Here is a 54,386-nt window from a genome sequence, read left to right on the forward strand (position 1 = left end):
TTTCAAAGATCATTACCGCTTGTTGAAGCAGCTTTATTATCTTACCACTCAGCTTCTTTTATGTCAACAACTTTTTTTACGTTGTTTCCGAAGCTTTTTGTTGTTGTCTGCTGTTCATCAGCGACGTTTAATAATATACCACGCATTCGTTGAATTTAGCAAGTGTTTTTTTCGTTTTTTTTAAAACGTATTTCGTTATATTCATCTCCGCCGCGGCATACGATGTAATCAAGCATGGACAAGATAAGGAGGCGTCATCAGTGAATCACTTCTACGTGTGGCACATCAGAAGGATAAAACAGCTGCTTATTATTATCATTGCCGCATTTGCAGCAGCCAGCTTTTTTTATATACAGAGAGCCGTCCCCCTTCCTGTATTTTTAACTGATAGCGGCCCAAAGGCTATTTCAAAAGGGGAGACGAGAGCGGGGGAAGTCGCATTAACATTCGATATCAGCTGGGGCGATGAAAAGGCGGTTCCGATTCTGAACGCGCTAAAAGCAAACGGTATTAAAAACGCTACTTTTTTTCTATCAGCTTCTTGGGCGGAACGGCACCCGGACACAGTTGAACGTATGGTAAAAGACGGACATCAAATCGGCAGCATGGGATATGCGTATAAGAATTATACCAACCTAGAGGACAATGAAATAAAAAAAGATATCCTCCGGGCCCAGACCGCATTTAAAAAGCTGGGTGTGAAGAATGTTCATTTACTCCGCCCGCCGACCGGACAATTTAATAAAAAGGTTCTTACCATTGCACAGCAGTACCACTATTCAGTGGTTCATTACAGTGTTAACTCGCAGGATTGGAAAAATCCCGGTCCTGATAAAATCATTGAAAATGTAAACAGTCATATAAAAGGCGGCGACATTGTTCTGCTGCACGCCTCTGATTCAGCAACACAGACTGAAGAAGCGCTCCCCGCCATCATTCACAATTTAAAGCAAAAAGGACTGAAAAACGTGACCGTCGGCGACCTGATCGCAAATACTGACGTCAAGTCATCAGAAGTGAAATAATTACCTCTGGGCAAACTTCGGCAGCATTAGCAGCTGAAACGCATTGCAGCCCATCAGCGGAATCAGCATCAAATAAAGCCAGTCCTCATTATTCACTCGTAGCGCAGGAACCCATTCAAGCGCTGTAATAACAACCATTAAAAATAATGATGAAACGAACGTATTTTTTGAGGACTGCTTTTGTTTTATATACGCCGTCAACAGGCCGACGGCAAGCAGAGCCAGCGGCAGCCAGACAAACCCCGCAATCGAGTCATCCCGCTCTCCGAAAAACAAAAATCTGACGTACATTAAATCAAAAGCGACAAACAAAATGATAAACAGCTGAAGCAGATTCCAAAGCGAGCTTGATCTGAGAATTTCAAGGGCAAACCGGTGCACCGTCAGAAAAACGAAGAATCCCATCTGGCTGATCACACTGAAAATCATGCCCACCCCGATAAACCAGATCAGAACGGAGAAAATCTGACCGGCCTCAAAATTCAGAAAGAACCCCTTGTACTCCCCCCACTTCAGAGCAAATCCCACGACGCTTGTAATAAGAGCGCCCACAGCTAAAATCGAAAAGAAAAATCGAACAAGCCCGCGGCTTTTCATCTCTTATTCATCCCCCTGACAATCGCGTTCAGCGATATTTTGTTATGTATAAATCCATTCCGATGAATCATATTAAAAATAAGTACAAGTAAGGAAGGAGCTTATGCATGTCAAAAGCCAAAACGCTATTGATAAGCTGTTTTGTTTTATTATCTGTAACAGCTTGTGCTCCAAAAGACCAAGCAGCGGATATGGATTATGACCAGACTAAAAAAATGGTTGTTGATATATTAAAGACCGATGATGGAAAAAAGGCAATTAAGGAAATATTAAATGATGATGCGATGAATGAGGCATTGGTGATTGATCAAAATGCCATTAAAGGCACAATAGAGAAAACCCTCACCTCTAAAAAAGGGGCGGAGTTCTGGAAAACCATTTTTGAAGACTCAAAATTCGCCGAGAGCTTTGCAAAAACTCTTCAGCCCGAGCATGAAAAAATCATAAAAAAACTGATGAAAGACCCTGATTATCAGAAAAGTTTTATGCAGATCATGCAGGACCCCGGCATGGATAAAAAATACTATGAGCTGGTGAAAAGCCAAAAGTTCCGCAGTTACTTAGAAGATGTAATTACAGAGACACTTTCCAGCCCGCTTTTCAAAAAGCAATTCGAGGATGAATTGAAAAAAGCAGCTTCAAGCTCTGAAAAAGAAAGCCAATAAAAGGCCGGGCCGTGTTGATCCCGGCCCCTTTTTTATTCAGCTGTTTTTTCAATGACTTTCTGGGCGATCCCCATATAAATTTCCCCGATCGGATGACTTCTGTCATAGACAGAAGGCGCAAACTGATCCTTGTCCCAATCAGGCTGTTTTAAAGGAATTCTGCCAAGCAGCGGCACTTGCAATTCCTCTGCAAGCTTATCTCCCCCGCCTTGACCGAACACATATTCTCTCTCGCCGGTTTTTGCACTTTCATAGTAAGCCATATTTTCAATGACCCCTACAACTTCATGATCGGTCTTAATCGCCATAGAACCCGCTCTCGCCGCTACAAATGCGGCTGTAGGGTGCGGCGTTGATACGATAATCTCTTTGCAGCTCGGAAGCATCGTGTGTACATCGAGCGCCACATCACCAGTGCCGGGCGGCAGATCAAGAACGATATAGTCAACCTCTCCCCAGTCAACTTCATGGAAGAAGTTATTCAGCATCTTGCCCAGCATCGGCCCTCTCCACACAACCGGAGCGTTTTCTTCGACGAAAAAGCCCATCGACATAACCTTTACTCCAAATCTTTCGACAGGAAGCAGTTTTTCTCCTTCTACTGTCGGGCGAACTGTAATACCCATCATGTCCGGCACGCTGAATCCGTATATATCCGCATCGATCAAGCCGACTTTTTTTCCGAGCCGCGCAAGAGAAATGGCCAGGTTGACGGAAACCGTTGATTTGCCGACACCGCCTTTTCCGCTTGCCACCGCAAGAAAGACCGGCGGATGTTTCCTATTCAGCAGGGTTTCGCTTTCAGCAGCCGGCCGGCTGAATTTCGCCAATGTTTCTTCCGGCAGCTCTTCAAACCGCAGTCCCACAGTTTCCGCACCCGCTTCTTTCAGAACGGATACGATTTCCTGCTGAATACCCATCTGTTCAGCCGTCCCCGTTTTTGCCAATGCAATTTTCACACTGACATGCCGTTTTTCCGGCTTGATCTTTACTTCTTTAATGGCATCCAATTCTCCCAGCGGTCTATGAAGAAAAGGTTCGCGCATGTTTCCGACTATATTTCTTACTTCATCTTCTCTTATCATCGAACCCTCACCCTTTGTGTATTCGTTTACAAATGGTATTATACCATATATTAAACATAGAATCGGCGAAAAACCCTCCTTACTCGGGAGGGTCTCCTTTCTCTGTGAAGTATCTCAATACGCCCTTATACACGGAAGAAGCGATTTTGTCCTGATATTTGGGCTGGCCGAGCCTTTTCGCTTCCGCGGGATTGGACAGAAATCCGATCTCCACCAGCGCGCCCGGTTTGGTTACATTCTGCATTAAGTAAATGCCGTGTATCCGTTTCGCCTTTCTCGTTGTATTCTCCAAATTGATTCTCAATTCGTCCTGTATATATTTTGCCACTTTTTCATTTTCTTCGTATTTTCCATAGTAGAAGCTTTGGGCGCCGCTCCATCTCGGTGACGGTATGGCGTTCAGATGAATGCTGATATAAAGCTCCGCCTCTGAACGGTTGATGATTTCCACGCGCTTTCTCAGATCTTCCGCTTTGCGTCTGCTGTAGCCTTTCGTCCCTTCAGGAGCTAAATCAGTATCCGTCTCCCGCGTCATAATGACCAAAGCTCCCTGCTCCTGCAAATAGTCTCTGACCCTGGAGGCCACTTCGAGAGTAATGTCCTTTTCAAGGTGACTGCCTCCCGTGGCGCCTCCGTCCGGCCCGCCGTGTCCCGGATCGAGATAGATGATTTTCCCGCTCAGCGGCAGACTCCACGGCCGCCAGGAATCATCATTATGGAATTGAAACCGGAATAAACACAATAATATGATAAAGCCAAGTAAAAAACCGAGCCATTTCAGCTTTTTTGTCATACCTTTCCCTCCCGCTTGTCCCCGTTATTAATAAGTATGGGACAAGGGAAGAAATTATGATTACCTCATGCGGAGCTTACATTGTTTTTCTCTTTGCAGAAATCCTTCCGTCCACCAGCTGTTGATAAACCGGCAGGACGCTTCATAGATTTCTTTTTGTTCAACGGAAGAATATTGCTCATGCGTCCAATTGCAAAGATATTCAAAAAAATCGACCGTCAGTTCTTCCTCTTCTTCAGCCGAACGGGCGTTTGCCCTCTGCAAAGACTCACCATAATAGCCAAAGACGCCGAACCGGCCGCCTAATAAATACGCTTCAATTGCAAAATCTATGCATCCTTCACTCAGAATGCCGTTTTCGTCTTGAAGAAAGGGAAACAAAGGGGTAAGACATGCTTTTACGGACTGAATGATCTGCGTCAGTGACAGCTCCTTTAGTAAACTCTTCTCAAGCTCAAAATCCTTCTGCCGTTTCACGTCTGAAAAAGATAATACTTCTGCCATTGCCAGCCACGCTCCTTTTTACTGTTATTTTGAAAGGAAAAGGGAAAAAGCATGCTTTGTTGATAGTGGAAATCCTCCCAAATGAAGGAGTTTTATGTTAACTGGAAGAAGAAAGAGCTGAGGTGACGTGATGAAAAAGCTGTTTCAATACAATTGGACGGTGCGTGACGAGTGGTTTATGATATGTGAAAAGCTGAGCCGGGAGGAACTGACGAAAACCCGGACGGGCGGAATGGAGAGCATCTTGCGGACTTTATTTCATATCATTGATGTCGAGATCAGCTGGGCTCGTGCCATTTTAGGTAAAGATGATGTTTTACCTGCTGAGTCTGACTATACAAGCATTCAGGATCTCAGAAAGCTGTCTGAACAGTATCGGGAGGATGTCATTCATGCGGTCTCCCTCAAAGGACCGGATCTTGTTAAGCCGGAATGGATGGACCAAACCTTTCCTAAAGAAGATATTCTCCGCCACATCCTTGCGCATGAGATTCACCATATGGGACAACTGTCGGTTTGGGCCAGAGACATTGGAATAGAACCGGTTTCGGCTAATGTGATCAGCCGTCCGCAGGAAAAAGCCGCAAAAAAACAGCACCTCTGACGGGATGCCGTTTTTATATTTTAATGCTTCTTGTTACGGAGTATGTATTAATGTATTCATCCAGCACGAGGCCGCCTTTGTCCTCGTAAAAACCGGCAACCATGAAGCCTGCGTCAATCTGACCTTTAATTTGATCCTCCAGCGTATGGCCGAATTCAAGCGCTTCATGATTATCAATAAGTTCCTTTACCTTTTTCTTACTCAGATCTTTTTCATCCGAAAACGGAATGGAATACTTTACTTTTAGTACGCCTTCCTGCTCTAAATCCATATCAAATAAGAACACGACGGGATTTACAAAACCGGAGACTAAAGACCCGCCTTTTTTCAATACGCGATGAGCTTCTTTCCATACCGGAAGAACCGTATCAACAAAGCAATTCGATACCGGGTGCACGATAAAATCAAATGACTCATCATCAAAACAGCTCAGATCATTCATGCTGCCTTTGACAGTCCGAAGCGTAAGATCGTCCCGCCCGGCAACCATTCTGTCTTGCGCAAGCTGTTTTTCCGAATTGTCAAAGATGGTCACATCCGCTCCTGCAGCAGCAAGGACCGGCCCTTGCTGTCCTCCTCCTGAAGCGAGACAAAGAACCTTCAGACCGTCTATGGGCGGAAACCAATCAGCCGGCACATCTTTTCCGGGGGTCATTCTGATGCTCCAATTGCCTTTTTTCGCTTCACCAATCGTATGAGAATCAACCGCAACCGTCCATTCATTGCCTGTTTCGACTTTTTTATCCCATGCCTTGCTGTTATGTATGACTAACTTATTCATTATAACTGCGCTCCTTATTGGTAATGAATAGAGTATAACAAACAATTCTAGAAAAACATCGGATAACCTCTTGAATATGAGAAAAAAATACAAAAAAACCACAACCAAGAAGTTGTGGTTTTTGCCATCCAAAACGATTAACGTTTTGAGAACTGAGGTGCACGACGAGCGCCTTTAAGACCGTATTTTTTACGTTCTTTCATACGAGCGTCACGAGTCAGAAGACCAGCACGTTTAAGTGTTGCACGGTATTCTGGATCTGCTTCAAGCAAAGCACGAGCGATACCATGACGGATTGCTCCAGCTTGACCAGATAAGCCGCCTCCATGTACGTTTACTAAAACATCATAAGTACCAGCTGTTTCAGTTAAAGTTAATGGTTGTTTGATATCTTCGATTAGAGCTGGAGATGGAATGTGCTCGCTGATTTCACGATTATTAACGACGATACGACCTTCACCTGGAACTAAGCGCACACGCGCTACAGAACTTTTACGACGGCCAGTACCGTAATATTGAACCTGTGCCAAATTGGTAACCTCCTTTTTAATTAACCGCGAAGTTCGTAAACTTCAGGTTTTTGTGCTTCATGTGGATGCTCAGAACCACGGTATACGTTCAATTTCTTGAACATTTGACGACCTAGAGAACCTTTTGGAAGCATGCCTTTGATAGCAAGCTCAAGCATTTTCTCAGGGTAGTTTGTACGCATTTCAAGAGCAGTTCTTGATTTTAATCCGCCTGGATGTTGAGTGTGACGGTAGTAGATTTTGTCAGTTAACTTTTTACCAGTTAACTCGATTTTTTCAGCGTTGATGATGATCACATGATCTCCAGTATCAACGTGCGGTGTGTAAGTCGGTTTGTGTTTCCCGCGAAGGATAGATGCAACTTCTGTAGAAAGACGTCCTAAAGTCTTGCCAGCAGCATCAACAACTAACCACTTGCGTTCAATAGTACTTGCGTTAGCCATAGGTGTTGTACGCATTGAATTTCCCTCCTAAATGATCTGTCATTTTCAATAATCTTCGATTACGTTCTATTTCACAACACAATAAGTTCCGGGGCTTATCGTGGGGTTGAAATACATACCATATGATATCTTATAACTTTATGCAGACTCTGTCAAGAAAATGTTACACCTGGTTTAGTTGTCATAGCAAACGCTCCATAAATACAGCCCGTGCCCCGGTGCGGTGCGCCCCGCGGCTTCACGATCCTTCGCTTCGAGCATTGCTTTTACATCATCGGGAGAAAATTTTCCAGCTCCTGTATCCAATAACGTTCCGGCAATGATTCTGACCATATTATAGAGAAAACCGTTTCCGGTGATCCGCATCTGCAGGCCGTCTCCGGTCTCAGTCCAATCCAGCTCGTAAATTGTTCTGACTTTATCCTGAACCGCGGTATCAGCCGCGCAAAAGCTTGTGAAATCATGTGTCCCGACGAGGTGCCTTGAAGCTTCCCTCATTTTCTGCACATTAAGCGGATATGCAAAATGGTAAGCGTAATGTCGTTTAAATACGTCCGGGTGTTTCTCCGTATATACAAAGTAGCGATATTCCTTTTGGACCGCGCTAAATCGTGCATGGAACCCATCATCCGCAATCTCTGCTGTTTTGACGGCAATATCATCAGGCAGCAGGGCATTGAGCGCAAACGGCCATTTCTCAGCCGGGATGGACAGCGGCGTATCAAAATGAATGACCTGCCCGGCAGCATGAACATCGCTGTCCGTGCGGCCGGATGAGATGACAGGCACTCTGCCGTCCGTTTTATGGATGACGGCCAGCGCTTTTTCCAATTCACTTTGAACGGTCCGCTTTCCAGGCTGAACCTGATATCCGTTAAATAAATGCCCGTCATAAGCAATGGTACATTTCACTCTCATTCAGCAGCACCTCTAACTTCTTAAGAAAAACAATAACACGGCTAATACCATGATGAGCAGAATAGCTCCGGTATCCTTTCCGGTCCAGACGAGCTTTCTGTATTTCGTTCTCCCCTCACCGCCCTGGTAGCCTCTCGCCTCCATGGCGACCGCGAGCTCTTCCGCGCGTTTAAAGGCGCTGACAAACAGCGGGACAAGCAGCGGAACAACCGCTTTGATTCTGTCTTTCACCGGGCCGCTTGTAAAGTCCGCACCCCTCGCCATTTGCGCCTTCATGATTTTATCTGTCTCTTCCATCAATGTCGGGATAAATCGCAATGATATCGACATCATCAATGCGAGTTCGTGTACGGGCAGCTTCACCTTTTTAAAAGGATTCAGGAGCTGCTCCATTCCATCCGTTATTTCAATCGGCGTTGTTGTCAGCGTCAGCAGCGTCGTCATAAAGATAAGGTAAACGAAACGGAGGGAGATAAAAATACCCTGTATAAGTCCGCCCTCATACACTTTAAACCAGCCAAGCTGAAAAATGACAGATCCTTCATGCGTCATGAAAATGTGTAATAAAAAGGTAAACGCCACAATCCAAATAATCGGCTTAAGCCCCTTCAGCAAAAAGCTGAACGGCACGCGAGTCAAGGCGATCACTCCGAATGTAAACAAACCGAGCACAGCGTACGTCTGTACGTTGTTTGCCAAAAAGACGATACATACAAAAAGAAAAATGCTGACAAGTTTTGTTCGCGGGTCCAATCGGTGAATAAGCGATGATCCGGGAACATACTTTCCGATAATCATGCTGTCCATCATTGGTCCTTCTCCTCCTGAAAGAAAGCCTTAATTTCACTGGCGGCATCCTGCAGGGTCAGCATGGGTTTTTCATACTTGACTCCGAGAGCCTTCTCAAGCCGTCTCTGAAACTTCACCGATTCAGGAAGATCCAGTCCCATTTCGGCCATCTCTTCACCTTTTACAAACAAGTCACGCGGACTCCCCGTCGCTTTAATGGTTCCTTTGTGCATGACGATCATTTCGTCAGCATAACGGGCGGCGTCCTCCATGCTGTGGGTGACGAGAACGGTAGTCAGGTTTCCCCGCTGATGAAGCGCATAGAACATGTCCATAATGTCCTGGCGCCCTCTCGGATCAAGACCGGCCGTCGGTTCATCCAAAACCAGCACTTCCGGCTCCATCGCGAGAACGCCGGCAATCGCCACTCTGCGCATCTGGCCGCCGCTGAGCTCAAATGGTGAATGATCCAAAATGTCTTCCGGAAGGCCCACAAGCCCCAGCATTTCTTTTGCTTTCCGTTCAGCGTCTTCTTTTTTCACACCAAAATTCATCGGTCCGAATGCGATGTCCTTCAGCACAGTCTCTTCAAACAGCTGATGTTCGGGAAATTGGAAAACGATTCCGACTTTTTTTCGCAAAGTCTTAAGGTCTTTATTCTTTTTACCGGCTGCCAGAATCGTGCTCCCGAGTTCAAGCTGTCCTTTAGTCGGTTTCAGCAAACCGTTTAAATGCTGCAGGAGCGTCGATTTGCCCGACCCTGTATGCCCGATGACGGCAACGTAGCTGCCCTCTTTTATCACGGCATTGATATCATACAGAGCCAACCGTTCAAACGGTGTCTTCATTTGATAGCGGTGTTCTACATCTTTGATTTTAATGTCCACAGCTCATTCACCAGCCCTTCCTGAGTCAGATGGTTTTTCGTTAACGCCAGTCCGCTTTCTTTCAAAAGCAGGCTGAGCTGGAATGAGAAAGGCAAATCAAGACCGATGCGAACCAAGTCTTCGTTTAATTTAAAAATCTCTTCAGGCGTGCCCTCTGCATATTTCCTGCCGCCGTTCATCACAATGATCCTGTCCGCCCTTGCGGCTTCTTCCAGGTCATGTGTTATCGAAATGACGGTGGCCATGCCCTGATCTTTTAAGCGCCTGACAGTATCAAGGACTTCTTCTCTCCCAATCGGGTCAAGCATGGATGTCGCTTCATCCAAAATCATAATATCAGGACGCGCGGCAATAATTCCCGCGATCGCCACTCTTTGTTTTTGACCTCCGGAGAGATGGTGCGGCTCTTGATTAAGAAAATCCTGCATATTGACTTGTGTGACAGCCCAATCTACTCTCTCAATCATTTCTTCGCGCGGAACACCATTGTTTTCTAAACCAAAAGCCACATCATCGCGAACAGTCGTTCCGACAAATTGGTTATCGGGATTCTGAAAGACCATCCCTATTTTTTTTCGCACATCCCACACGGTATCCTCAGTCAGTTTGATGCCGCCGACTTCAATTTCTCCGGCCTCGGGCAAAATCAGCCCGTTCAGCGCTCTGGCCAAAGTCGACTTCCCTGAACCGTTGTGGCCTACGATAGCAAGCCATTCTCCTTCGTATACCTCCAGACTCACACCGTCCAGCGCCGGTCTTTCTGCATCTTTGCGGTAACGGAATAGAGTGTCTTTTACGGATATAAGCTGTTTTTGATCCACGGGCGCCTGACCTCCTCTCAGCTATAGCTCTGCTTTTCTGTCTCATGATAAAAAGTTCTGATATCTAAAAAAAGGGCATAGATCCAGTTAGAAACTGTCCCGCCCTTCTTTAGATACACAAAAATATGTGATTAAACCAATTCGATGATTGCCATTGGTGCACCGTCACCACGGCGAGGACCAAGCTTCATAATACGTGTGTATCCGCCTTGGCGCTCCTCGTAACGAGTTGCAATGTCAGAGAATAATTTTTGAAGTGCATCTTGGTTATTTTCTTCATTAGCAACCTCGTTGCGAATGTATGCAGCTGCTTGACGACGAGCATGCAAGTCACCGCGCTTACCAAGAGTGATCATCTTTTCAACAACAGAGCGAAGTTCTTTCGCACGTGTTTCAGTTGTTTCAATTCTTTCGTTGATGATCAAATCTGTTGTAAGATCACGAAGCATAGCTTTACGCTGTGAACTCGTACGTCCTAGTTTTCTGTATGACATGTGATGTCCCCTCCTTTAATGGAATGCTGTTTCTAAATAAAAAACACACGAAAATCCTAGTTCACATGGAAACTAGATCAATCGTCTTTGCGAAGGCCGAGTCCAAGTTCTTCTAGTTTCGCTTTCACTTCTTCAAGTGATTTGCGTCCCAGGTTGCGAACTTTCATCATATCTTCTTCCGTCTTGTTCGCAAGTTCTTGAACCGTGTTAATGCCCGCACGCTTCAAGCAGTTGTAAGAACGGACAGAAAGGTCAAGTTCCTCAATCGTCATTTCAAGAACTTTTTCTTTTTGATCCTCTTCTTTTTCAACCATGATTTCAGCATGCTGAGCTTCGTCAGTTAAACCGACGAATATATTAAGGTGTTCAGTTAAAATCTTTGAACCGAGAGCAATTGCTTCCTTCGGTCCAGTGCTTCCGTCAGTCCAAACATCAAGTGTAAGTTTGTCATAGTTTGCAACCTGGCCTACACGAGTGTTTTCTACCTGATAAGATAAACGAGAAACTGGCGTAAAGATTGAATCGATCGGAATCACGCCGATTGGCTGATCGTCTCTTTTGTTCGAATCAGCAGGTGTATACCCACGTCCTCTTTGTGCAGTAAGGCGAACTCGGAAACTCGCATTCTCACCAAGAGTCGCAATATGAAGATCCGGATTAAGGATTTCAACATCGCTGTCGTGTGTAATATCAGCTGCTGTGACAGTTCCTTCGCCCTGTACATCAATTTCAAGCGTCTTCTCTTCATCAGAGTAGATTTTCAATGCAAGCTTTTTAATGTGCAAGATTATCGTTGTAACATCTTCCACAACGCCTTCGATTGTCGAGAATTCGTGCAGTACACCATCTATCTGGATCGATGTTACAGCGGCACCAGGGAGTGAGGATAAGAGGATACGACGTAAGGAGTTACCCAGAGTTGTACCATATCCACGCTCAAGCGGCTCTACGACAAACTTACCAAATTTGGCATCGTCGCTGATTTCAACCGTTTCGATTTTTGGTTTTTCAATCTCGATCATTACTTAAAACCCTCCTTCAAAACGTCGAAACCTCGAATAGAATCATATGAGATTCCATCCGAAATTCCCCATTGTTTAGTCCCGTATGTGCTCAGGCAACGAGTCGGTGCATTCGTTTCATAAATAACTGTATCATAACCCATTATTGACAGGGACACAAAATCTATACAAACAAATTACACGCGGCGACGTTTTGGTGGACGGCATCCATTATGAGGAACAGGAGTTACGTCTCTGATAGCTGTAACTTCAAGTCCGGCAGCTTGTAAAGCACGGATTGCAGCTTCACGGCCAGAACCTGGTCCTTTAACAGTTACTTCAAGAGTTTTAAGTCCGTGTTCGATTGAACCTTTAGCAGCTGTTTCAGCAGCCATTTGCGCAGCAAAAGGAGTAGATTTACGAGAACCTCTGAATCCTAGAGCTCCGGCACTTGACCAAGAAAGAGCATTACCATGAGTATCAGTGATCGTAACGATCGTGTTGTTGAAAGTTGAACGAATATGAGCGATTCCTGACTCAATATTCTTTTTCACGCGACGTTTACGCGTGTTTTGTTTACGAGCAGCAGCCATTGTTTAGGTACCTCCCTTACTTATTTTTTCTTGTTAGCTACAGTACGACGCGGACCTTTACGAGTACGCGCATTGTTTTTAGAGTTTTGTCCGCGAACAGGCAAACCTCTGCGATGGCGGATTCCGCGGTAGCTTCCGATTTCGATCAGACGCTTGATGTTAAGAGAAACTTCACGGCGAAGGTCACCTTCTACTTTCAGTTTGTCAATAACATCACGGATTTTACCAAGTTCTTCTTCAGTAAGATCACGCACACGAGTATCTTCAGAAACACCAGCCTCTTTCAAGACTTGCTGAGCCGTTGTGCGGCCAATTCCGAAGACATATGTTAAAGAAATAACAACACGTTTGTCACGTGGGATATCTACACCAGCAATACGAGCCATTCTCTGGGCACCTCCTTATTAATTATCCTTGTTTTTGTTTATGCTTTGGATTTTCACAGATCACCATTACTTTTCCTTTTCTGCGAATAACTTTACATTTCTCGCAGATTGGTTTAACTGATGGTCTCACTTTCATGTGTTTCCAACCTCCTTCAGTTTCCGGAGTGCTTTATTTGTAACGGTACGTAATCCTGCCACGAGTTAAGTCATATGGAGATAATTCTACCGTAACTTTGTCTCCAGGTAAAATGCGAATGAAGTGCATGCGGATTTTACCAGATACGTGAGCCAAAACCGTATGGCCATTTTCGAGTTCAACTTTGAACATCGCGTTTGGCAGTGTTTCGACAATCGTACCTTCCACTTCAATTACATCGTCTTTCGCCATTCAAGTGTTCTCCCTTCTTCAAATCAGTAACTTGCTCTCTGACAAATTTCAAAAGAGAAAATCTCAGTTATCCGTTTGTCACACGCCCTGTTTCGTTTATACTGTTCTGAACTTCCGGAGATACGCAATCATAAAGGGTGAATGATTGATATTCTATTTCTAAGGAGAATGAAATGTACGCTTTTCTCCGTCTGCTTTAGTACACGATGATGAATCTTCATTCCGGTGACAGCAGCTAGCCGGTTTTTCTTCCGACCAATTGTAAACCTACAATCTGCCCAGGTGCGGAATGAAAAACATGTGTCATGGAATTCATTTCATCATCTAGACTTTTGTCAGTATATCAAAACCCGTTTCCGTAATCGCAATCGTATGTTCAAAATGAGCACACTTTTTCCCATCTACCGTTACAACCGTCCAGTTATCAGCCAATGTTTTCACATATCGGCTGCCAGCGTTAACCATCGGTTCTATAGCGAGAACCATACCAGGCTTCAGCCTAGGTCCTTTGTTTGGCGGACCGTAATGAGGAATTTGCGGATCCTCATGCAAGTCTTGACCAACACCATGTCCGACATACTCCCTAACAACTGAAAACTGCTCATTTTCGACATACGTTTGTATTGCGTGGGAAATATTCGACAAACGTTCACCTGGTTTTGCTTCCTTCAAGCCTTTATATAAAGACTCCTCTGTCACTTCCAGCAGTCGTTTATCATCATCACTGATGTTTCCTACCGGATATGTCCAAGCAGAGTCACCATGATAACCATTTAATTTAGCACCGATATCAATGCTGATAATGTCACCGTCACGCAAAACCCTTTTACCGGGAATTCCGTGAACGAGTTCTTCATTAACTGATACACAGATGCTCCCGCGAAACCCATTATACCCCTTAAAAGATGGGATTGCACCCTGCTTCTCAATAAAACGTTCGGCAATTTGATCCAATTCTTTTGTCGAGATTCCTGGTTTAATGTGCTTTTTCATCTCTTCATGAGTCAAAGCCACGATTCGCCCTGCTTCCCGCATGATGCCAAGCTCACGAGGGGTCTTACAGATAATCATTTGCTCAATCCTCCAAGAAGCTCTTTCACATCTTTGTACACGTCGTTAATGTCCTGCTGGCCATTGACGTTGACAAGATACCCTTTCTCAGAATAAAAATCGAGTAAAGGCTGAGTCTGCTTCATGTTGACCTCAAGCCGTTTTGAGACGGTTTCCTCATTATCATCTGCCCGTTGATAAAGGTCTCCTCCGTCTTTATCACAAACACCCGGCGTTTTCGGCGGATTGAAAACCAAATGATAGGTTGTGCCGCAAACACTGCAAATTCTGCGTCCAGTCAAACGTTCCATTAAAGAGTCTTTGTCTACTTTAATGTTAATGACATAATCAATCGGCTTGCCGTATTCCTCAAGAATGTTTTCAAGAGCTTCAGCCTGAGCGACTGTTCGCGGAAATCCGTCCAGAAGAAAACCTCTTTCACAATCATCTTTGCCGAGTCTTTCTTTGACAATGCCGATTGTGACTTCGTCCGGTACGAGCTCGCCTTTATCAATATAAGACTTTGCTTCGAGTCCGAGTGGTGTTTCTTCTTTCATAGCAGCACGGAACATATCTCCCGTTGAGATATGAGGTATCCCATAATCCTCAACAATTCGTTCTCCCTGTGTGCCTTTACCGGCTCCAGGAAGTCCCATTAAGACTAAGTTCATTCGGATTTCCCCCGTCCTCTCTTATTTAGAGGAATGGTTAAAACCAGTCCTCTAATTTTTCATAAATCCTCGGTAATTACGTTTCACTAACTGGCTCTCCAGCTGCTTCATTGTCTCCAAGGCTACCCCGACGACAATTAACAATGATGTTCCGCCAATCTGTGCACTTTGAGGCAATCCAGCGAATTGAATGAAAAAGATAGGAAGAATGGAAATCACGGCTAAGAATATAGAACCCACAAACGTAAGTCGATACAAAATGCTCGTAATTCTATCTTGAGTCATTTTCCCTGGACGAACCCCCGGGATATAGCCACCCTGTTTTTTTAGGTTATCAGCCATTTGTTCAGGGTTTACCTGCACAAAAGCATAGAAGTACGTAAAGGCGATAATTAATGCGACATAAACCGCCATGCCCACCGGATGTGTATTGTCAAAGTTGGCTTGAATCCACTTTGTCACATCGTTCTCTCCGAAAAATGACGCGATAGTACGCGGCGTAATAAGAAACGCAACCGCAAAGATTACCGGAATAACCCCTGCCGGATTCACTTTAAGCGGAAGGTGAGTTGACTGGCCTCCGCCAACAGGTGAACGACCTTGCCCTTTTGCATATTGAATCGCGATTTTGCGTACGGCCTGCTGAATGAAAATAACACCAACAATAACGGCCAAAATCGCAATCACCAGTAAAGCGATTTTCACAATATGAATAAACAGCTGATCGCTGCTGCCGACAAATTGAGTCTCATAAATCTGCCCAACAGTTTTCGGAATACTAGCCACAATCCCCGCGAAGATGATGATCGAAATTCCGTTACCTACTCCATTGGAAGTAATTTGTTCTCCCAGCCACATTAAAAAAGCAGTTCCTCCAGTGAGTACTAAAGCAATAATCAGATATGTCGATATGCCGGATTTTTCAATCAGCATACCGTTTGCCAGGTTGTTAAACCCGTAAGACATACCTAATGCCTGGATAAAACCAAGCACAATCGTAAAATATCTCGTGAACTGAGCTAATTTACGGCGGCCGACTTCACCTTGCTTAGACCACTCGGTAAACTTCGGCACAACATCCATCTGAAGCAGCTGAATGATGATCGAAGCAGTGATGTAAGGTGTAATTCCCATCGCAAAAATGGAGAACTGATAAAGCGCACCGCCGCCAAATGTGTTAAGGAGATCAAAAACCCCCATCGAACTTTGTGTCTGCAACGCCTGAGCATTTACATATGGCACAGGGATAAACGCACCTATGCGAAAGACGATAAGCATGAGTAATGTAAAAATGATTTTATTCCGAATATCACTCACACGCATAAAGTTGGAGATTGTCTTAAACAAGTTAGATCACCTCAGCTGTACCGCCAGCAGCTTCAACAGCTTCTTTCGCAGAAGCAGAGAATTTATTGGCTTTTACAGTTAATTTTTTCTCTAATTTACCGTTGCCAAGAATCTTTACTCCTGCATTAAGTTTGCTAATAACACCAGTCTCAAGAAGAAGTTCAGGAGTGACTTCCGTTCCTTCCGCAAAACCGTTCAATTTGTCTACGTTCACAATAGCGTAATCCTTACGGTTGATGTTTGTAAAACCGCGCTTCGGAAGACGTTGGAATAAAGGCATTTGTCCCCCCTCGAATCCAGGGCGTACACCGCCGCCAGAACGAGCGTTTTGACCTTTGTGACCTTTACCAGCTGTTTTACCGTTACCAGAACCAATACCACGACCTACGCGATTGCGTACTTTACGTGAACCTTCTGAAGGCTTTAATTCATGAAGTTTCATTAGGACACCTCCTTAGCCTATAATTTATTTTTATTGTTCTTTAACAGAAACTAGATGAGATACTTTATTAATCATACCGCGGATCGCAGCGTTATCTTCATGAACGACAGTTTGGTTTGTTTTCTTTAAACCAAGTGTTCTTACAGTAACGCGCTGATCTTCCGGGCGACCGATTACACTGCGTTTGAGGGTAATTTCTAATTTAGCCATTAATGTTCCCTCCTTATCCTAACAGTTCTTCTACAGATTTTCCACGAAGCTTCGCAACCTCTTCGGCACGTTTAAGCTCACTTAAACCTTGAAGTGTTGCACGGATCATGTTGATCGGTGTGTTAGAACCTAAAGACTTAGAAAGGATATCAGCAACGCCAGCAAGCTCAAGTACCGCACGTACAGGGCCTCCAGCGATAACTCCAGTACCTTCAGAAGCAGGTTTCAACAAGATATTGCCTGCACCGAAACGTCCGATGATTTCGTGTGGAATCGTAGTTCCAACCATTGGTACTTCAATCAAATTCTTTTTCGCATCTTCAACAGCTTTGCGGATTGCTTCAGGTACTTCTTGTGCTTTACCAGTACCGAAACCTACGTGACCGTTTTTGTCACCGACAACGACTAGAGCTGCGAAACGGAAACGACGACCACCTTTAACAACTTTCGCTACGCGGTTAACCGTAACTAAGCGTTCTTCTAACTCTAATTTGCTTGGGTCAATACGACGCATAATCATGTGTCCCTCCTTTTTTTATTAAAATTTCAGTCCGGCTTCACGAGCTGCATCGGCCAGAGCTTTTACACGTCCATGGTATAAGTATCCGCCGCGGTCAAATACTACGTCAGAAACACCTTTCTCAGAAGCGCGTTTCGCAACGAGTTCACCGACTTTAGCAGCAGCAGCGCTGTCACCAGTGCTTTCCACGTTCAAATCTTTATCGAGAGTAGAGGCACTAGCAAGTGTAACGCCATTTACATCATCGATGATTTGAGCATAAATGTGTTTGTTTGAACGGAACACATTCAGACGAGGTCTTTCAGCTGTGCCTGAAAGTTTAGCACGAACACGGGCATGTCTTTTTTGACGAGCAGCATTTTTGCTAGTTTTCGTAATCATCCTTAGGTCACTCCTTTCTTCACTTTAAGCGGTCTTACTTAGCAGATTTACCTTCTTTACGGCGAACAACTTCACCTTCGTAGCGGATTCCTTTACCTTTGTAAGGCTCTGGAGAACGTACAGCGCGGATGTTAGCAGCGATAGCTCCTACACGCTCTTTGTCTGTACCTTTTACAACTACTTTAGTTTGAGAAGGAACTTCGATTTCGATGCCCTCTTCAGGAACGATCTCAACAGGGTGAGAGTATCCAACGTTTAAAACAAGTTTGTTTCCGGATTTAGCCGCACGATAACCGACACCGACTAATTCCAAACCTCTTTCAAATCCTTTAGATACGCCTTCAACCATGTTTCCAAGCAGACTGCGAGTCGTACCATGCAGCGCACGGTGCTCTTTGTGATCAGAAGGACGAGTAACTGTAAGCACGTTGTCCTCAATTTTGATTTCCATATCAGGATGGAAAGTACGAGTTAATTCTCCTTTTGGTCCTTTTACAGCTACAGTGTTGCCTTCGTTCAGCGTTACTGTAACTCCAGAAGGGATCTCAAGCAGTTTTTTACCTACACGAGACATACTAAAACACCTCCATTCTTGTTAAACTTCTTACCAAACGTATGCTAGAACTTCTCCACCAGCTTGTTTTGCACGGGCTTCTTTGTCCGTTAAAACACCTTGTGATGTAGAAATAATCGCGATTCCAAGACCGTTAAGTACGCGAGGTACTTCATTTGATTTAGCGTATACACGCAAACCTGGTTTGCTGATTCTTTTAAGACCAGTGATAACGCGCTCGTTGTTTTGTCCGTATTTCAAGAAAACGCGGATGATACCTTGTTTGCTGTCTTCTACGAACTCAACGTCACGAATGAAACCTTCACGCTTTAAAATGTCAGCAATTTCTCTTTTCAATTTAGAAGCAGGAATTTCAAGCTTCTCATGACGTACCATGTTTGCATTGCGAATACGAGTCAGCATATCTGCAATTGGATCTGTCATAACCATTATATAATTACCTCCTTCCCATTCTTGGGGATTACCAGCTGGCTTTTTTCACGCCAGGAATTTGTCCTTTATATGCAAGCTCACGGAAACAAATACGGCAAAGTTTAAATTTACGAATGACTGAGTGCGGACGTCCGCAGCGTTCACAGCGAGTGTACTCTTGCACTTTAAACTTTGGTGTACGTTGTTGTTTCGCAATCATTGACTTTTTAGCCACGATTTCGCCTCCCTTTCATTGATTATTTCTGGAACGGCATACCTACTTGAGTTAATAGCTCACGAGCCTCTTCGTCAGAGTTAGCAGTCGTTACGATAACGATGTCCATTCCGCGAACCTTTGTTACTTTATCGTAGTCAATTTCAGGGAAGATTAACTGTTCTTTGATACCAAGAGTGTAGTTTCCGCGACCGTCGAAAGATTTCTTAGAAATCCCGCGGAAGTCACGTACACGCGGTAAAGATACAGAAATAAGTTTATCAAGGAAATCATACATGCGCTCTCCGCGAAGAGTTACTTTCGCACCGATAGGCATTCCCTCACGAAGACGGAATCCAGCAATTGATTTCTTCGCACGAGTAACGACAGGTTTTTGACCTGCGATAAACGTTAATTCTTCAACAGCACTGTCGATTGCTTTTGCGTTTTGAACAGCATCACCGACACCCATGTTGATTACGATTTTTTCGATTTTTGGCACCTGCATAACAGAGTCGTAGTTGAACTTCGTCATTAAAGCAGGTGAAATTTCTTTATTGTACTTTTCTTTAAGGCGGTTCATGAGATAGACCTCCCTTCCTTTAAATACTATTTATCTAAGACTTGCCCAGATTTTTTTGCAACACGAACTTTTTTGCCATCTTCCACTTTGTATCCTACGCGAGTCACTTCACCTGTTTTAGGATCGAGCGGCATAACGTTTGATACATGAATTGGCGCCTCTTGATTAGAAATACCGCCTTGAGGGTTTGCTTGAGTTGGTTTAGAGTGCTTCTTCACCATGTTTACGCCCTCAACTAGAACGCGGTCCTTTTTAGGGAAAGCAGCAAGGATCGTACCTTGTTTGCCTTTATCTTTACCAGAGATAACCATTACTTTATCGCCTTTTTTCACATGCATCCTGATCGCACCTCCTTGAGTAAGGCATTTATTTCATTAGATAACTTCTGGAGCCAGAGAAACAATTTTCATGAAGTTGTTTTCACGTAATTCACGGGCAACCGGTCCGAAGATACGAGTTCCACGCGGGCTCTTGTCGTCACGGATGATAACACATGCATTCTCATCGAAGCTGATGTATGATCCGTCAGTTCTGCGTGCTCCGCTTTTTGTGCGAACGATAACAGCTCTTACGACTTCACCTTTTTTGACAACGCCTCCTGGTGTTGCTTGTTTAACCGTGCAAACAATTACATCACCAATGTTAGCCGTTTTACGTCCAGAACCGCCAAGAACTTTAATAGTAAGTACCTCACGCGCACCGGAGTTGTCAGCAACTTTTAAACGAGTCTCTTGTTGAATCATTATTTGTTACCTCCCTTCGGAAAAAGAATTCCGAACTTTATTAGATAATAACAGCTTCTTCGACAACTTCTACTAGACGAAAACGCTTAGTTGCAGATAATGGACGAGTTTCCATGATCTTTACGATGTCTCCGATTTTAGCTTGGTTATTTTCATCATGTGCTTTGAATTTCTTTGAGTATTTTACGCGTTTACCGTAAATAGGATCCTTTTTGTATGTTTCAACAACAACAGTGATGGTTTTATCCATTTTGTCAGAAACAACACGGCCTTGGTAAACTTTGCGTTGGTTACGTTCGCTCATGCTCACGACCTCCCCTCAGTGATTATTTGTTGGCAGCAATTTCTCTTTCACGAATCACAGTTTTCATGCGCGCGATAGCTTTGCGCACTTCACGAATGCGAGCAGTATTTTCAAGTTGTCCTGTCGCTAATTGAAAGCGAAGATTGAAAAGTTCTTCTTTAAGAGACTTTACTTTTTGTTCAATTTCAGCAGTGGTAAGGTCACGAATTTCATTAGCTTTCATTTGATTCACCACCAATTTCTTCACGTTTTACGAACTTCGTTTTAATTGGCAATTTGTGAGATGCAAGACGAAGAGCTTCACGAGCTACCTCTTCAGACACACCAGAAATTTCAAATAAAACTTTGCCCGGTTTTACAACAGCTACCCAGCCTTCAGGAGCCCCTTTACCGGAACCCATCCGTACCTCAAGCGGTTTAGCAGTGTAAGGTTTTGAAGGGAAAATTTTAATCCAAACTTTACCGCCACGTTTCATGTAACGAGTCATCGCAATACGTGCAGCTTCGATTTGGCGGTTTGTGATCCAAGAAGCTTCAAGAGCCTGGATACCGTACTCACCAAAATGTACTTCAGTACCGCCTTTAGCGCGACCGCGCATTTTTCCGCGATGCTCTCTGCGATATTTAACGCGTTTTGGTAATAACATATTATTTTCCTCCTTCCTCAGTTTTCTTCTTAGTAGGAAGAACCTCTCCACGATAGATCCAGACTTTTACACCAAGCTTACCGTAAGTTGTGTCAGCTTCAGATGTTGCATAGTCGATGTCAGCACGTAAAGTGTGCAATGGAACAGTTCCTTCACTGTAGTATTCAGAACGAGCAATGTCAGCTCCGCCAAGACGGCCGGAAACCATTGTTTTCACACCTTGTGCTCCAGCACGCATAGTGCGTTGGATTTGTTGTTTCTGCGCACGGCGGAAAGAAATACGGTTTTCTAGTTGACGAGCGATGTTGTCAGCTACAAGCTGAGCATCAAGATCTGCTCTTTTGATTTCAAGAATGTTAATGTGTACACGCTTGCCAGTAAGGCTGTTAAGGGCTTTACGAAGTGCTTCAACTTCAGATCCGCCTTTACCGATTACCATACCAGGCTTAGCAGTGTGGATCGTAATGTTAACGCGGTTTGCTGCGCGCTCGATTTCTACTTTAGAAACAGAAGCGTCAGAAAGGCGTTTGCTAATGAATTCACGAATTTTTAAATCTTCGTGCAGGAAGTCAGCGTAATCTTTACCAGCGTACCACTTAGATTCCCAATCACGAATGACTCCGATACGAAGACCGACTGGATTTACCTTTTGACCCACTACTTATCCCTCCTTCTTTTCTGATACAACGATTGTAATGTGGCTCGTACGTTTGTTGATTTGGCTCGCACGTCCCATAGCACGCGGGCGGAATCTTTTTAACGTTGGGCCTTCGTCAACAAATGCCTGAGAAATAACCAGATTGTTAGCGTCCATCTCGTAGTTGTGCTCAGCATTTGCGATAGCAGATTTTAAAACTTTTTCGATGATCGGAGAAGCAGCTCTCGGAGTTAAGTTCAGGATAGATACTGCTTCGCCTACTTGCTTACCTCGAATCAGGTCCATTACTAGACGTGCTTTACGAGGAGCAATACGGACTGTTCTTGCAACAGCTTTAGCTTGCATTTAAAAGCCTCCTCTCTTAGCGTCTTGTTTTTTTATCGTCACTGGCGTGGCCTTTGTAAGTACGAGTCGGTGCGAATTCGCCCAACTTGTGGCCTACCATGTCTTCAGAAATGAATACAGGCACGTGTTTACGTCCGTCATATACTGCGATAGTGTGACCGATAAATTGTGGGAAAATAGTTGAACGGCGAGACCAAGTTTTTACAACTTGTTTCTTGTCCGTTTCATTTAATTTCTCGATTTTTGTCATCAAGTGTCCATCGACAAATGGTCCTTTTTTCAAGCTGCGAGCCATTTTGGAACCTCCCTTCGTGATTGCACTACGGTCCGAAATGAACCGTAGACAACCCCGTTATTTATTTTTACGACGACGTACGATAAATTTATCAGATTTGTTCTTTTTCTTACGTGTCTTGAATCCAAGAGTCGGTTTGCCCCAAGGAGACATTGGTGATTTGCGTCCGATTGGCGCGCGACCTTCACCACCACCGTGCGGGTGATCGTTAGGGTTCATTACAGAACCGCGGACTGTAGGGCGGATGCCTTTCCAGCGAGAGCGTCCTGCTTTACCAACGTTGATAAGTTCGTGCTGCTCGTTACCTACTTGACCGATAGAAGCGCGGCAAGCAGAAAGGATCATGCGAACTTCACCAGAGTTAAGACGTACAAGAACGTATTTGCCTTCTTTACCAAGAACCTGAGCAGATGTACCAGCTGAACGTACAAGCTGTCCGCCTTTACCAGGTTTTAATTCAATGTTATGCACAACTGTACCAACAGGGATGTTGATAAGCGGAAGTGCGTTACCTACTTTGATGTCAGCTTCAGGGCCGGACATGATTTCAGTACCTACTTGAATTCCTTTTGGTGCAAGAATGTAACGTTTTTCTCCGTCTACATAGTTGATTAGTGCAATGTTAGCTGAACGGTTTGGATCGTACTCAACTGTAGCAACGCGTCCAGGTATACCATCTTTATCGCGTTTGAAGTCGATAACACGGTATTGGCGTTTGTGTCCGCCACCTTGGTGACGTACAGTCAATTTACCTTGGTTGTTACGTCCGCCTTTTTTGTGAAGGGGCGCAAGCAAGGATTTTTCCGGCTGGTCAGTCGTGATTTCAGCAAAATCTGAAGTTGTCATGCCACGACGTCCGTTAGAGGTCGGTTTATACTTTTTAATCGCCATTTTGAATTTCCCTCCTTCTTTTTACAGATAATTAAGCTTCAAAAATTTCGATTTCTTTGCTGTCTGCAGTAAGTTTTACGATCGCTTTTCTGCGACGGCTAGTCATACCAGTGTAGCGGCCGACACGTTTTGATTTCCCTTTGTAGTTCATGATGTTGACTTTGTCAACTTTCACTCCAAAGATACTTTCAACTGCATCTTTCACTTCTGTTTTATTAGCTCTTACATCAACTTCAAAAGTATATTTTTTTTCAGTCATTAAATCAGCAGAACGTTCAGTAATGACGGGGCGCTTAAGAACATCACGAGGATCTTTCATTATGCAAGCACCTCCTCTACTTTTTCAACCGCAGCTTTTGTAATCAGAAGCTTCTCGTGGTTGACAACGTCTAACACGTTGATTCCGTTAGCTTGAACAACTGTAACTCCAGGGATGTTGCGTGCAGAAAGAGATACTGCTTCGTTTGCATCCGCAGTTACGATTAAAGCTTTTTTCTCAACAGATAATCCTTTAAGGATAGCTGCCATTTCTTTTGTTTTAACCGTATCAAGAGTAAGATCTTCAAGAACAATAATGTTGTTGTCGTTCACTTTAGAAGACAATACTGATTTGATTGCCAAGCGGCGAACTTTTTTAGGTAATTTGTAAGAATAGCTGCGTGGTGTTGGGCCGAATACGACACCACCTCCGCGCCATTGCGGTGAACGGATTGAACCTTGACGGGCACGACCTGTACCTTTTTGACGCCATGGTTTGCGACCTCCGCCGCGTACTTCAGAACGATTTTTTACTTTGTGAGATCCTTGACGTAAGGAAGCTCTTTGCATAAGAATAGCGTCGAATACTACGCTCTCATTTGGCTCAATTCCAAATACAGACGCGTTTAATTCGATATCACCAGCAGTAGAACCGTTTTGGTTGTATAATGCTACTTTTGGCATGATCAATTTCCTCCTTTCCTAAGAGACTTATTTAGATTTAACAGCACTTTTAACAGTGATTAAAGTTTTTCTCGCACCAGGTACGTTACCTTTAATCAAAAGAAGATTGCGCTCAGCATCTACTTTTACGATTTCAAGGTTTTGGACAGTGATTTGATCTCCGCCCATGCGTCCAGGTAATAGTTTACCTTTGAATACACGGTTAGGATCTACAGGTCCCATTGAACCAGGACGACGGTGGTAGCGTGAACCGTGAGACATAGGTCCGCGAGATTGTCCGTGGCGCTTGATTGCACCTTGGAAACCTTTACCTTTAGATACTCCTGTTACATCTACGATTTCTCCTGCAGAGAAAATTTCAACCTTGACTTCCTGACCAATTTCATACGCATCCATATCCACGCCGCGTAATTCTTTAACGAAGCGCTTAGGAGCAGTTTCCGCTTTTGCAACGTGTCCTTTTTCCGGTTTGTTTGAAAGCTTTTCACGCTTATCGTCAAAACCAAGCTGGATCGCTTCATAGCCATCATTTTCAGCTGTTTTCTTTTGAAGAACAACGTTTGGAGCTGCTTCAATAACAGTTACCGGGATAAGATCACCGTTCTCTGCGAATACTTGCGTCATACCAATTTTTCTTCCTAAGATTCCTTTGGTCATTCGTCACACCTCCTATTAAGATCATTCTATATTTTAGAATTAAAGTTTGATTTCGATATCGACACCAGATGGTAAGTCTAATCGCATGAGAGCATCAACAGTTTGTGGTGTTGGGTTCACAATGTCGATTAAACGTTTATGTGTACGCATTTCAAATTGCTCACGAGAATCTTTGTATTTGTGCACCGCACGAAGGATTGTGTAAACTGATTTTTCAGTTGGCAACGGAATCGGACCAGATACGCTGGCACCAGAACGTTTTGCCGTTTCAACAATCTTCTCTGCAGATTGATCAAGGATTCTATGATCATATGCTTTTAAACGAATACGAATTTTTTGTTTTGCCATTATTTTCCCTCCTTTTCGCCTACATCACGTTAGACAGTTCTCCGTGAGAAAAACCTGATCACCTTGCCATGGCAAAGCGGCCGGGTGTGTCAGCAACCTCTCACTTCATCGCAGTCAAAGACCAACATACACTATTATACAGAAAATAGACGCATGTTGCAAGGTTTATTTAAAGAACCTTGTGGTTTTCACACTTTGATTATTATACAGGTGATACCATGATTAATCAAGGATATGCCTGTTTTCTTTCAGAGATGGAACGATGCGAACCGGCTGACAACTTCGGCAAAGCGATCCGGTTCCTCCAAGTGAGGCGAATGGGCTGAGTTCTCAAACCAATGCCATTCTTTATACGGCGCATCAACCTTCTGATAATATTCATAAGACGTCGTCCCCGGGACCGTCAAATCGTATCTCCCTGACATAAAACAGCACGGTATTATAATAGAAGAAACTGATTCTCCGGCATCAAAGAAAATGAGATCCTCCCACAGGTGTTTCAGGCTGAACATTTGCCCCCGCGCGGCTAAGAAGCTCCCCCTCACACCGTACGGTTCACCAAACAGCATTCGCCCCCCTGCTTTAAGAGCACCGATCGGATGATGGGTAAAGCCCCCTCCCCTCATCTCGATACAAAGCAGAAATAACGATCGCTGCAGCTGTTTCTCCCATGGAGGCGCTCCGATAAAGCGCAGCGTCTTTTCCAGCAGGAAATGTTTGCGTTGCCTGCTCCATTCCATCATCAGCCGGTAAGCTTCCATTTCTTCCTTTTGAATATTAACCACCTGACTGATACCGATATACCCATAATACAAATCAGGTCTCTCTTGAAGAACATGAAGCGCCAGAACTGAACCCCACGAATAGCCGGCGATATATATTTTTTGCCTGCTGAATTGCTTGCATAGGCGTTCGGTCAAATGAATGGTATCGGCTGTCAGCTGATCCAAGGTCATAGATGAGCCCGGAATTTCCTTTGAATAAGAGAGACCCGCCCCTCTCTGATCCCAGTTCACAACGGTGAAATGCTTTTCCAGCTTATTCTGGTATTTTCTCGCATAGCCGATTTGAGGAGTGCCGGGACCGCCGTGCAAAAACAAAAGCAGCGGATTACTCCTGTCATCACCATTAATCATAATGGTTTGTTCACTGCCATTAATCAGCAATTGCTGAAGCATTGAAATACGATTGGTTTTCTTGAAGTTATCGTTCATCGGTCTGCTCCTAAAATTTGTATACGTTCTATTATACATGGAATCAGCGGGGAAACAAAAAAACGAGGCCCCATAAGGGACCCCGCATTAATGAACGAGTCGATTACTCAGTGATTGTAGAAACAACGCCTGAACCAACTGTACGTCCGCCTTCACGAATAGAGAAACGAGTTCCTTCTTCGATAGCGATTGTAGAGATAAGTTCAACGATCATTTCAGTGTTATCTCCAGGCATAACCATTTCTACGCCTTCTGGAAGATTGATGATACCAGTTACGTCAGTTGTACGGAAGTAGAACTGAGGACGGTAGTTAGAGAAGAATGGAGTATGACGTCCACCCTCTTCTTTAGAAAGAACGTAAACTTCAGCTTTGAATTTGCTATGTGGAGTGATTGTACCTGGTTTAGCAAGTACTTGTCCACGTTGGATATCTTCACGAGCTACACCGCGAAGAAGCGCACCGATGTTGTCTCCAGCTTCAGCATAGTCAAGAAGCTTACGGAACATTTCAACACCTGTAACAGTTGTTTTGCTGTTTTCTTCTTGAAGACCGATGATTTCAACTTCGTCACCGACTTTAACTTGTCCGCGTTCTACACGGCCAGTAGCAACTGTACCACGACCAGTGATTGAGAATACGTCCTCAACTGGCATCATGAATGGTTTGTCAGTGTCGCGTTCTGGAGTTGGGATGTACTCGTCAACTGCAGCCATAAGTTCAAGAATTTTTTCTTCGTACTCAGCGTCACCTTCAAGAGCTTTAAGAGCAGAACCTTTAACAACTGGTACATCATCACCAGGGAAGTCGTATTCGCTAAGAAGATCGCGAACTTCCATTTCAACAAGCTCAAGAAGCTCTTCGTCGTCTACCATGTCGCATTTGTTAAGGAATACTACGATGTATGGTACACCAACGTTTTTAGAAAGAAGGATGTGCTCACGAGTTTGTGGCATTGGGCCATCAGCAGCAGATACTACAAGGATAGCTCCGTCCATTTGCGCAGCACCAGTGATCATGTTTTTAACATAGTCAGCGTGTCCTGGGCAGTCAACGTGTGCATAGTGACGAGTGTCAGTTTCGTACTCAACGTGTGCAGTAGAGATTGTGATACCGCGCTCACGTTCTTCTGGAGCACCATCAATTTGATCGTACGCCATAGCTGTACCTTTACCAGATTTCTTATGAAGTACTGTTGAGATAGCAGCAGTTAATGTTGTTTTACCATGGTCAACGTGTCCAATTGTACCGATATTGGCATGTGATTTGGAACGGTCGAATTTTTCTTTAGCCATTCTAAAATCCTCCTTAAGAGCTTTTAATTAGTAATGTATAGAGTGATAGAAAGTGAAAGCAAGCTTTCACTTCCTCATCTTACAATAGTAGTTATACTTGAGTTAAGTGGCAAAATCAATTATTCGCCTTTATTTTTTTTGATAATTTCTTCAGCGATGCTCTTCGGCACTTCTTCGTAGTGATCCATGAACATTGTGAACGTACCGCGTCCTTGCGTGTTAGAACGAAGGGCAGTAGCGTAACCGAACATTTCAGCAAGAGGTACCATCGCACGCACAACTTGAGCGTTACCGCGAGCTTCCATACCTTCTACGCGTCCGCGACGAGAAGTAACATCACCCATGATGTCTCCCATGTATTCTTCAGGAATAACAACTTCAACTTTCATGATTGGTTCAAGAAGAACTGGGTTACATTTGCTGACTGCATTTTTCAATGCCATAGAAGCAGCAACTTTAAACGCCATTTCGTTTGAGTCAACATCATGGTAAGATCCATCAAAAAGTTTCGCCTTGATGTCGATTAGCGGGAATCCGGCTAGGACACCATTTTCAAGAGAGTCTTCAAGACCTGCTTGTACGGCTGGGATGTATTCACGAGGAACAACACCACCGACGATTGCGTTTTCGAATTCAAAGCCAGCGCCTTCTTCGTTCGGTTCAAATTCGATCCAAACGTGACCGAACTGACCGCGTCCGCCTGATTGACGTACGAATTTACCTTCAACTTTTGCACCGGTACGGAATGTCTCACGGTACGCAACTTGAGGAGCACCAACGTTAGCTTCAACTTTGAACTCACGCTTCATACGATCAACAATGATATCAAGGTGAAGCTCACCCATACCAGAGATGATTGTTTGACCCGTTTCAGGGTTTGTTTGTGTACGGAATGTAGGATCTTCTTCAGCAAGTTTCGCTAAAGCGATACCCATTTTATCTTGGTCAGCTTTTGATTTAGGCTCAATCGCTACGTCGATAACAGGCTCTGGGAATTCCATTGATTCAAGGATTACAAGATCCTTCTCATCACATAGAGTATCTCCAGTAGAAGTATCTTTTAGACCTACAGCAGCTGCGATGTCTCCAGCGTAAACAGTAGAGATCTCTTCACGGCTGTTAGCGTGCATTTGAAGGATACGTCCTACGCGCTCACGCTTGCCTTTTGTAGAGTTCTTTACATATGAACCGGAATCAAGTGTACCGGAATATACGCGGAAGAATGTCAGCTTACCGACATAAGGGTCAGTCATAACTTTAAATGCAAGTGCAGAGAATGGCTCTTCATCAGAAGAATGACGAACGATCTCTTCATCTGTGTCAGGACGTACACCTTTGATTGCAGCAACATCAGTTGGCGCAGGAAGGTAGTCAAGAACAGCATCAAGTACAAGCTGAACACCTTTGTTTTTGAAAGCAGATCCAACAAGTACAGGGTAGAATTCAACATTCAGTGTACCTTTACGGATAGCAGCTTTCAGTTCAGGGATAGTGATTTCTTCACCTTCAAGGTACTTTTCCATAAGCTCTTCATCAAGCTCAGCTACAGCTTCAATCAGGCTGCTGCGAAGCTCTTCAGCTTGCTCTTTGTACTCTTCAGGGATTTCTTTCGCATCTGAACGAGTTCCAAGGTCATCTTCGTAGAAATACGCAACGTTTTCTACTAAGTCGATGATACCTTCGAAGTTGTCTTCAGCGCCGATCGGCAATTGAATTGCGTGAGCGTTAGCTTGAAGACGGTCTCTTAAAGTGCCTACAGAGTAAAGGAAGTCTGCGCCGATTTTGTCCATTTTGTTGACAAATACAACGCGCGGCACTCCGTAAGTTGTTGCTTGGCGCCATACTGTTTCTGTCTGAGGCTCAACACCTGATTGAGCATCAAGTACGGCAACCGCACCATCAAGTACACGGAGTGAACGTTCAACTTCAACTGTGAAGTCTACGTGTCCCGGTGTATCGATGATGTTTACACGGTAACCTTTCCACTGTGCAGTCGTTGCTGCAGAAGTGATTGTGATACCGCGTTCTTGTTCCTGCTCCATCCAGTCCATTTGCGAAGCACCTTCGTGAGTTTCGCCAATTTTGTGGATACGGCCTGTGTAGAACAAGATCCGTTCTGTAGTAGTCGTTTTACCGGCATCGATGTGAGCCATGATCCCGATATTACGAGTTTTTTCTAAGGAGAACTCTCTTGCCATTGGGTAATTTCTCCTTCCTTATTAGGGAATTATTATTTTGATTATATGAATCCTACCAGCGGTAGTGAGCAAATGCTTTGTTCGCTTCTGCCATCTTGTGAGTGTCTTCACGTTTCTTAACGGCAGCACCAGTGTTGTTAGCTGCATCAAGAATTTCGTTAGCCAGGCGCTCTTCCATTGTTTTTTCTCCGCGAAGACGCGCATAGTTAACCAACCAGCGAAGACCAAGAGTTGTACGGCGTTCAGGACGAACTTCTACAGGCACTTGGTAGTTAGCTCCACCTACACGGCGTGCTTTTACTTCAAGTACAGGCATGATGTTTTTCAATGCTTGTTCGAAAACCTCCATTGCATCATTGCCAGTGCGTTCTTTAATGATATCGAATGACTTGTATAGGATTGTTTGAGATTTACCTTTTTTACCGTCGATCATCATTTTGTTGATCAGGCGGGATACCAGCTTAGAGTTGTAAAGCGGATCAGGTAAAACATCTCTTTTTGCTACAGGACCTTTACGTGGCATCTGAATATCCTCCCTTCATAGTTTTAATGATTTATTTGATTACTTTGCTTTAGGACGTTTCGTACCGTATTTAGAACGGCCTTGCGCACGGTTTTCAACTCCGGCAGTATCAAGCGCGCCACGAACGATGTGGTAGCGTACCCCCGGTAAGTCTTTTACACGTCCGCCGCGGATCAGTACAACGCTGTGCTCTTGCAGGTTGTGACCGATACCAGGAATGTAGGCAGTAACCTCGATTCCGTTAGTCAAACGAACACGAGCATATTTACGAAGTGCTGAGTTCGGTTTTTTCGGTGTCATTGTACCCACACGAGTACATACCCCGCGTTTTTGTGGAGAAGATACGTTAGTGTGCTCTTTTTTAAAGCTGTTGTATCCTTTGTTTAGTGCAGGTGACTTAGAGTTTTCAACTTTGCTCACGCGTCCCTTGCGAATTAGCTGATTAATTGTAGGCATGTTGTGTTCCTCCCTTCATTACGTTTTATAACCCACATACCCAGGTGGTTCATCATTAGGCAAAAAACAATGTCTTTACACAAGATTGATATCTTATATAAAAACAAAAAGTACGCTATAACATAATGGCAACAGCTGCTGCTCCCACTTCAATTCCGCAGGCTTTGCCGAGCTTTTTCATGGAATCCACCATACAGACAGCGGTATTTTGGTTCTTTGCAAGCTGGATAACGCCAGCTGTAAGAACTGAATCCGCGTCTTTTGCCACGACGACTTCCTTCACTGAACCTCGTTTTAGAGCTTTCACTGTTTGCTTCGTACCAATAATAATTGATTTGGCCTGTGATACTTTATCATAAGACATAAACATATCCTCCAAAGTAACAGGTTTTATTTCGAGCACCTTGGTTATATTATCACTCTGCGGGACGGATGTCAACAACGTATGACATTTTTTAGTGCAGTCCCCCGCCAGAATAATTGTAATACTGAGGAAAAGCTGTCGAAACAGCCTTTCCTGCAGCAGTCTCTGTTATTCAGCCGGAACCATATCTTCCGTAGGCTGAACGTTTGAAACAGGTTTTACTTTTCTGTAATTCATCATACCGGTACCGGCCGGAACCAGTTTACCGATGATAACATTCTCTTTCAGGCCGAGAAGTTCATCGCGCTTGCCTTTAATCGCAGCATCTGTAAGAACGCGTGTTGTTTCTTGGAATGATGCGGCAGACAAGAATGAATCCGTCTCGAGTGAAGCTTTTGTGATACCGAGAAGAACAGGACGTCCTGTGGCAGGTCGATTGCCTTCAAGCAGCACTTTTTTGTTCGCTTCTGTGAATTGGTGAATATCTAGCAATGTGCCAGGGAGAACATCAGTATCTCCGGCATCGATCACACGGACTTTGCGAAGCATCTGGCGAACCATTACTTCTACGTGTTTATCGCCGATTTCAACCCCCTGCATACGGTAAACTTTCTGAACCTCATGCAGAAGATATTCCTGAACCGTTGTCAGGTCAGTGACTTTAAGAAGTTCTTTCGGATCGATTGAACCTTCTGTCAGCACTTGACCGCGGGTAATCTGATCACCCTCAGCCACTTTCAGGCGTGAGTTGTAAGGTGCCGTGTATGAACGTGTCTCAACAGCGCCCTGAACAACAATCTCCTGCTGTTTGTCGCGGACTTCATTGATTTCGGCAATTGTACCGTCAATCTCAGAAATCGTCGCTTGACCTTTCGGATTACGCGCTTCGAAAAGCTCTTGGATACGCGGAAGACCTTGTGTGATATCGTCTCCGGCAACCCCGCCTGTGTGGAACGTACGCATTGTTAACTGTGTTCCAGGCTCACCGATAGATTGAGCGGCGATAATACCTACTGCTTCGCCGACTTCAACATCAGTTCCGGTTGCAAGGTTACGTCCGTAGCATCGTTTACATACACCATGAGGAGTGTTACATGTGAACGCAGAACGGATCCACACTTCTTCGATTCCGGCTTCAACGATTTCCAGCGCTTTATCTTCATCGATCAATTCATTTTCGTTAATGAGCACAGCACCCGTTTCAGGATGTTTGATCTGTTTTCTGGCGAAACGTCCGATCAGACGCTCTTCCAGACGCTCGATGATTTCCGTGCCTTCTTTGAGCGGTTTTGCAAGAATACCGCGGTCTGTTCCGCAATCTGTTTCACGAATGATAACATCCTGCGCAACATCAACAAGACGGCGTGTAAGGTAACCTGAGTCAGCTGTTTTCAGGGCGGTATCGGCAAGACCTTTACGCGCACCGTGAGTGGAGATAAAGTACTCCAATACTGTCAGACCTTCACGGAAACTCGATTTAATCGGCAATTCAATGATTCGTCCAGCCGGGTTGGCCATCAGACCGCGCATACCCGCAAGCTGTGTAAAGTTAGATGCGTTACCACGGGCTCCTGAGTCACTCATCATGTAGATCGGGTTGACTTCGTCTAATGATTTCATCAGTTTGCCTTGGATAACATCTTTCGCTGAACTCCAAATTGAAATGACTCTTTCATAACGTTCTTCTTCGGTGATTAAACCGCGTCTGAACTGTTTCAGGACATTATCAACTTTGCTTTGTGCTTCTTCAAGGATTTCCTGTTTGTCATCGAGAACGACGATATCAGAAACCCCTACTGTGATGCCGGCTTTCGTTGAATATCTGAAACCGAGGTTTTTCATGCGGTCAAGCATTTTAGACGTTTCCGTGATATGGAATCGTTTAAAGATTTCCGCGATGATTTTACCGAGAATGCCTTTTTTAAACGGTGCGTTGATCGGCTGCTCAGCAATCACAGCTTTTACGTCAGCACCTTTATCTAAGAAGAAACGGTCAGGTGTCTTCTCTTCAATGTTGCTCTTCGTTGGTTCATTCATGTAAGGGAATGATTCCGGAAGAATTTCATTGAAGACGAGCTTACCGACAGTTGTAATTAACAATTTTGAACGCTGTTCTTCAGTAAATGTCACATTCTTAAGGGAGTTCGCTGCAACAGCAACTCTCGTATGAAGGTGAACATAACCGTTTTGATAAGCAAGAAGCGCTTCGTCCGTATTTTTGAAAACCATACCCTCGCCGACTGCTCCAGCGCGCTCAAGCGTCAGGTAGTAGTTTCCTAATACCATATCCTGAGACGGCGTAACAACCGGTTTACCATCTTTAGGGTTCAAGATGTTTTGGGCCGCAAGCATCAGAATGCGCGCCTCAGCTTGAGCCTCAGCTGATAAAGGTACGTGAACCGCCATTTGGTCACCGTCAAAGTCAGCGTTATAAGCTGTACATACTAACGGGTGAAGACGGATGGCGCGTCCTTCAACAAGCGTCGGTTCGAAAGCCTGGATACCTAATCTGTGAAGAGTAGGGGCACGGTTCAGTAAGACCGGATGCTCCTTAATGACAGATTCAAGTACATCCCATACTTCAGGCTGCACGCGTTCGATTTTGCGTTTTGCGCTCTTGATATTGTGAGCAAGGCCTTTTTCAACAAGCTCTTTCATGACGAAAGGCTTGAAGAGCTCAAGCGCCATTTCCTTCGGCAAACCGCACTGATACATTTTCAGATGCGGACCTACGACGATAACGGAACGTCCTGAGTAGTCTACACGTTTACCGAGAAGGTTCTGACGGAAACGCCCTTGTTTCCCTTTCAGCATGTGAGAAAGAGATTTAAGCGGACGGTTACCCGGTCCGGTAACCGGACGGCCGCGGCGTCCGTTGTCAATCAGAGCATCGACTGCTTCCTGAAGCATACGTTTTTCGTTCTGAACGATGATGCTTGGCGCGCCGAGGTCTAACAGACGTTTTAAACGGTTATTACGGTTGATGACACGACGGTAAAGGTCGTTCAGATCAGACGTTGCGAAACGTCCGCCGTCAAGCTGAACCATCGGTCTTAATTCAGGCGGAATAACCGGAAGCACGTCGAGGATCATCCAAGACGGCTTGTTTCCTGAATTACGGAAGGCTTCAAGCACTTCAAGGCGTTTGATCGCACGTGTACGGCGCTGTCCTTGAGAAGTCTTCAGCTCTTCTTTTAACATATCAACTTCTTTGACAAGGTCGATGTCCTGCAGAAGTTTATTAATGGCTTCCGCACCCATAGAGGCTTGGAATTTGTTTCCGTACTTATCCAGATACGCACGGTATTCCTTTTCAGATAAAAGCTGTTTCTTTTCGAGCGGTGTATTGGCCGGGTCAGTTACGACGTAAGAAGCAAAGTAAATAACTTCTTCCAGCGCACGCGGTGACATATCCAATACAAGACCCATACGGCTCGGAATACCTTTGAAATACCAAATGTGAGAAACCGGGGCAGCCAGTTCAATATGCCCCATTCTCTCACGACGGACTTTAGCCCGCGTTACTTCAACTCCGCAACGGTCACAAACTACGCCTTTATAACGAACCCGCTTGTACTTGCCGCAATGACATTCCCAGTCCTTAGTCGGTCCGAAAATGCGTTCGCAGAACAGGCCGTCCTTTTCAGGTTTCAACGTACGATAGTTTATCGTTTCAGGCTTTTTCACTTCACCAAAAGACCATGAACGGATTTTATCCGGTGAAGCAAGACCGATGTTCATATACTCAAAATTGTTCACATCTAGCAAGGGGCCTACCTCCCTTTTTATCTTCGGATTAACCGATGTCACTTGCCTTTATCAATCAGAGACTATTCTTTCGTTACTGCGTCACGTTCAACGTCTGGAGATGCTGTTTCTTCCGGCGCTTCATCACCTGATAATGCAAGGCCGTCAGCTTGTTTCGCATCTTCCTCGTCTTCTAGATCTCTCATTTCTATTTCTTCTTCATCGCCTGAAAGGATTTTTACGTCCATACCTAAGCTTTGAAGCTCTTTGATCAATACTTTGAATGATTCCGGAACACCAGGCTCTGGAACATTGTCGCCTTTGACGATGGCTTCATATGTTTTCACACGTCCGACCACGTCATCGGACTTCACAGTCAGGATTTCTTGAAGCGTGTAAGCTGCGCCGTAAGCTTCAAGCGCCCAAACCTCCATCTCACCGAAACGCTGTCCGCCGAATTGGGCTTTACCGCCGAGAGGCTGCTGCGTAACAAGTGAGTAAGGACCTGTAGAACGGGCATGAAGTTTATCATCAACCATGTGCGCCAGTTTGATCATGTACATGATTCCGACTGATACACGGTTGTCGAACGGTTCTCCCGTACGGCCGTCATAAAGAACTGTTTTAGCGTCTCTTGACATGCCTGCTTCTTCAAGTGTTTCCCACACATCTTCTTCACGCGCGCCGTCAAATACAGGTGACGCGATGTGAATGCCGAGGTAGCGGGCAGCCATACCCATGTGAAGTTCTAATACCTGACCGATATTCATACGTGATGGTACACCCAGCGGGTTAAGCATGATATCGATCGGCGTGCCGTCAGGAAGGTAAGGCATATCTTCTTCAGGAAGAATCTTCGAGATAACCCCTTTGTTTCCGTGACGTCCGGCCATTTTATCACCTTCAGAAATCTTACGTTTCTGAACGATATATACGCGTACAAGCTGGTTCACTCCCGGAGGAAGTTCGTCGCCGTCTTCACGGTTGAAGACTTTTACGTCGTGGATAATTCCGCCGCCGCCGTGAGGCACACGGAGAGAAGTATCACGGACTTCACGCGCTTTTTCTCCAAAGATCGCATGCAGAAGGCGTTCTTCAGCCGTAAGCTCAGTTACACCTTTAGGCGTTACTTTACCTACGAGAAGGTCTCCGTCGTTGACTTCCGCGCCGATACGGATAATTCCGCGGTCATCAAGATTGCGAAGCGCGTCTTCCCCTACGTTTGGAATATCGCGGGTGATCTCTTCCGGCCCAAGCTTTGTATCACGTGCTTCTGATTCATATTCTTCAATGTGAATAGATGTGTATACATCATCTTTCACAAGGCGTTCACTCATGATGATGGCATCCTCATAGTTGTAACCATCCCATGTCATGAAGCCGACCATTACGTTGCGGCCGAGAGCAAGTTCACCAAGCTCCATTGAAGGTCCGTCAGCAAGGATTTCTCCTTTTACTACTTCATCGCCGACACTGACGATCGGACGCTGGTTGTAGCACGTACCTTGGTTGGAGCGGACGAATTTCAGCAAGCTGTACTTATCCAGGTTGCCTTTTACTTTTTGGCCGTCAATTTCTTCATAGCGGCGCACCCATACGTTTTTCGCTTCCACCCGTTCTACGATACCAGGGTGTTTACAAATAACGGCTGCACCGGAGTCTTTACCGGATACGTATTCCATACCCGTTCCGACGATCGGAGCTTCCGGCTGCATCAAAGGCACAGCCTGACGCTGCATGTTCGCTCCCATGAGGGCGCGGTTCGAGTCATCGTTTTCCAAGAACGGAATACATGCTGTCGCAGCAGATACAACCTGTTTAGGAGATACGTCCATGTAATCCACGCGGTTGCGGGCTACAACGGTGTTTTCCCCTCTGAAACGCGCTACGATGCTGTCATCCAAGAAAGAACCGTCATCGCTCAGCTTAGCATTCGCTTGGGCTACGACATAGTTATCCTCTTCATCAGCAGTCAGGTAGTCGATTCTAGGCGTTACTTTTCCTGTTTCAGGATCAACGCGGCGGTATGGCGTCTCAATGAAACCAAAGCGGTTTACTTTCGCAAATGATGACAATGAGTTGATCAGACCGATGTTCGGGCCCTCAGGCGTTTCAATCGGACACATACGGCCATAGTGAGAGTAGTGAACGTCACGTACTTCCATACCTGCGCGCTCACGTGTCAAACCGCCCGGTCCGAGAGCTGACAGACGGCGTTTGTGCGTCAATTCAGCAAGCGGGTTCGTCTGATCCATGAATTGAGAAAGCTGTGAGCTTCCGAAGAACTCTTTAATAGACGCAATAACAGGTCTGATGTTAATCAGCTGCTGCGGCGTAATTGTATTCGTGTCTTGAATAGACATTCTTTCACGTACGACACGTTCCATCCGGCTTAAACCGATACGGAATTGGTTTTGCAGGAGCTCACCTACAGAACGCAGACGGCGGTTTCCGAGATGGTCGATATCATCAGTGTCGCCCACTCCGTGCAGGAGGTTGAAGAAGTAGCTGATAGAAGAAATAATATCAGCAGGCGTAATGTTTTTAATCGCCTCTTCGATGTAAGCATTGCCGATCACATTGATCGTCTGCTCTCCTTCTGCATCGGTAGGAGCATAGATTTTAATGGATTGAAGCATCACTTCATCCTCGACAACGCCGCCGTTAGGATAAAGTTTTCTGAAGCCGATTCCATTTTCTAAGTATGGCAGTACTTTATCAAGTGTTCTTCTGTCAAGAATCTGCCCTTTTTCAGCGAGAATTTCACCGGTTTCCGGATCCACCAGTGTTTCTGCAAGGCGCTGGTTAAACAGGCGGTTCTTGATATGAAGCTTTTTATTAATTTTATAGCGTCCTACATTCGCAAGGTCGTATCGCTTCGGATCGAAGAAACGGGAATCCAGCAAGCTTTTTGCGTTTTCTACTGTAGGCGGCTCTCCGGGACGAAGGCGCTCATAGATTTCAAGAAGCGCTTTGTCACTGTTTTCAGTGTTGTCCTTATCCAGTGTATTGCGGAGATATTCGTTCTCACCAATGAGATCGAGAATCTCTTGGTCGGAACCGAAGCCGAGAGCACGCAAAAGAACCGTAACCGGCAACTTACGTGTGCGATCAATGCGGACATACACAACATCTTTCGCATCAGTTTCGTATTCTAACCATGCGCCACGGTTTGGAATGACAGTCGCGGTAAAACCTTTTTTACCGTTCTTGTCTACTTTACCACTGAAATATACACTTGGAGACCGAACAAGCTGAGATACGATAACACGTTCTGCACCGTTGATGATAAAAGTACCGGTATCTGTCATAATAGGGAAATCACCCATGAAGACATCCTGGTCTTTTACCTCTCCAGTTTCTTTGTTAATTAAACGAACCTTCACTCTCAGCGGAGCTGAGTAAGTCACATCACGTTCTTTTGACTCTTCAACGGGATACTTAGGATCTCCTAAACTGTAGTCAATGAACTCTAGAGAGAGGTTACCAGTGAAATCCTCAATTGGTGATATGTCTTGAAACATCTCTCTAAGACCCTCATCAAGAAACCACTGATAAGAAGAGGTTTGAATTTCAATGAGATTTGGTAATTCTAACACTTCGCTAATGCGAGCATAGCTTCTGCGCTGGCGGTGTCGTCCATACTGAACTAGTTGACCTGTCAACTGATTCACCCCTCAAATCATGCGTATTATATGTGTAATAAGCATCTCTTACGATAAAGAAATACTTTTACAAGACAAAAGAAAAAAGGGTTTCTAATTAAGAAAACCACATCCAAAAACAAATACCGATTTTATTAGCATTTCCATGTTTGTATAATTTATACATGCACTATGATTATTTCAGCATATCATGCAAAATATATACATTGGCATTTTACAATATTAACATAGCTGAAAATTCAAGTCAAACTTTTTTTGCTTTTATGATATAATAGCCTTTCTTTTTTTGAACCACAGAAACTTCGTCAAAAAGCTCCTTCAGTTTTTCAATGGCAGAAGGCCCACCCTGTTTTTTCTGTATAACGATCCACAATTCACCTGAAGCCCTTAAATGCTCAGCGCTTTTTTCAAAAATGGCATGGACAACTTTTTTTCCGGCGCGGATTGGGGGGTTTGTAATAATAGAAGCAAATGTTTGAGCAGAATCAATATTTGAAAATAAATCACTCTGATAAATCCGAACGTTTTTTATTCCGTTTTTTTCTGCATTTTCATTTGACAGCTCTACGGCTCTTTCATTCACGTCAATCATGTGCACGGTCCGGTCTGTAAATGCACCGGCGAGTGACAGACCGATCGGGCCGTAACCGCAGCCTGCATCCAGGAAGTCACCATCGATCTCCGGCTCTTCAAACGCTTCAATTAAGACACGCGAACCGAAATCAACTTCCTTTTTCGAGAAAACGCCGCTGTCACTTGTGAATGTATAAGATCTGTTCCGCAGTGTAAATGACCATGTCTGTTTATCGCTTTTAACTGAAGGTTTTTCTGAATAATAGTGATCACTCATTATTAGAACCTCCTTTTATAATGGCACTTAAAGAAAAGCAAAGAAAAAGCCCGCCTCATAAAAGCGAGCTTCCCCTACAGGCAAGTGAAGATTACTTAACTTCTACAGAAGCGCCAACTTCTTCAAGTTTAGCTTTAAGCTCTTCAGCTTCTTCTTTCGCAATACCTTCTTTAAGTGGTTTTGGAGTGTTGTCAACAAGTTCTTTAGCTTCTTTCAAGCCAAGACCAGTGATTTCACGAACAACTTTGATAACTTTGATTTTCTGAGAACCTGCACCAGCAAGGATAAGGTCGAATTCGCTTTGCTCTTCAGCAGCGCCGCCAGCAGCAGCTCCGCCAGCTACAGCTACAGGAGCAGCAGCAGTTACGCCAAATTCTTCTTCGATTGCTTTTACTAGGTCGTTCAATTCAAGTACAGTTGCTTCTTTAACGGAAGCAATGATTTCTTCGATATTTAAAGCCATTTGAAATTCCTCCATTTGTTTTATTTTAGGGTAAAATCAGATTAAGCGCCTTGTTCTTCCTTTTGGTCTGCAACTGCTTTAGCTGCAAGTGCAAGGTTGCGAACTGGAGCTTGAAGTACGCTAAGCAACATAGAAAGTAAGCCATCGCGTGAAGGAAGTTCAGCAAGAGCTTTCACTTCTTCAACAGAAGATACTTTTCCTTCGATAACGCCCGCTTTGATTTCCAGAGCTTCGTGATTTTTCGCGAACTCGTTAAGAACTTTTGCCGGAGCGATAACATCTTCAGTACTGAATGCGATCGCATTCGGTCCAGTTAAGACATCATTCAAACCATCAAGTTCAGCTTGTTCAACCGCACGGCGAGTCATTGTGTTTTTGTACACTTTGAACTCTACGTTAGCTTCGCGAAGCTGTTTACGGAGTTCAGTTACTTCAGAAACGTTAAGTCCGCGGTAGTCAACGATGATCGTTGATTTGCTTTCTTTCAGTTTAGAAGCAATCTCTTCAACAACAACTTTTTTTGTATCAATTGCGCTGCTCATGGTTACACCTCCTGTAGATTTTGTGTAACACTTATACCGCTAGGTGATCACGACTGTGACGACGATTTCATATAAAAAGCCTCCATGTGGACATGGAGGCTGTATATACAAGCATACGTAACGTAATAGCTGTGATATATATACACCTCGGCAGGATATTAAGCCTTAACGGCCCCTGCTGTCTACGGTATAAATGACATATTATATTTTACAACATTTTGAATCATATCAGAATGCTGATCTAAAGTCAAATATTATTTTACGTTGAAAGTAGAAGCGTCTACTTTGACACCAGGGCCCATAGTAGAAGTAACGGCAACGTTTTTCACGTAAACACCTTTAGCCGCAGCCGGTTTTGCTTTCAGGATTGTATCATACATTGTTGTGAAGTTCTCAACAAGTTTTTCATCCTCGAAAGAAACTTTTCCGATCGGAACATGGATGTTACCAGCTTTGTCAACGCGGTATTCTACTTTACCAGCTTTGATTTCGCCGATTGCTTTTTCCACTTCGAATGTAACAGTTCCTGTTTTAGGGTTTGGCATAAGACCTTTTGGTCCAAGCACACGACCGATTTTACCGACTTCACCCATCATGTCAGGAGTCGCAACGATTACATCGAATTCGAACCAGCCTTGCTGGATTTTCGCGATGTAATCAGAATCGCCAACGTAGTCTGCACCGGCAGCTTCAGCTTCTTTTGCTTTTTCGCCTTTAGCGAATACAAGCACGCGCTGAGTTTTACCAGTTCCGTTAGGAAGTACAACTGCACCGCGGATTTGCTGATCGTTTTTACGAGGGTCAACCCCTAAACGAAAAGCAACTTCAACTGTAGCGTCGAATTTAGCTGTGTTTGTTTTTTTAGTAAGCGCCACTGCTTCAGCGACATCATAAGCTTTCGCACGGTCTACAAGCTTCGCAGCTTCAACGTACTTTTTACCTTTTTTAGCCATTTTAAAATTTCCTCCTTATGTGGTTATAGCGGAATAACCTCCCACGAATAAGGGTTGCGAACTTGTGAAAACTCGCAACCCGACAAGAAACAAATTAATCCTCGATAACGATACCCATACTGCGGGCAGTACCTTCAACCATGCGCATTGCCGCTTCAACGTCTGCTGCGTTTAAGTCAGGCATTTTCGTTTCAGCGATTTCGCGAACCTTATCGCGCTTAACGGTTGCCACTTTATTACGGTTTGGTTCACCAGAACCAGACTCAATTCCAGCTGCTTTTTTAAGCAATACTGCAGCAGGCGGAGTTTTTGTAATAAATGTAAATGAACGGTCTTCGTAAACCGAAATTTCAACAGGAATGATTAAACCAGCTTGGTCAGCTGTACGAGCGTTAAACTCCTTACAGAATCCCATGATATTTACACCGGCTTGACCTAGTGCAGGTCCAACTGGCGGCGCTGGGTTAGCTTTTCCAGCAGGAATTTGCAATTTTACAACTTTTACTACTTTTTTAGCCACGAGACACACCTCCTTAAGTCCGTGATGTGGTAATAGGGTAAACCCTCCCACTCAAGGTTTCATTCTTTATATGAATGACGAAATATCAAGCTAGCTGCCTTGGATTAGTCCAAGACGTACCTTTGCTATATTATCATTAATATATAGCAATTTCAAGTTTTTTCACATTACAATTTGTCGATCTGGGTAAATTCCAGTTCAACCGGCGTTTCACGGCCGAACATGTTAACGAATACTTTCACTTTGCTCTTATCATAATCAATCTCTTCAATTGATCCTGTAAAGTTGGCGAAAGGTCCGTCTATGACTTTGACTGTCTCATTCAATTCAAAATCAATGTCGGTTTTCCGCTCATCCATGCCCATGCGTTTTAAGATGGTTTCCGCTTCGCCAGGAAGAAGCGGAGTCGGCTTTGAGCCTGAACCGGCTGATCCGACGAATCCGGTAACGCCCGGCGTGTTGCGGACCACATACCAGGAATCATCAGTCATGACGATTTCAACAAGCACATAACCCGGGAACACTTTCTTTTTGACTACTTTTTTCTTGCCGTTCTTAATATCAGTCTCTTCTTCTTCAGGGACGACAACGCGGAAAATTTTATCCTGCATTCCCATTGATTCCACACGTTTTTCAAGGTTCGCTTTTACTTTGTTTTCATAACCGGAATACGTATGAACAACATACCAATTCTTTTCCATTCTATCAGGACTCTGCAGTCCTTCCCTCCCCGCATTTAAAAATGAAGTGTAAAACAAAAAATAGGCTCAGGGCCTATGAATCCTTTTTTCAACAACACAATAAAAAACCCGCTGAACGGGTTTTGGCAAACGATATTATGATCTATTATAGCACGTATTGCTGATCATTATTCAACTATTAAACGAATTAATTGAGAAATTCCTGTATCAAGGAGGGCAAAAAAGATAACAAAAAAGATAACCGTTGAAATCACCGTGATCGTATAGCGCGTTAACTCTTTGCCTTTAGGCCAGCTAACCTTTTTCATTTCTTTCCCAACATCTTTAAAGAAACTCATCATGCGCATGTAAAAGACCTCCACAATTTAAAAAGCGAACACTATTTTGTTTCTAAATGAGCTGTATGTGAATTGCAAGTGCTGCAGTACTTCTTAACTTCTAACCGCTCAGCCGCTGATGCAGAGCTTTTCATTGTCGTATAATTACGATTTCCGCATGTTTTGCATGCCAGCGTAATCTTTTTTCTCATGTCGTTACACCTTTTCCTAAACATTCATTTATCTTAATAAAATAGCACAGTCAGAAAAATTCTGTCAATATGACACAGAAACCTGCTACAGGCTGATCTCTCTTATTTCTAAATACTTTTCAAGCTTGCGCTTCACGCGCTGCAGGGCATTATCGATTGATTTTACGTGTCGGTTTAAGTCATCTGAAATCTCTTGGTAACTTCTTCCGTCCAAGTACAAAACAAGCACCTTTCTCTCCAGATCGCTCAGCAGTTCTCCCATTTTCATTTCGATATCATCAAATTCTTCCTGATTAATAATCATCTCTTCAGGATTTAACGTTTTAGCGCCTGAAATGACATCAAGCAGTGTTCTGTCAGATTCTTCATCAAAAATAGGTTTGTCTAAAGAAACATAGGAATTTAAAGGAATGTGTTTCTGACGGGTAGCTGTCTTTATTGCGGTAATAATCTGGCGGGTAATGCATAATTCTGCAAAAGCTTTAAATGAAGTAAGCTTGTCCTCTCTAAAGTCTCGGATAGACTTATATAAGCCTATCATCCCTTCCTGTACAATATCTTCTCTGTCGGCCCCTATTAAAAAATAAGACCTTGCTTTCGCCCGTACAAAATTACGGTACTTCGTAATCAAGTAATCTAACGCATCACTATCCCCAACATGAACCTTTTCAATGACCTGCTCGTCCTCCAACTGGCAAAATTGCACTTTGTTGAACTTTCCCTTGCTGTTCTGTAGATTCACTGCGATCCCCCCGGCGCACGTAGATAGAAATATTATACATTAATGGGCGAAAAAGCGTCAACCTAATCCAGACCGCCTCGGCGCCACTTTTCAAACGTTTTCAAAACCTCTTCGGACAGCTCGATTTTACCCGGTGGTTTTTCAGAAGTGATCTTTGAAACCCGCCTTTGAATCCGGCGTTCTATCGTATCCACTTCCCTCAGGAGCTCCCGGGCGGATTTACGGAGAGCCCCTTGTCCGAAAATCGCCCACTGCTCCGTATAATCGGAGGTTGCGACATGAATCTGTGTCGCAATATTATTCAGCGCCTGGGCAAGCTTCTCGATCCGCTCATCCGCCGTTTCATTCTCCCGTGTGAAAATCACTTCGACTCTGTGATTCGTTTGTTTTTTCTCTATGCCTTTTACCAGGTGTGCGTCAAACACCACAATGACTCTGATTCCCGTGTAGGACTGATATTCCGCCATCTTCTGGATCAGTACATCTCTCGCTTCTTCAAAACTGTTCGCTTTTAAATCCTTTAGCTGCGGCCAAGCTCCAATCATGTTGTATCCGTCTACTAACAGGATGTCCATCTGTCTTCATTCCCCTAAAGGATTGCGCTTCCGGTAGACTTCATACATGAGAAGGCCGGCCGCTACCGACGCATTCAGAGACGTGACTTTTCCGGCCATCGGAAGCTTAATGAGAAAATCACATTTCTCTTTCACAAGCCGGCCCATTCCTCTGCCTTCGCTTCCGATAACGAGCGCCAAAGGCATCTTGCCGTCCATAGAGCGGTAGTCTTCCCGGGCGGATGCATCCGTTCCGACGACCCAAATCCCCCGCTCCTTCATTTCATCAAGTGTCCGGGCAAGGTTGGTCACCTTCACGACGGGAATGTGTTCAATCGCACCGGTCGAAGCTTTTGCGACCGTCGAAGTCAGTCCGACCGCTCTGCGTTTCGGAATCACGATGCCGTGTGCACCGACAGCGTCAGCCGTTCTCATGATGGAACCGAGATTATGAGGGTCTTCCAGCTCGTCCAGTATGAGAAAGAAAGGCTGTTCGTTTCTCTCTTCCGCTCTTTTATATAATTCGTCTAATTGTGCATATTCATATGCCGCCACCTGGGCGACAACACCCTGATGCTGCCCCTCCACCATCTGATCGAGTTTTTTCCTCGGTACAAATTGAATGGTGACGCCGCGCTTTTTAGCAAGCTCCATAACTTGCTGGGCCTGTCCTTTTACTGTGTTTTCCGCCATCCATAACTTATACAGCTTGCGATCTGACTTCAACGTCTCAATCACCGCGTTTTTTCCTATGACGTAATCATGTTGCTGACTCATTTGTTTTCCTCCCTGACGTCCCGACTTGTATAGCCTCAGCAATCAGCTGATTCAGTCTTTCTTCTCTTTTCTCAAGAAAAAGGTATCCGAGTAAAGCCTCAAAAGCTGTACTATGGCGGTACGTCTGTACATCTGTGTTTTTAGGCGTCGTCCCTGATTTCGCGTTTCTGCCTCTTCTCAGCACGGCTTCCTCTTCCTCCGTGAAAAAGGATTCGTCCTGAAGGCGGAACAATATGTCTGCCTGTGATTTTGCCGATACAATCCGGCTCGCCTTCTTATGAAGGTCATTCGGTTTCGTAAAGCCCTGCTTAAGCAGGTGATGCCGGACGTATATTTCAAAAATGGCATCACCCATATAAGCAAGCGCAAGACCGTTTAACTGCTTTGAATCTTTGATTTGTTCAAATTGAAGCATCCGCTTACTCTCCCCGCTTCCAGCGAGTTCCCTGGGCCGTATCTTCAAGAATGATATTCATGCTTTTCAGCTGATCGCGAATCTGGTCTGACAAAGCAAAATCGCGATTGCGGCGGGCTTCATTTCTCTTCTCAATCAACTCTTCAATCTCTTCGTCGACAAGCTCTTCTTCGCCGAGCGTAAGTCCGAGAACAGATCCGATTCTGTCAAACATGCTGATAAAGGCTTTAATGACGTGATCCGCCGTATTGTCTTCCTGCATGTAGTAATTGGCGAGCTTCGCCAGATCAAACCAAACGGAAATCGCATTCGCCGTATTAAAATCATCATCCATTGCTTCTTCAAACGCAGTGCGGTGCTCTTCGATTTTAGCGAGCCATTCCTCATCATTGTCAGTCAGATTCGTGCTGCTAATCAAACGATGGTTTAAATTACTGTAGGCCGTCTTCAGGCGGTTAAACGCGTTTTTTGTTTTCTCAAGCAGCTCTTCCGAATAGTTGATCGGGTGGCGGTAATGAACGGACAGCATGAAAAATCTCAAAAGCTGCGGGTCATATTGCTTAATGATATCGTGCACCAAAACAAAGTTGCCGAGCGATTTTGACATTTTCTCATTATCGATATTGATATATCCGTTGTGAAGCCAGTATTTTGCGAATGTCTTGCCTGTTAATGCTTCAGATTGGGCGATTTCGTTTTCATGGTGCGGGAATGTCAGGTCCTGACCGCCGGCATGAATATCGATTTCGTCACCCAAATACTTTTTCACCATTGCGGAGCATTCAATATGCCAGCCCGGGCGGCCTTTTCCCCAAGGGCTATCCCATGAAATTTCTCCGTCCTTAGCAGCTTTCCAAAGAGCAAAGTCCAGCGCATCCTCTTTCTTCTCGCCGACACGGATACGCGCGCCTGATCTGAGTTCATCAATTGATTGCTGAGATAGCTTGCCGTACCCTTCGAAGGCCCTTGTTTTGAAATAGACGTCGCCTTCTGATTCATAAGCGTAGCCTTTTTTAATCAGTTCGCTGACAAATTCAATAATGGCACCCATGTTTTCCATGACCCGGGGGTGAAGATCCGCTTTCCGGCATCCGAGGGCGCCCACATCTTCAAAATACGCTTTAATGAACCGTTCAGAAACGGTCGGGACGTCCTCGCCGAGCTCGTTGGCCGCCTTAATCAGTTTGTCGTCAACATCGGTGAAATTCGATACGTATTGAACATCGTATCCTTTATACTCTAAATAGTTGCGTACTGTATCATACACAATCGCCGGACGGGCGTTGCCGATATGAATATAGTTGTATACAGTCGGTCCGCACACGTACATTTTTACTTTGCCTTCCTCAAGAGGAACGAATGTTTCTTTTTTCCGTGTCAATGTATTATAAAGTGTAATGGTCATTTTTGGTTGATCCTTTCTTTTTTATCTTCCAGTTCAGCCTGCAGTTCAAAAATCTGCTGCTCCAATGCTCTTAACCTGTCAGCAACCGGATCGGGCAAGTCTTGGTGATTGAGATCGCGTTTGATTTTTCTTCCGTTCTGAATGACGACTTTTCCAGGTATGCCGACAACGGTTGAAAAGTCGGGAACATCACGAAGCACAACGGAACCGGCCCCTACTTTAGAACCCTGCCCGACCGTAATAGAGCCGAGCACCTTCGCTCCGGTTGCAATTAAAGCATCATCTTTTATGGTCGGATGCCGCTTCCCCTTTTCTTTTCCCGTTCCCCCGAGAGTGACACCTTGGAATACCGTCACGTTATTGCCGATTTCACATGTTTCCCCTATGACGACCCCCATACCGTGGTCAATGAAAAACCTTCTCCCGATGGTCGCGCCGGGATGGATTTCAATTCCGGTAAAGAAACGGGCAATCTGTGATATCAAGCGCGCCAGGAAGAAAAATCTCCGTTTATATAAAGCATGTGCAATCCGATGCGCCCATATAGCATGTAAACCAGAATAAGTTAAAACAACTTCGAAATAGCTTCTTGCTGCCGGATCTTGATCGAACACTGTATCTATGTCTTCTTTTAGCATTTTAAAAAACACATGCTTCCCCCCATTCTCTCCCCGCTCCAGTCTGTTTTTCCGCCTATAAAAAAAGCGTCTCTGCATGTAAACATGACAGAGACGCTTTTACCGCGCGGTTCCACTCTGTTTGAAAAACAAGTCACTGTTTTCCCAACTTAAAAGCCGGTAACGGCGGCGGCCGCCTTTAAATACTGATTTCCGCAGAAATGTTCTTCAAAGGTCTTAAGGGCGCACTTCTAAAACATGACGCATGAATCTCTCTCAGCCGATGAAGATTCTTTCTGTAATGGTCATTGTTTTATACTCTTCCCTGTCAACAATCGTATATTTAAATGCTTTTCAGGCGTCTGACGGCTGTTTCTCTGCCGATCAGCTCAATGGCCTGCGGAAGCTCAGGACCGTGTGTCTGACCGGTAACCGCTACGCGAATCGGCATGAACAGCTTTTTGCCTTTATGGCCTGTTTCTTTCTGAACAGCTTTGATTGAGGCTTTGATCAGCTCAGGCGTAAATTCTTCAAGCTCTTCAAGCTTCGCAGCAAATACGCTGAGCACTTCAGGCACCTGTTCCTCTTCCAGAACGGCTTTTGCCTCTTGATTATACTCGATCTCATCTTTAAAGAACAAATCAGTCAGCTCGACAATTTCAGCGCCGTAGCTCAATTGCTCATGGTAAAGAGAAATTAATTTACGAACCCATTCCTGCTCCTCGGCAGAAAGCTCAGTGCCGACTTTTCCTGCTTTTTGCAGGTGCGGCAGGGTCAGCTCAACCACTTGATCAAGATCCAGCGCTTTGACGTATTGGTTGTTGACCCATTTCAGTTTATGCATATCAAACAGAGCCGGTGACTTAGACAAACGATTTACATCAAAAATTTCAATGAATTGTTCTCTTGTGAAAAGCTCTTCTTCACCGACGGGAGACCAGCCGAGAAGTCCGATAAAGTTAAACAGCGCTTCAGGCAGGTAACCCAGCTCATCATACTGCTCAATAAACTGGATAATTGATTCATCACGTTTACTTAATTTTTTGCGGCTTTCGTTTACGATAAGCGTCATATGTCCGAAGACAGGAACATCCCAGCCGAATGCCTGGAAAATCATGATCTGTTTCGGTGTATTTGAAATGTGATCCTCACCGCGGAGCACGTGCGTCATTTTCATTAAGTAATCGTCAATCGCGACGGCAAAGTTATACGTCGGTGTTCCGTCTTTTTTGACGATGACAAAGTCGCCGATGCCGTCTGATTCAAAAGAAATCTCGCCTTTTACGATATCGTTAAATGCGATGATTTTCCCTTCCGGCACGCGGAAACGGATGCTCGGCTGTCTGCCTTCGGCTAAAAACTGCTCCTGCTCTTCCTGAGTCAGGTTTCTGTGTTTGCCGGAATAGCGCGGCATTTCCCCGCGGGCGATTTGCTCTTCACGTTCTTTCTCAAGTTCTTCTTCCGTACAGAAACATTTATAAGCAAGCCCTTTTTCAAGAAGCTCTTCATAGTACTTTTTGTAAATGTCGTTACGCTCAGACTGGCGGTACGGGCCGTATTCTCCGCCGATATCCACACTTTCATCCCAGTCCATGCCGAGCCATTTCAAATAGTTGAGCTGGCTTTGCTCTCCGCCTTCAATATTTCGCTTTTTGTCCGTATCCTCAATCCGGATAATAAACTTTCCGCCTTGGCTGCGGGCAAATAAATAGTTAAAAAGCGCCGTTCTGGCGTTACCGATATGCAAATGTCCGGTCGGACTCGGTGCATAACGAACGCGTACTTCATTTCCCATGTTCAAATACTTCCTTTCATCTCGTCTGTAGCCTCTAGCCGAATATATGTATCTATTCTACCACCAAATAGACCGGGCATCAAAACAATGATCAGGCTTTTTGGATCAGAACGGTCGCCTGAGCGGCAATTCCTTCGGCTCTTCCGGTAAACCCGAGCTTTTCTGTTGTCGTCGCTTTTACGTTTACTTGAGAGACGTCCGCCTCAAGGCCTTCCGCTATCCGTTTTCTCATAGCATCAATATGCGGCGCCATTTTCGGCTTTTGCGCAATAATCGTGCAGTCTATATTTCCGAGTACGTACCCTTTTTCTTTTACAATGTTCCAGACATGCTGAAGCAGCTTAAAAGAGTCCGCATCCTTGAATTCCGGATCAGTATCCGGGAAATGCTTGCCGATATCTCCTTCACCTGCCGCTCCGAGACACGCGTCTGCGACTGTATGCAGCAATACATCAGCATCTGAATGTCCGAGCAGCCCCTTTTCATAAGGAATTTCAATTCCGCCGATGATGAGAGGACGGCCTTCCGTTAATTGATGCACATCAAATCCTTGTCCGATTCTAAACATTATGATTCCCACTTTCCGCTTTCATGATTGCTTCCGCAAATATCAGGTCATCCGGCGTTGTCAGCTTAATATTGGTATAGCTGCCTTCAACGATACTCACCTGATATCCATCAAGACGCTCGACGAGGCTGGCGTCATCCGTCCCTAAGAAGCCTTTGTTTTCCGCTTCCATATGCGCCGTCTTCAATAAAGAAAGACGAAAAGCCTGCGGCGTTTGAACGGCCCACAAGCTTGAACGATCAAAGGTCTCCGCAACCCGGGAGCCTTCCGCCCGTTTTATCGTGTCTTTCACAGGAACAGCCAGGACAGCCGCTCCCGCCTCCTCTGCTGTTTCCACGAGCTTATCGATATGCTGATGTGTGACAAACGGGCGCGCTCCGTCATGAACAAGGACGACCGATTCCTTATCAATCACTTTCAGTCCTTCGTATACACTGTGCTGACGCTCCGCACCTCCGGTAACAAGCTCAATTTCCGTCTGAATCGGAAATTGGGCCAGCAGCTGGCGAAAATCTTCCCGTTCACTCTCGTTTATCACCAGGATTATTTTCTGACAGGGTGCGTGGCTTTCAAAAACCCGCAGTGTGTGTATAATAACAGGCGCACCTTTTAAGCTGATGAACAGCTTATTTTTCCCGGCCTTCATCCGTTTTCCTTGTCCGGCAGCCGGAATAACGACAACATACTCCATATGAACTCCCTCTTAAAGAGCTTTCTCAAGCAGCTTGGGCTTGGCAAAAATCATTCGTCCCGCCGCTGTCTGCAGTACGCTGGTTACGAGCACATCAATATGTTTCCCTATATAATTGCGGCCTTCTTCCACAACAATCATCGTCCCGTCATCCAAGTAAGCCACACCTTGATTATGCTCTTTCCCGTCCTTAATCACCTGCACATTCATCTCTTCGCCCGGAAGCACAACCGGCTTCACCGCGTTTGCAAGGTCATTAATATTCAGTACCGCAACCTTCTGAAGCTCACATACTTTATTTAAATTAAAATCATTCGTCACAACGACGCCGGATGTCAGCTTCGCAAGTTTGACAAGCTTGCTGTCAACCTCCTGAATGTCCTCGAAGTCGCCTTCATAAATTTCAACCGTAATATCCAGTTCCTTTTGAATGCGATTCAAGATATCCAGTCCGCGGCGTCCTCTGTTACGTTTTAAAACATCTGAAGAATCAGCGATATGCTGTAATTCCTCCAGCACAAATTGAGGAATGACAATGACGCCTTCTAAAAAGCCCGTCTGACAAATATCTGCAATTCTCCCATCAATAATAACACTTGTATCCAAGATTTTCAGCCTTTTATCCTGTTCCTCCTGCTCCTCATCAGCACTTCCCTTTTTCTTCTGCATTCTTGCAGAAATGGAGAAAAGACTGATCAGTTCATCCTTTTTCTTAAATCCGACTTGGAAGCCCAGGTAACCGAGAAAGAAAGCCAGAAAGACCGGAATGATAGTGCTGAATATACGGTACGGAATATTGTCCAGCGGAATCACGTTTACAATGAGATATGCGATGATAAGTCCAAAAACCAATCCGAGACTCCCGAATAACAGATCCGGCACCGGAGCTCTCAGCAAAGAATCTTCAATCCATTTTACCCAATTAATCACATATTCTGTCGTCCATATACTGATGAGAAAAAAGATAATAGCACCAATTGCAGCAGACGTATATGCGTTTGTTATTAAAGGTATGTCCTGTATATTTGACAGTACAAACAATTCAGGTATTAAAAAGATACCGACAACGCCGCCCACAATAATGAAGAACGCCTGAACTATTCGTTTTAACATACCTCCACCTCCTTTTAAGTAGCATTTTTTCAGCAGACTGGGTCAGAGCCTACAAATTCAGAATAAACAAAAACTAACAATAATATACCCGGATTCCGACAGGTTTAAGCGATTCTTAAAGCTGTCTATCTATATAGTGTTTTTCCTGAAGGCGTTTTAAGCCTTTTTTGATTTTTTTGGCGCGCACTTCGCCGATACCCTCAACATCATCAAGCTCTTCTACAGTGGCTTCCGTTATGCTTGGCAAAAATCCGAACGCCTCAACCACATTTTCAACAATCGGCATCGGCAGACGCGGAATTTTGTTCAGCAGCCTGTATCCTCTCGGGAGCACATAATCATCAATATTGGTAGAAGCCGGATATCCAAGCAGCTTAAACAGAATGGAATCATCAAGCAGGTCATAGCTGGACATATCCTGAAGCTCTTTTAACAGCACGAACGGATCTTTGATTTTTTCTTTGACATAGTCTTTAATGAAAAGTGCCGCCTCTTCTTCCATGTCCGTAATCAGTTCAATCACCTGCAGACGGATTAAGTGGCCTTCCGTTCCGAGTTCTTTAATATACATATTGATTTCATTTTTTATTCGGAGCACCATTTCATATCGATGCATGACGGACAGCACGTCACTGAATGTCACAAGCTCCTCAAACTCTAATGCGTTTAAAGCCGTAATCGTTTTGTCTAAGATGGTTTTATACTTCTCGAGCGTTTGAATGGCCTGATTTGCCTTTGTTAAAATAAAACCTATGTCCTTTAGTGTGTACTTCATGCTGTCCTGATATAACGTAATGACATTTCTGCGCTCTGAAATGGCGATGACGAGACAGCCGGTCTGCTTCGCCACCCGTTCCGCCGTACGGTGCCTCATTCCCGTTTCTGAAGAAGAAATGGTCGCCTCCGGCATAAGCTGCGTATTCGCATAAAGAATTTTCTGGCCGGAATCACTTAAAATAATGGCACCGTCCATTTTGGCCAGCTCGTATAAGTGAGCGGGCGCAAATGATGTATTAATATGAAAACCGCCATCCACGACTTGCTTTACCTTATCATTGTATCCGACAACAATCAGGCCGCCTGTATTTGCCCGAAGTACATTCTCTATCCCGGCTCTGAGCGGGGTGCCCGGTGCAACGAACTGCAGAATTGCAGACAGGTCAAGCTCTTGTTTCGCCCCTTTTTTCTCTTTTTCCATCTATTATGATCCTCCTAATGAAGTACGAAGCGCTTCTGCAACATTTGCTACTCCGACAACCTCAATCCCTTTTGGTATTGTCCACCCGTCTGCATTCGCCTCAGGTATAATCATGCGCTTGAAGCCGAGTTTTGCCGCTTCCTTTACGCGCTGTTCGATTCTTGACACCCTGCGGACTTCTCCTGTCAGACCCACTTCACCGATAAAGCAATCTGCGGGATTCGGCGGTGTATCTCTGAAGCTTGAGGCAATGCTGACGGCTACTGCCAAATCAATCGCCGGTTCATCCAGTTTGACCCCGCCGGCGACCTTTAAATACGCATCTTGATTTTGAAGCAAAAGACCCACCCGCTTCTCAAGCACAGCCATAATTAACGATACCCTGTTGTGGTCAATGCCTGTAGCCATGCGGCGCGGGTTTCCAAAACTGGTCGGTGAAATGAGCGCCTGGATTTCAACCAGAATCGGTCTCGTTCCTTCCATTGACGCAACGATACTCGAACCCGATGCCCCGGCAGAACGCTCTTCCAAGAAAATTTCAGAAGGGTTCAGCACTTCCGTAAGCCCCTCTTCCCGCATTTCAAAGATGCCCATTTCATTTGTGGAGCCGAAACGGTTTTTTACGGCCCGCAAAATACGGAATGTATGGTGCCGCTCTCCTTCAAAGTATAGAACGGTATCGACCATGTGCTCAAGCAATCTCGGCCCCGCGATCGATCCTTCTTTTGTGACGTGCCCGACGATAAAAATAGGTATGCCGTTTGTTTTCGCAATTTTCATCAATTCGGCCGTACACTCTCTTACTTGTGATACACTGCCGGGAGCTGAGGTGATATCACTTTGGTAAACGGTCTGAATGGAGTCTACGACAACAAATGCGGGTTTCATCTCTTGTATAGCAGACGAAATATACTCCATATCGGTTTCAGATAAAACATGTAACATTTGGCTGTTG

The 54,386-nt window shown here is 44.7% G+C and carries 72 protein-coding genes and 2 other annotated features (1 of these 74 running past the window's edge); of the genes, 3 read left to right on the forward strand and 69 right to left on the reverse strand.

Annotated features, from left to right (window positions below):
• The first annotated feature begins 260 nt into the window (after positions 1-260).
• Complete coding sequence (gene pdaB / locus AC3WTF_RS17425) at positions 261-1,025, forward strand: polysaccharide deacetylase family sporulation protein PdaB (RefSeq protein WP_020955228.1); 765 nt, start codon at positions 261-263, stop codon at positions 1,023-1,025.
• Here pdaB and kbaA read toward each other — a convergent pair whose 3' ends face one another.
• Entirely contained in the window at positions 1,026-1,622 is a 597-nt protein-coding gene (gene kbaA, locus AC3WTF_RS17430; RefSeq protein WP_007410420.1) for a KinB-signaling pathway activation protein, read from the reverse strand.
• 107 nt (positions 1,623-1,729) lie between these two features.
• On the opposite strand from kbaA, the gene gerD reads away from it, so the two are divergent.
• Positions 1,730-2,287, forward strand: coding sequence for a spore germination lipoprotein GerD (gene gerD, locus AC3WTF_RS17435; RefSeq protein WP_007410419.1), 558 nt, complete (start codon positions 1,730-1,732; stop codon positions 2,285-2,287).
• Between the two features lie 32 nt (positions 2,288-2,319).
• Here gerD and AC3WTF_RS17440 read toward each other — a convergent pair whose 3' ends face one another.
• The 3 genes from AC3WTF_RS17440 to AC3WTF_RS17450 form a co-directional block, all read right to left on the reverse strand.
• Positions 2,320-3,372 (reverse strand): Mrp/NBP35 family ATP-binding protein, encoded by a 1,053-nt coding sequence (locus tag AC3WTF_RS17440; protein ID WP_007410418.1) that lies wholly within the window; start codon positions 3,370-3,372, stop codon positions 2,320-2,322.
• Positions 3,373-3,451: 79 nt separating this feature from the next.
• The gene (cwlD, locus tag AC3WTF_RS17445; protein ID WP_007410417.1) at positions 3,452-4,165 is read right to left on the reverse strand and encodes an N-acetylmuramoyl-L-alanine amidase CwlD; all 714 of its coding nucleotides are present in this window, start codon (positions 4,163-4,165) and stop codon (positions 3,452-3,454) included.
• A gap of 60 nt (positions 4,166-4,225) precedes the next feature.
• A complete protein-coding gene (locus AC3WTF_RS17450) occupies positions 4,226-4,669 on the reverse strand; it encodes a DUF2521 family protein (RefSeq protein WP_007410416.1) in 444 nt (147 codons plus the stop codon).
• Between the two features lie 130 nt (positions 4,670-4,799).
• On the opposite strand from AC3WTF_RS17450, the gene AC3WTF_RS17455 reads away from it, so the two are divergent.
• Entirely contained in the window at positions 4,800-5,273 is a 474-nt protein-coding gene (locus tag AC3WTF_RS17455) for a DinB family protein (RefSeq protein ID WP_492314323.1), read from the forward strand.
• Positions 5,274-5,286: 13 nt separating this feature from the next.
• Here AC3WTF_RS17455 and AC3WTF_RS17460 read toward each other — a convergent pair whose 3' ends face one another.
• The 65 genes from AC3WTF_RS17460 to radA form a co-directional block, all read right to left on the reverse strand.
• Complete coding sequence (locus tag AC3WTF_RS17460; protein ID WP_033575232.1) at positions 5,287-6,054, reverse strand: class I SAM-dependent methyltransferase; 768 nt, start codon at positions 6,052-6,054, stop codon at positions 5,287-5,289.
• Between the two features lie 137 nt (positions 6,055-6,191).
• Complete coding sequence (rpsI, locus tag AC3WTF_RS17465; protein ID WP_003225846.1) at positions 6,192-6,584, reverse strand: 30S ribosomal protein S9; 393 nt, start codon at positions 6,582-6,584, stop codon at positions 6,192-6,194.
• A gap of 20 nt (positions 6,585-6,604) precedes the next feature.
• The gene (rplM, locus tag AC3WTF_RS17470; protein WP_003225844.1) at positions 6,605-7,042 is read right to left on the reverse strand and encodes a 50S ribosomal protein L13; all 438 of its coding nucleotides are present in this window, start codon (positions 7,040-7,042) and stop codon (positions 6,605-6,607) included.
• 159 nt (positions 7,043-7,201) lie between these two features.
• Positions 7,202-7,945: a tRNA pseudouridine(38-40) synthase TruA gene (gene truA, locus AC3WTF_RS17475; protein WP_033575233.1), complete on the reverse strand. Its 744-nt coding sequence runs from the start codon at positions 7,943-7,945 to the stop codon at positions 7,202-7,204.
• 12 nt (positions 7,946-7,957) lie between these two features.
• A complete protein-coding gene (locus tag AC3WTF_RS17480) occupies positions 7,958-8,755 on the reverse strand; it encodes an energy-coupling factor transporter transmembrane component T family protein (RefSeq protein WP_042635691.1) in 798 nt (265 codons plus the stop codon).
• Positions 8,752-9,621 (reverse strand): energy-coupling factor ABC transporter ATP-binding protein, encoded by an 870-nt coding sequence (locus AC3WTF_RS17485; protein ID WP_042635690.1) that lies wholly within the window; start codon positions 9,619-9,621, stop codon positions 8,752-8,754. The genes AC3WTF_RS17480 and AC3WTF_RS17485 overlap by 4 nt, the downstream gene beginning before the upstream one ends.
• Positions 9,597-10,442: an energy-coupling factor ABC transporter ATP-binding protein gene (locus AC3WTF_RS17490; RefSeq protein ID WP_053104720.1), complete on the reverse strand. Its 846-nt coding sequence runs from the start codon at positions 10,440-10,442 to the stop codon at positions 9,597-9,599. Before AC3WTF_RS17490 ends, AC3WTF_RS17485 begins: the two co-directional genes overlap by 25 nt.
• Before the next feature lie 131 nt (positions 10,443-10,573).
• Positions 10,574-10,936: a 50S ribosomal protein L17 gene (gene rplQ / locus AC3WTF_RS17495; RefSeq protein WP_003156550.1), complete on the reverse strand. Its 363-nt coding sequence runs from the start codon at positions 10,934-10,936 to the stop codon at positions 10,574-10,576.
• A gap of 77 nt (positions 10,937-11,013) precedes the next feature.
• Positions 11,014-11,958: a DNA-directed RNA polymerase subunit alpha gene (locus AC3WTF_RS17500; RefSeq protein ID WP_003156549.1), complete on the reverse strand. Its 945-nt coding sequence runs from the start codon at positions 11,956-11,958 to the stop codon at positions 11,014-11,016.
• 176 nt (positions 11,959-12,134) lie between these two features.
• Positions 12,135-12,530: a 30S ribosomal protein S11 gene (rpsK, locus tag AC3WTF_RS17505; RefSeq protein ID WP_007410409.1), complete on the reverse strand. Its 396-nt coding sequence runs from the start codon at positions 12,528-12,530 to the stop codon at positions 12,135-12,137.
• Between the two features lie 20 nt (positions 12,531-12,550).
• Positions 12,551-12,916, reverse strand: coding sequence for a 30S ribosomal protein S13 (rpsM, locus tag AC3WTF_RS17510; protein WP_003156545.1), 366 nt, complete (start codon positions 12,914-12,916; stop codon positions 12,551-12,553).
• A 22-nt stretch (positions 12,917-12,938) separates the two neighbouring features.
• Positions 12,939-13,052, reverse strand: coding sequence for a 50S ribosomal protein L36 (rpmJ, locus tag AC3WTF_RS17515; RefSeq protein WP_003156543.1), 114 nt, complete (start codon positions 13,050-13,052; stop codon positions 12,939-12,941).
• 33 nt (positions 13,053-13,085) lie between these two features.
• Entirely contained in the window at positions 13,086-13,304 is a 219-nt protein-coding gene (gene infA / locus AC3WTF_RS17520) for a translation initiation factor IF-1 (RefSeq protein WP_003156508.1), read from the reverse strand.
• A 324-nt stretch (positions 13,305-13,628) separates the two neighbouring features.
• Positions 13,629-14,375 (reverse strand): type I methionyl aminopeptidase, encoded by a 747-nt coding sequence (map, locus tag AC3WTF_RS17525; protein ID WP_007410408.1) that lies wholly within the window; start codon positions 14,373-14,375, stop codon positions 13,629-13,631.
• The gene (locus tag AC3WTF_RS17530; RefSeq protein WP_007410407.1) at positions 14,372-15,025 is read right to left on the reverse strand and encodes an adenylate kinase; all 654 of its coding nucleotides are present in this window, start codon (positions 15,023-15,025) and stop codon (positions 14,372-14,374) included. The genes map and AC3WTF_RS17530 overlap by 4 nt, the downstream gene beginning before the upstream one ends.
• 51 nt (positions 15,026-15,076) lie before the next feature.
• A complete protein-coding gene (gene secY / locus AC3WTF_RS17535) occupies positions 15,077-16,372 on the reverse strand; it encodes a preprotein translocase subunit SecY (protein WP_007410406.1) in 1,296 nt (431 codons plus the stop codon).
• A 1-nt stretch (position 16,373) separates the two neighbouring features.
• Positions 16,374-16,814, reverse strand: coding sequence for a 50S ribosomal protein L15 (gene rplO, locus AC3WTF_RS17540; protein WP_007410405.1), 441 nt, complete (start codon positions 16,812-16,814; stop codon positions 16,374-16,376).
• Between the two features lie 30 nt (positions 16,815-16,844).
• Positions 16,845-17,024, reverse strand: a complete 180-nt coding sequence (rpmD, locus tag AC3WTF_RS17545) for a 50S ribosomal protein L30 (RefSeq protein ID WP_003156497.1) — start codon at positions 17,022-17,024, stop codon at positions 16,845-16,847.
• A gap of 13 nt (positions 17,025-17,037) precedes the next feature.
• A complete protein-coding gene (rpsE, locus tag AC3WTF_RS17550; RefSeq protein ID WP_003156493.1) occupies positions 17,038-17,538 on the reverse strand; it encodes a 30S ribosomal protein S5 in 501 nt (166 codons plus the stop codon).
• A gap of 24 nt (positions 17,539-17,562) precedes the next feature.
• Positions 17,563-17,925 carry a 50S ribosomal protein L18 gene (rplR, locus tag AC3WTF_RS17555; protein WP_003156492.1) on the reverse strand — a complete coding sequence of 121 codons (363 nt, stop codon included), beginning with the start codon at positions 17,923-17,925 and terminating at the stop codon, positions 17,563-17,565.
• Between the two features lie 34 nt (positions 17,926-17,959).
• Positions 17,960-18,499, reverse strand: coding sequence for a 50S ribosomal protein L6 (rplF, locus tag AC3WTF_RS17560; protein ID WP_003156490.1), 540 nt, complete (start codon positions 18,497-18,499; stop codon positions 17,960-17,962).
• A 30-nt stretch (positions 18,500-18,529) separates the two neighbouring features.
• Positions 18,530-18,928 carry a 30S ribosomal protein S8 gene (rpsH, locus tag AC3WTF_RS17565; RefSeq protein WP_003156489.1) on the reverse strand — a complete coding sequence of 133 codons (399 nt, stop codon included), beginning with the start codon at positions 18,926-18,928 and terminating at the stop codon, positions 18,530-18,532.
• 31 nt (positions 18,929-18,959) lie between these two features.
• Complete coding sequence (gene rpsN, locus AC3WTF_RS17570; protein WP_003156488.1) at positions 18,960-19,145, reverse strand: 30S ribosomal protein S14; 186 nt, start codon at positions 19,143-19,145, stop codon at positions 18,960-18,962.
• A gap of 22 nt (positions 19,146-19,167) precedes the next feature.
• Positions 19,168-19,707: a 50S ribosomal protein L5 gene (gene rplE, locus AC3WTF_RS17575; RefSeq protein WP_003156487.1), complete on the reverse strand. Its 540-nt coding sequence runs from the start codon at positions 19,705-19,707 to the stop codon at positions 19,168-19,170.
• Between the two features lie 26 nt (positions 19,708-19,733).
• The gene (gene rplX, locus AC3WTF_RS17580; RefSeq protein WP_003156486.1) at positions 19,734-20,045 is read right to left on the reverse strand and encodes a 50S ribosomal protein L24; all 312 of its coding nucleotides are present in this window, start codon (positions 20,043-20,045) and stop codon (positions 19,734-19,736) included.
• Between the two features lie 36 nt (positions 20,046-20,081).
• Complete coding sequence (gene rplN, locus AC3WTF_RS17585; RefSeq protein ID WP_007410404.1) at positions 20,082-20,450, reverse strand: 50S ribosomal protein L14; 369 nt, start codon at positions 20,448-20,450, stop codon at positions 20,082-20,084.
• Positions 20,451-20,490: 40 nt separating this feature from the next.
• Complete coding sequence (gene rpsQ, locus AC3WTF_RS17590; protein ID WP_003156484.1) at positions 20,491-20,754, reverse strand: 30S ribosomal protein S17; 264 nt, start codon at positions 20,752-20,754, stop codon at positions 20,491-20,493.
• Positions 20,755-20,776: 22 nt separating this feature from the next.
• A complete protein-coding gene (gene rpmC, locus AC3WTF_RS17595) occupies positions 20,777-20,977 on the reverse strand; it encodes a 50S ribosomal protein L29 (protein ID WP_003156482.1) in 201 nt (66 codons plus the stop codon).
• Complete coding sequence (gene rplP / locus AC3WTF_RS17600) at positions 20,967-21,401, reverse strand: 50S ribosomal protein L16 (RefSeq protein ID WP_003156478.1); 435 nt, start codon at positions 21,399-21,401, stop codon at positions 20,967-20,969. Before rplP ends, rpmC begins: the two co-directional genes overlap by 11 nt.
• Before the next feature lies 1 nt (position 21,402).
• On the reverse strand, positions 21,403-22,059 hold the full coding sequence (gene rpsC, locus AC3WTF_RS17605) for a 30S ribosomal protein S3 (RefSeq protein WP_003156476.1): 657 nt from the start codon (positions 22,057-22,059) through the stop codon (positions 21,403-21,405).
• A gap of 3 nt (positions 22,060-22,062) precedes the next feature.
• Positions 22,063-22,404: a 50S ribosomal protein L22 gene (gene rplV, locus AC3WTF_RS17610; RefSeq protein WP_003156475.1), complete on the reverse strand. Its 342-nt coding sequence runs from the start codon at positions 22,402-22,404 to the stop codon at positions 22,063-22,065.
• A 16-nt stretch (positions 22,405-22,420) separates the two neighbouring features.
• Positions 22,421-22,699, reverse strand: a complete 279-nt coding sequence (gene rpsS / locus AC3WTF_RS17615) for a 30S ribosomal protein S19 (RefSeq protein WP_003156472.1) — start codon at positions 22,697-22,699, stop codon at positions 22,421-22,423.
• Positions 22,700-22,756: 57 nt separating this feature from the next.
• Entirely contained in the window at positions 22,757-23,590 is an 834-nt protein-coding gene (gene rplB, locus AC3WTF_RS17620) for a 50S ribosomal protein L2 (protein ID WP_003156470.1), read from the reverse strand.
• 31 nt (positions 23,591-23,621) lie between these two features.
• Complete coding sequence (rplW, locus tag AC3WTF_RS17625; protein ID WP_003156467.1) at positions 23,622-23,909, reverse strand: 50S ribosomal protein L23; 288 nt, start codon at positions 23,907-23,909, stop codon at positions 23,622-23,624.
• Positions 23,909-24,532, reverse strand: a complete 624-nt coding sequence (gene rplD, locus AC3WTF_RS17630) for a 50S ribosomal protein L4 (protein ID WP_007615239.1) — start codon at positions 24,530-24,532, stop codon at positions 23,909-23,911. Before rplD ends, rplW begins: the two co-directional genes overlap by 1 nt.
• Before the next feature lie 27 nt (positions 24,533-24,559).
• Positions 24,560-25,189, reverse strand: a complete 630-nt coding sequence (gene rplC / locus AC3WTF_RS17635; RefSeq protein WP_007410402.1) for a 50S ribosomal protein L3 — start codon at positions 25,187-25,189, stop codon at positions 24,560-24,562.
• 39 nt (positions 25,190-25,228) lie between these two features.
• A complete protein-coding gene (gene rpsJ, locus AC3WTF_RS17640) occupies positions 25,229-25,537 on the reverse strand; it encodes a 30S ribosomal protein S10 (protein WP_003156464.1) in 309 nt (102 codons plus the stop codon).
• A 248-nt stretch (positions 25,538-25,785) separates the two neighbouring features.
• A complete protein-coding gene (locus AC3WTF_RS17645; protein WP_032867227.1) occupies positions 25,786-26,751 on the reverse strand; it encodes an alpha/beta fold hydrolase in 966 nt (321 codons plus the stop codon).
• 103 nt (positions 26,752-26,854) lie between these two features.
• Positions 26,855-28,045 (reverse strand): elongation factor Tu, encoded by a 1,191-nt coding sequence (gene tuf, locus AC3WTF_RS17650; protein ID WP_007410400.1) that lies wholly within the window; start codon positions 28,043-28,045, stop codon positions 26,855-26,857.
• Between the two features lie 119 nt (positions 28,046-28,164).
• On the reverse strand, positions 28,165-30,243 hold the full coding sequence (gene fusA / locus AC3WTF_RS17655) for an elongation factor G (protein WP_007410399.1): 2,079 nt from the start codon (positions 30,241-30,243) through the stop codon (positions 28,165-28,167).
• A gap of 52 nt (positions 30,244-30,295) precedes the next feature.
• Positions 30,296-30,766, reverse strand: a complete 471-nt coding sequence (gene rpsG / locus AC3WTF_RS17660; protein WP_003156447.1) for a 30S ribosomal protein S7 — start codon at positions 30,764-30,766, stop codon at positions 30,296-30,298.
• 39 nt (positions 30,767-30,805) lie between these two features.
• Positions 30,806-31,222: a 30S ribosomal protein S12 gene (gene rpsL, locus AC3WTF_RS17665; RefSeq protein ID WP_003156445.1), complete on the reverse strand. Its 417-nt coding sequence runs from the start codon at positions 31,220-31,222 to the stop codon at positions 30,806-30,808.
• 115 nt (positions 31,223-31,337) lie between these two features.
• Positions 31,338-31,586, reverse strand: a complete 249-nt coding sequence (locus AC3WTF_RS17670) for a 50S ribosomal protein L7ae-like protein (RefSeq protein WP_003156443.1) — start codon at positions 31,584-31,586, stop codon at positions 31,338-31,340.
• 168 nt (positions 31,587-31,754) lie between these two features.
• Positions 31,755-35,354: a DNA-directed RNA polymerase subunit beta' gene (gene rpoC / locus AC3WTF_RS17675; protein ID WP_011996193.1), complete on the reverse strand. Its 3,600-nt coding sequence runs from the start codon at positions 35,352-35,354 to the stop codon at positions 31,755-31,757.
• A gap of 62 nt (positions 35,355-35,416) precedes the next feature.
• A complete protein-coding gene (gene rpoB / locus AC3WTF_RS17680) occupies positions 35,417-38,998 on the reverse strand; it encodes a DNA-directed RNA polymerase subunit beta (RefSeq protein WP_003156440.1) in 3,582 nt (1,193 codons plus the stop codon).
• 244 nt (positions 38,999-39,242) lie between these two features.
• Positions 39,243-39,848, reverse strand: a complete 606-nt coding sequence (locus AC3WTF_RS17685) for a class I SAM-dependent methyltransferase (protein ID WP_025284098.1) — start codon at positions 39,846-39,848, stop codon at positions 39,243-39,245.
• Between the two features lie 91 nt (positions 39,849-39,939).
• Entirely contained in the window at positions 39,940-40,311 is a 372-nt protein-coding gene (gene rplL / locus AC3WTF_RS17690; protein ID WP_003156436.1) for a 50S ribosomal protein L7/L12, read from the reverse strand.
• A 41-nt stretch (positions 40,312-40,352) separates the two neighbouring features.
• Positions 40,353-40,853, reverse strand: coding sequence for a 50S ribosomal protein L10 (gene rplJ / locus AC3WTF_RS17695; RefSeq protein WP_007410396.1), 501 nt, complete (start codon positions 40,851-40,853; stop codon positions 40,353-40,355).
• Positions 40,854-40,916: 63 nt separating this feature from the next.
• Positions 40,917-41,059, reverse strand: a sequence feature (ribosomal protein L10 leader region).
• A gap of 48 nt (positions 41,060-41,107) precedes the next feature.
• Complete coding sequence (rplA, locus tag AC3WTF_RS17700; RefSeq protein WP_003156431.1) at positions 41,108-41,806, reverse strand: 50S ribosomal protein L1; 699 nt, start codon at positions 41,804-41,806, stop codon at positions 41,108-41,110.
• Between the two features lie 94 nt (positions 41,807-41,900).
• A complete protein-coding gene (gene rplK / locus AC3WTF_RS17705; RefSeq protein WP_003156430.1) occupies positions 41,901-42,326 on the reverse strand; it encodes a 50S ribosomal protein L11 in 426 nt (141 codons plus the stop codon).
• Positions 42,327-42,493: 167 nt separating this feature from the next.
• Entirely contained in the window at positions 42,494-43,027 is a 534-nt protein-coding gene (gene nusG, locus AC3WTF_RS17710; RefSeq protein WP_003156423.1) for a transcription termination/antitermination protein NusG, read from the reverse strand.
• A 167-nt stretch (positions 43,028-43,194) separates the two neighbouring features.
• The gene (gene secE, locus AC3WTF_RS17715) at positions 43,195-43,374 is read right to left on the reverse strand and encodes a preprotein translocase subunit SecE (protein ID WP_003156422.1); all 180 of its coding nucleotides are present in this window, start codon (positions 43,372-43,374) and stop codon (positions 43,195-43,197) included.
• Positions 43,375-43,406: 32 nt separating this feature from the next.
• On the reverse strand, positions 43,407-43,556 hold the full coding sequence (gene rpmG / locus AC3WTF_RS17720) for a 50S ribosomal protein L33 (RefSeq protein ID WP_003156421.1): 150 nt from the start codon (positions 43,554-43,556) through the stop codon (positions 43,407-43,409).
• A gap of 85 nt (positions 43,557-43,641) precedes the next feature.
• Positions 43,642-44,298: an RNA polymerase sporulation sigma factor SigH gene (gene sigH, locus AC3WTF_RS17725; RefSeq protein WP_003156415.1), complete on the reverse strand. Its 657-nt coding sequence runs from the start codon at positions 44,296-44,298 to the stop codon at positions 43,642-43,644.
• Between the two features lie 62 nt (positions 44,299-44,360).
• A complete protein-coding gene (gene rae1 / locus AC3WTF_RS17730; protein ID WP_003156414.1) occupies positions 44,361-44,873 on the reverse strand; it encodes a ribosome-dependent mRNA decay endonuclease Rae1/YacP in 513 nt (170 codons plus the stop codon).
• Between the two features lie 6 nt (positions 44,874-44,879).
• Positions 44,880-45,629: a 23S rRNA (guanosine(2251)-2'-O)-methyltransferase RlmB gene (gene rlmB, locus AC3WTF_RS17735; RefSeq protein ID WP_003156413.1), complete on the reverse strand. Its 750-nt coding sequence runs from the start codon at positions 45,627-45,629 to the stop codon at positions 44,880-44,882.
• Entirely contained in the window at positions 45,613-46,044 is a 432-nt protein-coding gene (locus AC3WTF_RS17740; protein ID WP_003156412.1) for a Mini-ribonuclease 3, read from the reverse strand. Before AC3WTF_RS17740 ends, rlmB begins: the two co-directional genes overlap by 17 nt.
• A gap of 4 nt (positions 46,045-46,048) precedes the next feature.
• Positions 46,049-47,449: a cysteine--tRNA ligase gene (gene cysS / locus AC3WTF_RS17745; RefSeq protein WP_007410394.1), complete on the reverse strand. Its 1,401-nt coding sequence runs from the start codon at positions 47,447-47,449 to the stop codon at positions 46,049-46,051.
• Entirely contained in the window at positions 47,446-48,099 is a 654-nt protein-coding gene (gene cysE, locus AC3WTF_RS17750; RefSeq protein ID WP_007410393.1) for a serine O-acetyltransferase, read from the reverse strand. Before cysE ends, cysS begins: the two co-directional genes overlap by 4 nt.
• A 74-nt stretch (positions 48,100-48,173) precedes the next feature.
• Positions 48,174-48,407, reverse strand: a binding site (T-box leader).
• Between the two features lie 2 nt (positions 48,408-48,409).
• Positions 48,410-49,861, reverse strand: coding sequence for a glutamate--tRNA ligase (gltX, locus tag AC3WTF_RS17755; protein WP_007410392.1), 1,452 nt, complete (start codon positions 49,859-49,861; stop codon positions 48,410-48,412).
• A 91-nt stretch (positions 49,862-49,952) separates the two neighbouring features.
• The gene (ispF, locus tag AC3WTF_RS17760) at positions 49,953-50,429 is read right to left on the reverse strand and encodes a 2-C-methyl-D-erythritol 2,4-cyclodiphosphate synthase (RefSeq protein WP_003156407.1); all 477 of its coding nucleotides are present in this window, start codon (positions 50,427-50,429) and stop codon (positions 49,953-49,955) included.
• Positions 50,422-51,120, reverse strand: a complete 699-nt coding sequence (ispD, locus tag AC3WTF_RS17765; RefSeq protein ID WP_015239038.1) for a 2-C-methyl-D-erythritol 4-phosphate cytidylyltransferase — start codon at positions 51,118-51,120, stop codon at positions 50,422-50,424. Before ispD ends, ispF begins: the two co-directional genes overlap by 8 nt.
• 12 nt (positions 51,121-51,132) lie before the next feature.
• The gene (locus AC3WTF_RS17770; protein ID WP_003156403.1) at positions 51,133-52,233 is read right to left on the reverse strand and encodes a PIN/TRAM domain-containing protein; all 1,101 of its coding nucleotides are present in this window, start codon (positions 52,231-52,233) and stop codon (positions 51,133-51,135) included.
• A 115-nt stretch (positions 52,234-52,348) separates the two neighbouring features.
• Positions 52,349-53,431 (reverse strand): DNA integrity scanning diadenylate cyclase DisA, encoded by a 1,083-nt coding sequence (gene disA, locus AC3WTF_RS17775; RefSeq protein WP_007615225.1) that lies wholly within the window; start codon positions 53,429-53,431, stop codon positions 52,349-52,351.
• A 3-nt stretch (positions 53,432-53,434) separates the two neighbouring features.
• Positions 53,435-54,386, reverse strand: the 3' portion of a protein-coding gene (gene radA / locus AC3WTF_RS17780; protein WP_014304212.1) for a DNA repair protein RadA. The gene runs 428 nt beyond the window's last position; only the last 952 of its 1,380 coding nucleotides appear in the window; its start codon lies off the right edge, out of view; it ends in the stop codon at positions 53,435-53,437.

It is taken from the genome of Bacillus sp. EB106-06-01-XG163, from assembly GCF_058791615.1.

Excerpts from the sequence above, each read along its gene's own strand:
- rae1 (WP_003156414.1), bottom strand. The coding sequence starts at position 44,873 with ATGGACATCCTGTTAGTAGACGGATACAACATGATTGGAGCTTGGCCG.
- ispF (WP_003156407.1), bottom strand. The coding sequence starts at position 50,429 with ATGTTTAGAATCGGACAAGGATTTGATGTGCATCAATTAACGGAAGGC.
- AC3WTF_RS17450 (WP_007410416.1), bottom strand. The coding sequence starts at position 4,669 with ATGGCAGAAGTATTATCTTTTTCAGACGTGAAACGGCAGAAGGATTTT.
- rplW (WP_003156467.1), bottom strand. The coding sequence starts at position 23,909 with ATGAAAGATCCTCGTGATGTTCTTAAGCGCCCCGTCATTACTGAACGT.
- cysS (WP_007410394.1), bottom strand. The coding sequence starts at position 47,449 with ATGACCATTACACTTTATAATACATTGACACGGAAAAAAGAAACATTC.
- rpsM (WP_003156545.1), bottom strand. The coding sequence starts at position 12,916 with ATGGCTCGTATTGCTGGTGTAGATATCCCACGTGACAAACGTGTTGTT.
- rlmB (WP_003156413.1), bottom strand. The coding sequence starts at position 45,629 with ATGAGTCAGCAACATGATTACGTCATAGGAAAAAACGCGGTGATTGAG.
- rplA (WP_003156431.1), bottom strand. The coding sequence starts at position 41,806 with ATGGCTAAAAAAGGTAAAAAGTACGTTGAAGCTGCGAAGCTTGTAGAC.
- rpsQ (WP_003156484.1), bottom strand. The coding sequence starts at position 20,754 with ATGAGCGAACGTAACCAACGCAAAGTTTACCAAGGCCGTGTTGTTTCT.
- AC3WTF_RS17670 (WP_003156443.1), bottom strand. The coding sequence starts at position 31,586 with ATGTCTTATGATAAAGTATCACAGGCCAAATCAATTATTATTGGTACG.
- rplC (WP_007410402.1), bottom strand. The coding sequence starts at position 25,189 with ATGACCAAAGGAATCTTAGGAAGAAAAATTGGTATGACGCAAGTATTC.
- rplX (WP_003156486.1), bottom strand. The coding sequence starts at position 20,045 with ATGCATGTGAAAAAAGGCGATAAAGTAATGGTTATCTCTGGTAAAGAT.
- rpmJ (WP_003156543.1), bottom strand. The coding sequence starts at position 13,052 with ATGAAAGTGAGACCATCAGTTAAACCAATCTGCGAGAAATGTAAAGTT.
- secE (WP_003156422.1), bottom strand. The coding sequence starts at position 43,374 with ATGCGCATGATGAGTTTCTTTAAAGATGTTGGGAAAGAAATGAAAAAG.
- rplD (WP_007615239.1), bottom strand. The coding sequence starts at position 24,532 with ATGCCAAAAGTAGCATTATACAACCAAAACGGTTCTACTGCTGGTGAT.
- disA (WP_007615225.1), bottom strand. The coding sequence starts at position 53,431 with ATGGAAAAAGAGAAAAAAGGGGCGAAACAAGAGCTTGACCTGTCTGCA.
- rplM (WP_003225844.1), bottom strand. The coding sequence starts at position 7,042 with ATGCGTACAACACCTATGGCTAACGCAAGTACTATTGAACGCAAGTGG.
- rpsK (WP_007410409.1), bottom strand. The coding sequence starts at position 12,530 with ATGGCTGCTGCTCGTAAACAAAACACGCGTAAACGTCGCGTGAAAAAG.
- rplF (WP_003156490.1), bottom strand. The coding sequence starts at position 18,499 with ATGTCTCGTGTAGGTAAAAAACTGCTTGAGATCCCTTCTGGAGTTACA.
- AC3WTF_RS17500 (WP_003156549.1), bottom strand. The coding sequence starts at position 11,958 with ATGATCGAGATTGAAAAACCAAAAATCGAAACGGTTGAAATCAGCGAC.
- ispD (WP_015239038.1), bottom strand. The coding sequence starts at position 51,120 with ATGGAGTATGTTGTCGTTATTCCGGCTGCCGGACAAGGAAAACGGATG.
- rplL (WP_003156436.1), bottom strand. The coding sequence starts at position 40,311 with ATGGCTTTAAATATCGAAGAAATCATTGCTTCCGTTAAAGAAGCAACT.
- rplQ (WP_003156550.1), bottom strand. The coding sequence starts at position 10,936 with ATGTCATACAGAAAACTAGGACGTACGAGTTCACAGCGTAAAGCTATG.
- rpsH (WP_003156489.1), bottom strand. The coding sequence starts at position 18,928 with ATGGTTATGACAGATCCAATTGCAGATATGCTGACTCGTATTCGCAAT.
- rpsJ (WP_003156464.1), bottom strand. The coding sequence starts at position 25,537 with ATGGCAAAACAAAAAATTCGTATTCGTTTAAAAGCATATGATCATAGA.
- rplO (WP_007410405.1), bottom strand. The coding sequence starts at position 16,814 with ATGAAACTTCATGAATTAAAGCCTTCAGAAGGTTCACGTAAAGTACGC.
- rplV (WP_003156475.1), bottom strand. The coding sequence starts at position 22,404 with ATGCAAGCTAAAGCTGTTGCAAGAACAGTCCGTATTGCTCCTCGTAAA.
- rplR (WP_003156492.1), bottom strand. The coding sequence starts at position 17,925 with ATGATTACGAAAACTAGCAAAAATGCTGCTCGTCAAAAAAGACATGCC.
- AC3WTF_RS17685 (WP_025284098.1), bottom strand. The coding sequence starts at position 39,848 with ATGAGTGATCACTATTATTCAGAAAAACCTTCAGTTAAAAGCGATAAA.
- gerD (WP_007410419.1), top strand. The coding sequence starts at position 1,730 with ATGTCAAAAGCCAAAACGCTATTGATAAGCTGTTTTGTTTTATTATCT.
- AC3WTF_RS17770 (WP_003156403.1), bottom strand. The coding sequence starts at position 52,233 with ATGTTAAAACGAATAGTTCAGGCGTTCTTCATTATTGTGGGCGGCGTT.
- AC3WTF_RS17440 (WP_007410418.1), bottom strand. The coding sequence starts at position 3,372 with ATGATAAGAGAAGATGAAGTAAGAAATATAGTCGGAAACATGCGCGAA.
- rpsS (WP_003156472.1), bottom strand. The coding sequence starts at position 22,699 with ATGGCTCGCAGCTTGAAAAAAGGACCATTTGTCGATGGACACTTGATG.
- rpmG (WP_003156421.1), bottom strand. The coding sequence starts at position 43,556 with ATGAGAAAAAAGATTACGCTGGCATGCAAAACATGCGGAAATCGTAAT.
- infA (WP_003156508.1), bottom strand. The coding sequence starts at position 13,304 with ATGGCGAAAGACGATGTAATTGAAGTGGAAGGTACGATTGTCGAAACA.
- kbaA (WP_007410420.1), bottom strand. The coding sequence starts at position 1,622 with ATGAAAAGCCGCGGGCTTGTTCGATTTTTCTTTTCGATTTTAGCTGTG.
- AC3WTF_RS17645 (WP_032867227.1), bottom strand. The coding sequence starts at position 26,751 with ATGAACGATAACTTCAAGAAAACCAATCGTATTTCAATGCTTCAGCAA.
- AC3WTF_RS17740 (WP_003156412.1), bottom strand. The coding sequence starts at position 46,044 with ATGCTTCAATTTGAACAAATCAAAGATTCAAAGCAGTTAAACGGTCTT.
- fusA (WP_007410399.1), bottom strand. The coding sequence starts at position 30,243 with ATGGCAAGAGAGTTCTCCTTAGAAAAAACTCGTAATATCGGGATCATG.
- AC3WTF_RS17530 (WP_007410407.1), bottom strand. The coding sequence starts at position 15,025 with ATGAACTTAGTCTTAATGGGACTTCCTGGAGCCGGTAAAGGCACACAG.
- AC3WTF_RS17480 (WP_042635691.1), bottom strand. The coding sequence starts at position 8,755 with ATGATGGACAGCATGATTATCGGAAAGTATGTTCCCGGATCATCGCTT.
- gltX (WP_007410392.1), bottom strand. The coding sequence starts at position 49,861 with ATGGGAAATGAAGTACGCGTTCGTTATGCACCGAGTCCGACCGGACAT.
- rplP (WP_003156478.1), bottom strand. The coding sequence starts at position 21,401 with ATGTTATTACCAAAACGCGTTAAATATCGCAGAGAGCATCGCGGAAAA.
- AC3WTF_RS17460 (WP_033575232.1), bottom strand. The coding sequence starts at position 6,054 with ATGAATAAGTTAGTCATACATAACAGCAAGGCATGGGATAAAAAAGTC.
- rpmD (WP_003156497.1), bottom strand. The coding sequence starts at position 17,024 with ATGGCTAAATTAGAAATTACCCTCAAACGCAGTGTAATCGGTCGCCCG.
- rplE (WP_003156487.1), bottom strand. The coding sequence starts at position 19,707 with ATGAACCGCCTTAAAGAAAAGTACAATAAAGAAATTTCACCTGCTTTA.
- rplJ (WP_007410396.1), bottom strand. The coding sequence starts at position 40,853 with ATGAGCAGCGCAATTGATACAAAAAAAGTTGTTGTTGAAGAGATTGCT.
- rpsE (WP_003156493.1), bottom strand. The coding sequence starts at position 17,538 with ATGCGTCGTATTGACCCAAGCAAATTAGAGTTAGAAGAACGCTTAGTT.
- cwlD (WP_007410417.1), bottom strand. The coding sequence starts at position 4,165 with ATGACAAAAAAGCTGAAATGGCTCGGTTTTTTACTTGGCTTTATCATA.
- nusG (WP_003156423.1), bottom strand. The coding sequence starts at position 43,027 with ATGGAAAAGAATTGGTATGTTGTTCATACGTATTCCGGTTATGAAAAC.
- AC3WTF_RS17455 (WP_492314323.1), top strand. The coding sequence starts at position 4,800 with ATGAAAAAGCTGTTTCAATACAATTGGACGGTGCGTGACGAGTGGTTT.
- rpsG (WP_003156447.1), bottom strand. The coding sequence starts at position 30,766 with ATGCCACGTAAAGGTCCTGTAGCAAAAAGAGATGTTTTACCTGATCCG.
- rpmC (WP_003156482.1), bottom strand. The coding sequence starts at position 20,977 with ATGAAAGCTAATGAAATTCGTGACCTTACCACTGCTGAAATTGAACAA.
- rpsL (WP_003156445.1), bottom strand. The coding sequence starts at position 31,222 with ATGCCTACAATTAATCAGCTAATTCGCAAGGGACGCGTGAGCAAAGTT.
- tuf (WP_007410400.1), bottom strand. The coding sequence starts at position 28,045 with ATGGCTAAAGAAAAATTCGACCGTTCCAAATCACATGCCAATATCGGT.
- map (WP_007410408.1), bottom strand. The coding sequence starts at position 14,375 with ATGATTATCTGTAAGACCCCTCGTGAGCTTGGCATCATGCGGGAAGCA.
- truA (WP_033575233.1), bottom strand. The coding sequence starts at position 7,945 with ATGAGAGTGAAATGTACCATTGCTTATGACGGGCATTTATTTAACGGA.
- rplN (WP_007410404.1), bottom strand. The coding sequence starts at position 20,450 with ATGATTCAACAAGAGACTCGTTTAAAAGTTGCTGACAACTCCGGTGCG.
- rplB (WP_003156470.1), bottom strand. The coding sequence starts at position 23,590 with ATGGCGATTAAAAAGTATAAACCGACCTCTAACGGACGTCGTGGCATG.